This window comes from Chitinimonas viridis, assembly GCF_030409555.1.
Lineage (GTDB): Bacteria > Pseudomonadota > Gammaproteobacteria > Burkholderiales > Chitinimonadaceae > Chitinimonas > Chitinimonas viridis.
Genome location: NZ_JAUFPU010000019.1, coordinates 230687 through 288357 on the forward strand (window position 1 = coordinate 230687; position 57671 = coordinate 288357).

49 protein-coding genes (2 of these 49 running past the window's edge) are annotated in these 57671 nt (G+C 60.5%); 16 read left to right on the top strand and 33 right to left on the bottom strand.

Features of this window, described 5'->3' with window-relative positions:
• Positions 1-473, top strand: partial view of a substrate-binding periplasmic protein gene (locus QWZ03_RS19650; protein ID WP_290334316.1) — the 3' portion only. 247 nt of this gene lie to the left of the window's left edge; only the last 473 of its 720 coding nucleotides appear in the window; its start codon lies beyond the left edge, outside the window; the stop codon is at positions 471-473.
• A gap of 105 nt (positions 474-578) precedes the next feature.
• Here QWZ03_RS19650 and QWZ03_RS19655 read toward each other — a convergent pair whose 3' ends face one another.
• From QWZ03_RS19655 to phbB, 4 genes are all read right to left on the bottom strand, one after another.
• Entirely contained in the window at positions 579-3218 is a 2640-nt protein-coding gene (locus QWZ03_RS19655) for a [protein-PII] uridylyltransferase (RefSeq protein ID WP_290334317.1), read from the bottom strand.
• A gap of 152 nt (positions 3219-3370) precedes the next feature.
• On the bottom strand, positions 3371-3820 hold the full coding sequence (locus QWZ03_RS19660; protein WP_290334319.1) for a GNAT family N-acetyltransferase: 450 nt from the start codon (positions 3818-3820) through the stop codon (positions 3371-3373).
• Between the two features lie 169 nt (positions 3821-3989).
• Complete coding sequence (gene map, locus QWZ03_RS19665) at positions 3990-4805, bottom strand: type I methionyl aminopeptidase (protein ID WP_290334447.1); 816 nt, start codon at positions 4803-4805, stop codon at positions 3990-3992.
• Positions 4806-5054: 249 nt separating this feature from the next.
• Positions 5055-5789 carry an acetoacetyl-CoA reductase gene (phbB, locus tag QWZ03_RS19670; RefSeq protein WP_284195975.1) on the bottom strand — a complete coding sequence of 245 codons (735 nt, stop codon included), beginning with the start codon at positions 5787-5789 and terminating at the stop codon, positions 5055-5057.
• Positions 5790-6104: 315 nt separating this feature from the next.
• On the opposite strand from phbB, the gene zapE reads away from it, so the two are divergent.
• From zapE to QWZ03_RS19685, 3 genes are read left to right on the top strand one after another with little or no spacing between them, the layout of a single operon-like run.
• Positions 6105-7265, top strand: coding sequence for a cell division protein ZapE (gene zapE / locus QWZ03_RS19675; protein WP_290334320.1), 1161 nt, complete (start codon positions 6105-6107; stop codon positions 7263-7265).
• Positions 7262-8257 carry an NAD(P)H-quinone oxidoreductase gene (locus QWZ03_RS19680; RefSeq protein ID WP_290334321.1) on the top strand — a complete coding sequence of 332 codons (996 nt, stop codon included), beginning with the start codon at positions 7262-7264 and terminating at the stop codon, positions 8255-8257. The genes zapE and QWZ03_RS19680 overlap by 4 nt, the downstream gene beginning before the upstream one ends.
• A 23-nt stretch (positions 8258-8280) precedes the next feature.
• Positions 8281-8571, top strand: a complete 291-nt coding sequence (locus QWZ03_RS19685; protein ID WP_290334322.1) for a hypothetical protein — start codon at positions 8281-8283, stop codon at positions 8569-8571.
• Between the two features lie 77 nt (positions 8572-8648).
• Here QWZ03_RS19685 and QWZ03_RS19690 read toward each other — a convergent pair whose 3' ends face one another.
• Positions 8649-10040 (bottom strand): heavy metal sensor histidine kinase, encoded by a 1392-nt coding sequence (locus QWZ03_RS19690; RefSeq protein WP_290334323.1) that lies wholly within the window; start codon positions 10038-10040, stop codon positions 8649-8651.
• Positions 10037-10708, bottom strand: a complete 672-nt coding sequence (locus tag QWZ03_RS19695) for a heavy metal response regulator transcription factor (protein WP_290334324.1) — start codon at positions 10706-10708, stop codon at positions 10037-10039. The genes QWZ03_RS19690 and QWZ03_RS19695 overlap by 4 nt, the downstream gene beginning before the upstream one ends.
• A gap of 135 nt (positions 10709-10843) precedes the next feature.
• Here QWZ03_RS19695 and QWZ03_RS19700 point away from each other — a divergent pair, with 135 nt between their 5' ends.
• The 6 genes from QWZ03_RS19700 (at position 10844) to QWZ03_RS19725 (ending at position 15515) form a co-directional block, all read left to right on the top strand.
• The gene (locus tag QWZ03_RS19700) at positions 10844-11164 is read left to right on the top strand and encodes a hypothetical protein (protein WP_290334326.1); all 321 of its coding nucleotides are present in this window, start codon (positions 10844-10846) and stop codon (positions 11162-11164) included.
• The gene (locus tag QWZ03_RS19705) at positions 11161-12588 is read left to right on the top strand and encodes a TolC family protein (RefSeq protein WP_290334327.1); all 1428 of its coding nucleotides are present in this window, start codon (positions 11161-11163) and stop codon (positions 12586-12588) included. Before QWZ03_RS19700 ends, QWZ03_RS19705 begins: the two co-directional genes overlap by 4 nt.
• Positions 12589-12602: 14 nt before the next feature.
• Positions 12603-13973 (top strand): multicopper oxidase family protein, encoded by a 1371-nt coding sequence (locus tag QWZ03_RS19710; protein ID WP_290334328.1) that lies wholly within the window; start codon positions 12603-12605, stop codon positions 13971-13973.
• Positions 13974-13997: 24 nt separating this feature from the next.
• Entirely contained in the window at positions 13998-14504 is a 507-nt protein-coding gene (locus QWZ03_RS19715; protein WP_290334329.1) for a cupredoxin domain-containing protein, read from the top strand.
• A gap of 51 nt (positions 14505-14555) precedes the next feature.
• Positions 14556-14897 carry a copper-binding protein gene (locus QWZ03_RS19720; protein ID WP_290334330.1) on the top strand — a complete coding sequence of 114 codons (342 nt, stop codon included), beginning with the start codon at positions 14556-14558 and terminating at the stop codon, positions 14895-14897.
• 183 nt (positions 14898-15080) lie between these two features.
• Positions 15081-15515: a hypothetical protein gene (locus tag QWZ03_RS19725; RefSeq protein WP_290334331.1), complete on the top strand. Its 435-nt coding sequence runs from the start codon at positions 15081-15083 to the stop codon at positions 15513-15515.
• On the opposite strand, the gene QWZ03_RS19730 is transcribed toward QWZ03_RS19725, so the two are convergent.
• From QWZ03_RS19730 to QWZ03_RS19825, 19 genes are all read right to left on the bottom strand, one after another.
• Entirely contained in the window at positions 15512-16693 is a 1182-nt protein-coding gene (locus QWZ03_RS19730) for a GNAT family N-acetyltransferase (RefSeq protein WP_290334332.1), read from the bottom strand. The two genes, QWZ03_RS19725 and QWZ03_RS19730, sit on opposite strands and share 4 nt — an antisense overlap.
• Before the next feature lie 216 nt (positions 16694-16909).
• Complete coding sequence (tssA, locus tag QWZ03_RS19735; RefSeq protein WP_290334333.1) at positions 16910-18076, bottom strand: type VI secretion system protein TssA; 1167 nt, start codon at positions 18074-18076, stop codon at positions 16910-16912.
• 5 nt (positions 18077-18081) lie between these two features.
• Complete coding sequence (locus tag QWZ03_RS19740) at positions 18082-22047, bottom strand: type VI secretion system protein (protein WP_290334334.1); 3966 nt, start codon at positions 22045-22047, stop codon at positions 18082-18084.
• Between the two features lie 4 nt (positions 22048-22051).
• The gene (locus tag QWZ03_RS19745) at positions 22052-22825 is read right to left on the bottom strand and encodes a DotU family type IV/VI secretion system protein (protein WP_284195989.1); all 774 of its coding nucleotides are present in this window, start codon (positions 22823-22825) and stop codon (positions 22052-22054) included.
• Positions 22818-24260 carry a type VI secretion system baseplate subunit TssK gene (gene tssK, locus QWZ03_RS19750; protein ID WP_290334335.1) on the bottom strand — a complete coding sequence of 481 codons (1443 nt, stop codon included), beginning with the start codon at positions 24258-24260 and terminating at the stop codon, positions 22818-22820. Before tssK ends, QWZ03_RS19745 begins: the two co-directional genes overlap by 8 nt.
• Positions 24261-24269: 9 nt before the next feature.
• Positions 24270-24725, bottom strand: coding sequence for a hypothetical protein (locus tag QWZ03_RS19755; protein ID WP_290334336.1), 456 nt, complete (start codon positions 24723-24725; stop codon positions 24270-24272).
• A 74-nt stretch (positions 24726-24799) separates the two neighbouring features.
• Positions 24800-25186: a DUF4150 domain-containing protein gene (locus tag QWZ03_RS19760; protein ID WP_284195992.1), complete on the bottom strand. Its 387-nt coding sequence runs from the start codon at positions 25184-25186 to the stop codon at positions 24800-24802.
• Between the two features lie 10 nt (positions 25187-25196).
• Entirely contained in the window at positions 25197-25751 is a 555-nt protein-coding gene (locus QWZ03_RS19765) for a DUF3540 domain-containing protein (RefSeq protein ID WP_290334337.1), read from the bottom strand.
• Positions 25748-26818: a pentapeptide repeat-containing protein gene (locus tag QWZ03_RS19770; RefSeq protein ID WP_290334338.1), complete on the bottom strand. Its 1071-nt coding sequence runs from the start codon at positions 26816-26818 to the stop codon at positions 25748-25750. The genes QWZ03_RS19765 and QWZ03_RS19770 overlap by 4 nt, the downstream gene beginning before the upstream one ends.
• Complete coding sequence (locus tag QWZ03_RS19775; protein ID WP_290334339.1) at positions 26815-29490, bottom strand: DUF2169 family type VI secretion system accessory protein; 2676 nt, start codon at positions 29488-29490, stop codon at positions 26815-26817. Before QWZ03_RS19775 ends, QWZ03_RS19770 begins: the two co-directional genes overlap by 4 nt.
• Complete coding sequence (locus tag QWZ03_RS19780) at positions 29487-31958, bottom strand: contractile injection system protein, VgrG/Pvc8 family (protein WP_290334340.1); 2472 nt, start codon at positions 31956-31958, stop codon at positions 29487-29489. Before QWZ03_RS19780 ends, QWZ03_RS19775 begins: the two co-directional genes overlap by 4 nt.
• Positions 31955-33082: a type VI secretion system baseplate subunit TssG gene (gene tssG / locus QWZ03_RS19785; protein WP_290334341.1), complete on the bottom strand. Its 1128-nt coding sequence runs from the start codon at positions 33080-33082 to the stop codon at positions 31955-31957. Before tssG ends, QWZ03_RS19780 begins: the two co-directional genes overlap by 4 nt.
• The gene (gene tssF / locus QWZ03_RS19790; protein WP_290334342.1) at positions 33046-34857 is read right to left on the bottom strand and encodes a type VI secretion system baseplate subunit TssF; all 1812 of its coding nucleotides are present in this window, start codon (positions 34855-34857) and stop codon (positions 33046-33048) included. Before tssF ends, tssG begins: the two co-directional genes overlap by 37 nt.
• Positions 34858-35061: 204 nt before the next feature.
• Positions 35062-35445, bottom strand: a complete 384-nt coding sequence (locus tag QWZ03_RS19795; RefSeq protein WP_284195999.1) for a GPW/gp25 family protein — start codon at positions 35443-35445, stop codon at positions 35062-35064.
• A gap of 16 nt (positions 35446-35461) precedes the next feature.
• On the bottom strand, positions 35462-36085 hold the full coding sequence (locus QWZ03_RS19800) for an Hcp family type VI secretion system effector (protein ID WP_284196000.1): 624 nt from the start codon (positions 36083-36085) through the stop codon (positions 35462-35464).
• A gap of 31 nt (positions 36086-36116) precedes the next feature.
• A complete protein-coding gene (tssC, locus tag QWZ03_RS19805) occupies positions 36117-38159 on the bottom strand; it encodes a type VI secretion system contractile sheath large subunit (RefSeq protein WP_308447588.1) in 2043 nt (680 codons plus the stop codon).
• Positions 38160-38704: 545 nt separating this feature from the next.
• A complete protein-coding gene (locus QWZ03_RS19815; protein WP_290334343.1) occupies positions 38705-39457 on the bottom strand; it encodes an SIMPL domain-containing protein in 753 nt (250 codons plus the stop codon).
• A 200-nt stretch (positions 39458-39657) separates the two neighbouring features.
• Positions 39658-39894 (bottom strand): hypothetical protein, encoded by a 237-nt coding sequence (locus tag QWZ03_RS19820; RefSeq protein WP_290334344.1) that lies wholly within the window; start codon positions 39892-39894, stop codon positions 39658-39660.
• A gap of 106 nt (positions 39895-40000) precedes the next feature.
• A complete protein-coding gene (locus QWZ03_RS19825) occupies positions 40001-40984 on the bottom strand; it encodes a sigma-54 interaction domain-containing protein (protein ID WP_290334345.1) in 984 nt (327 codons plus the stop codon).
• Between the two features lie 404 nt (positions 40985-41388).
• Here QWZ03_RS19825 and QWZ03_RS19830 point away from each other — a divergent pair, with 404 nt between their 5' ends.
• The gene (locus tag QWZ03_RS19830) at positions 41389-41616 is read left to right on the top strand and encodes a hypothetical protein (RefSeq protein WP_290334346.1); all 228 of its coding nucleotides are present in this window, start codon (positions 41389-41391) and stop codon (positions 41614-41616) included.
• Positions 41617-41718: 102 nt separating this feature from the next.
• Here QWZ03_RS19830 and QWZ03_RS19835 read toward each other — a convergent pair whose 3' ends face one another.
• The gene (locus tag QWZ03_RS19835) at positions 41719-43386 is read right to left on the bottom strand and encodes an alkaline phosphatase family protein (protein WP_290334347.1); all 1668 of its coding nucleotides are present in this window, start codon (positions 43384-43386) and stop codon (positions 41719-41721) included.
• 264 nt (positions 43387-43650) lie between these two features.
• Here QWZ03_RS19835 and QWZ03_RS19840 point away from each other — a divergent pair, with 264 nt between their 5' ends.
• The 4 genes from QWZ03_RS19840 to QWZ03_RS19855 all read left to right on the top strand — a co-directional run bounded on the left by QWZ03_RS19840 (position 43651) and on the right by QWZ03_RS19855 (position 46017).
• A complete protein-coding gene (locus tag QWZ03_RS19840) occupies positions 43651-43977 on the top strand; it encodes a hypothetical protein (RefSeq protein ID WP_290334348.1) in 327 nt (108 codons plus the stop codon).
• Positions 43978-44081: 104 nt separating this feature from the next.
• Entirely contained in the window at positions 44082-44504 is a 423-nt protein-coding gene (locus QWZ03_RS19845; RefSeq protein ID WP_290334349.1) for a hypothetical protein, read from the top strand.
• Between the two features lie 116 nt (positions 44505-44620).
• The gene (locus QWZ03_RS19850; RefSeq protein ID WP_290334350.1) at positions 44621-45133 is read left to right on the top strand and encodes a hypothetical protein; all 513 of its coding nucleotides are present in this window, start codon (positions 44621-44623) and stop codon (positions 45131-45133) included.
• 419 nt (positions 45134-45552) lie between these two features.
• On the top strand, positions 45553-46017 hold the full coding sequence (locus tag QWZ03_RS19855) for a hypothetical protein (RefSeq protein WP_290334351.1): 465 nt from the start codon (positions 45553-45555) through the stop codon (positions 46015-46017).
• 512 nt (positions 46018-46529) lie between these two features.
• Here the strand turns inward: QWZ03_RS19855 and QWZ03_RS19860 are convergent.
• Positions 46530-47441: a LysR family transcriptional regulator gene (locus QWZ03_RS19860; RefSeq protein WP_290334353.1), complete on the bottom strand. Its 912-nt coding sequence runs from the start codon at positions 47439-47441 to the stop codon at positions 46530-46532.
• Between the two features lie 94 nt (positions 47442-47535).
• Here QWZ03_RS19860 and QWZ03_RS19865 point away from each other — a divergent pair, with 94 nt between their 5' ends.
• A complete protein-coding gene (locus QWZ03_RS19865) occupies positions 47536-48549 on the top strand; it encodes a sodium-dependent bicarbonate transport family permease (RefSeq protein WP_290334354.1) in 1014 nt (337 codons plus the stop codon).
• Here QWZ03_RS19865 and QWZ03_RS19870 read toward each other — a convergent pair.
• The 6 genes from QWZ03_RS19870 to leuB form a co-directional block, all read right to left on the bottom strand.
• A complete protein-coding gene (locus QWZ03_RS19870; RefSeq protein WP_290334355.1) occupies positions 48527-50203 on the bottom strand; it encodes a phosphoethanolamine transferase in 1677 nt (558 codons plus the stop codon). The two genes, QWZ03_RS19865 and QWZ03_RS19870, sit on opposite strands and share 23 nt — an antisense overlap.
• Positions 50204-50319: 116 nt before the next feature.
• Positions 50320-51087 (bottom strand): phosphatase PAP2 family protein, encoded by a 768-nt coding sequence (locus tag QWZ03_RS21030; protein ID WP_373322446.1) that lies wholly within the window; start codon positions 51085-51087, stop codon positions 50320-50322.
• Between the two features lie 145 nt (positions 51088-51232).
• On the bottom strand, positions 51233-52951 hold the full coding sequence (locus QWZ03_RS19875) for a diguanylate cyclase (protein ID WP_290334356.1): 1719 nt from the start codon (positions 52949-52951) through the stop codon (positions 51233-51235).
• Positions 52952-53202: 251 nt separating this feature from the next.
• Positions 53203-55506, bottom strand: a complete 2304-nt coding sequence (locus QWZ03_RS19880) for a Tex family protein (protein WP_290334357.1) — start codon at positions 55504-55506, stop codon at positions 53203-53205.
• 77 nt (positions 55507-55583) lie between these two features.
• A complete protein-coding gene (asd, locus tag QWZ03_RS19885; RefSeq protein WP_290334358.1) occupies positions 55584-56693 on the bottom strand; it encodes an aspartate-semialdehyde dehydrogenase in 1110 nt (369 codons plus the stop codon).
• A gap of 240 nt (positions 56694-56933) precedes the next feature.
• Positions 56934-57671: the 3' portion of a 3-isopropylmalate dehydrogenase gene (gene leuB, locus QWZ03_RS19890; RefSeq protein WP_290334360.1), read on the bottom strand. The gene runs 330 nt beyond the window's last position; the window shows 738 of its 1068 coding nt (coding positions 331-1068); its start codon lies beyond the right edge, outside the window — the gene reads right to left on this strand; it ends in the stop codon at positions 56934-56936.

The window sequence follows — 57671 nt, forward strand, 5'->3', positions numbered from 1 at the left end:
TCAGCACTACCCGCAATGTGCAGCGCGAGGGCCAGTTCAAATGGGTAGGCCCGCTCACCAAGAGCGACTGGGTGCTGTTTGGCCAGGCAGGCCGAGATTACGGTATCAAGAGCCTGGCGGATGTACGCCGATATGTGGTGGGAACCTATAACGCCGATGTGCGCGATGCCTGGCTGAAGGAACGCGGCTTTCGGGTCGATACCGCCCCGCAGGACGAAATGAACCCGCGCAAGCTGATGGCAGGACGCATAGACCTGTGGGCCAATGATGCGGACGTGGGCCGCATCCTGTTGCAAAACCAGGGCCTGGAAACCGAAATCAGACCGGTATACACCTTCCACAGCCTGGGGCTATATCTGGCCTGCAATCCCGCTGTGCCGGACGGGCTGATCAGCCGCTTGCAGATTGCCTATGACGAGATGGCACGGGATGGCTTTAACCGGCGTATCGATGCTGAGTACGACAAATACTGAGCTTTAAGCTGAATGTGCAACAGCCTAGCAAAAGCCTGATTATTCAAGGCTGAAACTGCATGCAGGCAGGACACCCATACCGCGGCAAGCGGCAGCGCCGATCACTCAAACCCGCAAAGTCTCCATCAAGTCTGCTTCCAGCCTCACCAGGCTCTTGGGGTCGGCCAGGGCGTTGCCCGAGATGGTGAAGGTATCCTCGGCGCGCTCGCCCAGCGTCATGATCTTGGCGGAGTGGATGGCGATGGCGTGCGCGGAGAGTACACGGGCGATGCGGGAGAGCAGGCCTGGGCGGTCGCCGGCGATCAACGATAGGATGTGCAGCTTCTGCTTGTCGTCCTGCCGTATCAACACTTGCGGTGGCAGCGGGAAGTGTTTGAGCACGCGGCTGACGCGGCCGCTGAGGGGGGGCGGCAGCGGCTCGTCGCGGATGATGAGCTGGGCCAGCTCGTACTCGATATAGCCTACCAGGTCGCGGTAATCGATATCGCGGCCGTCGGCGACATGGACATAAAAGCTGTCGAGCGCATAGCCCTTGAGTGTGGTGTATATCTTAGCGTCGAAGATGCTGTAGCCGGCGCGCTCGAAGAAAGCGCAGATGCGGGCGAACAGGTCGGGACGGTCGGGGCAGTAAACCAGCACCTGCAGGCCGCCATCGGACTCGGCAGGTCGGGCCCGTATGGTGATCTCGTCGTGATCGAACCGGCCCCACAATACCCGGCCATGCCAGGCGATTTCGGGGGCGTCGTGGCGCAGGAAGTAAACCGGGTCCAGTGTTTTCCAGAACGGCAGATGGGCATCATCGCGCAGGCCATGGCGACGCATCAGGCTTTCGGCTTCGCTGCGGCGTTCGTACAGGGCGTCGTTGGCGTTGAGGGTTTCGCCGGTCAGGTAGCGGCGAGTAGCGCGGAACAGGTCCTCCAGCAGCTTGGCTTTCCAAGCGTTCCACACCTTGGGGCTGGTGCCACGGATATCGGCCACGGTCAGCAGGTAGAGCGCATTGAGGTGGCGCTCATCGCGGACGATCTGGGCAAAGGCGGCTACCGTGTCGGGGTCATACACATCCTGCTTCTGCGCCACACTGGACATGGTCAGGTGGTGCTCCACCAGCCAGGCCACCATATCGGTGTCTTCCTTACTCAGGCCGTGGCTGACGCAGAACTCGCGCGCATCGACCTTGCCCAGTTGCGAATGATCGCCGCCGCGCCCCTTGCCTATGTCGTGGAATAAAGCTGCCAGGTACAGTACTTCGGGGCGCTCGAAGGCCTCGATCAACTGAGAGCAGGCGGGGTATTCGTGGTTGAAAGCGGGCGTGGCAAAGCGGCGCAGGTTGCGCAGCACCATGAGGATATGTTCGTCCACGGTATAGACGTGGAACAGGTCGTGCTGCATGCGGCCGACTATCTTGCCGAAAGCGGGGATATAGCGGCCCAGTACGCCGTACTGGTTCATGCGGCGCATGACCCGGGTGGTGCCCCAAGGCTGCCGCATGATCTCCATGAACAGTGCCTTGTTGGCCGGGTCACGGCGGAAGGCGGCGTTGATACGGGGACGGGCGTGCCATAGCGCACGCAGGGTGTCGGCGCCGATGGCGGTGAGCTCTGGGTGCTGCTGCAGGACCAGAAAGGTTTCCAGTATGGCCGATGGGGTCTGCTCGTAAACCTCAGGATTGGCGATCTCCAGCAGGTGGCCACGAGCAACGAAGCGCTCGTTGATGGGCTGTATCTCCAACTGGGCGCGGCCATAGAGCGTGCGGCGCAGGGCCTGCAGGATCAGCGGCTGCAACTGGGCGACAATACGGGCAGACAGATAATAGACCGCCATCAGTTGCTCGCTGGCACGGGCTGCGCTGGTGTCGGCATAGCCGAAGCGCTTGGCAAGGGCGTTCTGGAAATCGAACAGGATACGGTCTTCGCGCCGACCTGCAGCCAGGTGCAGGGCAATACGGAAGGACCAGAGCATTTTCTCTGCGCGCTTGAGCTTGCGCATTTCCTGCCCAGTCAGCATGCCAGCCTTGTGCAGGCCGCTCCAGTCACTGGCAATACCGCAGGCACGCGCAAGCCACAGCAGTAGGTGCAGATCGCGCAGGCCGCCTGGTGCCTCTTTTACATTGGGTTCCAGCTTGTTGACCGAGCCCTGGTGGCGCTCATGTCTTTGCTGCTGTTCCAGCAACTTGGCCTCAAAGAAGGCCCTGGGGTCGAGCTGCTTGAAAACCTGTTCCATCAGCTCGCTGTAGGCAGCACCGGAGCCTGACAGCAGCCGGGTCTCAAGCAGCGTGGTCTGCACGGTAATGTCTCGTCTGGCCTCTTCCATGCACTCCCTGAGGGTGCGCACGCTGTGGCCAACCTCCAGGCCCAGATCCCACAGCAGGCCGATAAGGCTTTCCACCTTGTCCAGCAAAGGCTGGCTGGCACCTTCTGGCAGCAGGAACAGCAGGTCGATATCCGAGCCGGGGAAGAGTTGCCCACGACCGTAGCCACCCACGGCAATCAAGGCGGCTTGCGGGTCCATCTGCTGCTCGCGCCAGCGTTCGATCAGGAACTGATCAACCAAACGTGCATCGGCCTCCAGCAGACTGCCGGCCAGCTCTGGGTCGCAGTAGTCGGCATACAAGGCGGTACGGGCACCGTGCAGCTTGCGTTTGAGATCGGGAATGGAGAGCGGAGCGTTCATGGCAGCGATATCGGGAAGCTTGCCGCCATCTTCGCCGCTTTGGTGCGGATAGGGAACCATTTCGGGGTTTGTCATGAGCCTGTCTGCGTTAAAGCGCAGATAAGTGTGGCGCTGGCGCCCGCGCAAGCCGAGTGCCAACCCTTTGCATTAACTCGCACTACGACTCCCCCCTGAACTAGGCCCACGCCACACTTCCCATTAGATGGGGCGCTGTAGGCCAGGGTCGTTCAGCCTGTGTGCAAGAGGCTGACCAGTGCCAGGCCATCCGGTGTTTGGGACGTGCGCACTGGTTTGAAGCCCAGCTTGGCATACAAGGCCAGGGCAGGGGTATTGGCGGCTGCAGTGGAGACACGCAGCGGCTGCGCACCTACCCAATCGAGCACAGCATTGACCAGTTGCATCGCTACCCCGCGGCGCTGCACGGTAGGTGATACCACCAGGCGGCAGATCAGAATACCATCACCGTCCTCGATAAAACCGACGGCGCCCTGCAACTCGCCATCTACACGCCAACCCAGCATGGTTTCGCCACTGTCCATCAACTCAGGCAGGCCTTCCTTGAGCGGTGGCAGGTCGGGGTAGCCGATCAGTTCGGCTTCCTGGCGGTAGGCCAGGCGCTGCAGCTGCAATAGCTCGGCGGTGAGCAACGCATCCGCCAGGTCGATGGGTACTAGCATGGCTAATCCTCCAGGGCAGTCTTTTTAGCTTTGAAAGCAGCATAGACGGTGCCGGCGGCAGCCGATTTTATATTCCGGAGCTGCCTGTTTACCCTGTACTTGCTCCGGCCGGCGCCACAAATGCAAGAGACGCCGCTAAACGGCGTCTCTGTGGGGCATGCCTAGCCTGTCAGGCGGTGACTGGGGCCGCGAGCAGCACCGGCTTGGCTGGTGAACCGGCTGACTGGGTCAGCACTTCGTAGCCCGTCTCGGTCACCAGTATGGTGTGCTCCCACTGGGCAGAGATGGAGCGATCCTTGGTGACGATGGTCCAACCGTCGGGCATGGAGCGTATGTCCTTCTTACCCGCGTTGATCATGGGCTCGATGGTGAAGATCATGCCGGCCTTCAGTTCCACGCCAGTGCCCGGCTTGCCGTAGTGCAGCACCTGCGGTTCTTCATGGAACTTCTTGCCTATGCCGTGACCACAGAATTCGCGTACCACCGAGTAACCGTTCTTCTCGGCATGCCGCTGGATGGCGGCACCGATATCGCCAAGGCGGGCGCCCGGCTTGACCAGCTCTATGCCCAACCACATGCATTCGTAGGTTACCTGGCTCAGGCGGCGGGTATGGGAGGCAACGGTGCCAACCTCATACATGCGGCTGTTGTCGCCGTGGTAGCCATCCTTGATGACGGTGATATCCAGATTGACCACATCGCCGTTCTTGAGTGGCTTGTCGTTGGGTATGCCGTGGCAGATCACCTGGTTGACCGAGGTGCAGATAGCGGCCGGGTAGGGGGTATAGCCCGGCGGGCAATAGTTGAGCGGTGCCGGGATAGTGCCTTGCACATTGACCATGTATTCATGGCACAGGCGGTTCAGTTCCAACGTCGTTACGCCCGGCTTGACGAAGGGGGTGATGTAATCGAGCACTTCGCTGGCCAGCCGGCCGGCAATACGCATTTTCTCGATGTCTTCCTGAGTCTTGATGACGATGGTCATGGCAGGGCGCTGTTCATTCAAGTTCGGTTCAAAGCGAAAGGATACCGCCTGATGCGGGGTGGGGCAATTTGGAAATAATTATGTGGCTGATTTATAAGGACAATCGTTGCAAGGCCACTGCGCTGCGGCGTGTATCTGCGGCCATGAAAATGAAAAGGGGTGCCATGCACCCCTTGTTACTTCACCGTATTTGACAGGCATTGGAACGGTCTGGCAAAGCCTGCGTACCTGTCGCGGCCGGTGCGGCGCTTAGAACATGTGCTGGCCGCCGTTGATGGCGATATTGGAGCCGGTGATGAAGCCGGATTTGTCGCCGGCCAGATAAACCACCAAGTCAGCGACTTCTTCCGGCAGACCCAGGCGGTTGACCGGGATGCCGGATATGATGGCGTGACGGATTTCTTCCTTGACTGCCATGACCATCTCGGTGGCGATATAGCCTGGGCTGACGGTGTTGACCGTGACACCCTTCTTGGCGACTTCCTGTGCAAGGGCCTTGGTAAAGCCGTGCATGCCGGCCTTGGCCGCCGAGTAGTTGGTCTGGCCGAACTGGCCCTTTTGGCCGTTGATGCTGGAGATATTGATGACACGACCGAAGCTGCGGTCGGTCATGCCGTCGATGAAGGGCTTGGTGACGTTGAAGATGGAATCCAGGTCGGTACGCATGACCACATCCCAGTCCACTTTGCTCATCTTGCGGAAGGTGGTGTCCTTGGTGATGCCGGCGTTGTTGACCAGCACATCCACCGGGCCGACTTCCGCGCTGATGCGGGCGGCAAGTGCCTGGCAGGATTCATAGTCGGCCACGTCACATTGATAGGCGTGGAAGGTGTAGCCTTTTTCCTTCTGGTCGGCTAGCCATTGAACTTCCTTGCCTGGCCGGCTGTAAGTAGTGACTACGGTGTGCCCCGCGTCGGCGAGTTTCTGACAGATGGCGGTTCCGATACCGCCCATGCCGCCGGTGACGAGTGCGATTCTGGCCATGTTGGCTTTCTCCTGAGTTTGCGTGCTTGGAATGGCCGCGTTATTAGGTTTGAGGGTATGCATCGCTGCCACCCGGCTGCGGCCAGTCCCCAATATATACGAGTCGTTACGTCAGGTCTTGCAGCTACCTCCCGAAACCTCATTTTCCCAGTCGTGCAGGCCAGCTCAAGCGAATTGTGGCGCGCCCTAGCAGTTATGGCAGGCCCAAGAACTTCGTGCTTGCGTTGCCCTCACTTGTACGAACCCAGGCTTCGGGGAGCGTGCGTGCTTGCGTCACAGTTATAATCGGTTTTATCGCGCCAACCAAAGTCTGCCATGTCGCAACACGTATTCACCGCCCATATCCAGCCTGGCACACCACCATTACAGTGGTATGAGGCCGCCGCACGGCAAGAAGGTTTCCAGCGCGATGCATCGCAGGAAAACGCCATACGCCACCTGCAGCGGTTGTACGACGACCTGCTGGAATTCAAGCGCAAGCGCGACCGGCTGTTCGGCCGCAGCCTGCTGCCCTCGCCCGATGTGCCCAAGGGCTTGTATTTCTGGGGCGGGGTAGGGCGCGGCAAGAGCTTCCTCATGGATGGCTTCTTTGCCTGCCTGCCCTATAAGCGCAAGCGCAGGCTGCATTTCCATCACTTCATGCAAGAGGTGCACGATGGCCTGCGCGCGCTGAAGAACGAAACCGACCCGCTGGCTACCGTGGCCGCCAACATCGCCAGGCATACGCGGGTACTGTGCTTCGACGAATTCCATGTCTCGGATATCGCCGATGCCATGATACTGGGGCGCTTGTTCACCCACTTGTTCGACCTGGGCACTGTGCTGGTGGCCACCAGCAACTATGCACCGGACGACCTCTACCCCAATGGTCTGCAGCGCCATAACTTCCTGCCCACCATCGCCTTGCTCAAGCAGCATGTAGAGGTCGTCAATGTCGATGGTGGCAACGACTACCGCATGCGCACCCTGACCCAGGCGCGCACCTATCTCACTCCCATCACGCCCGATACCGACCGGGAGTTGGCCAGCATCTTCAGCAAGTTGGCAACGGCATCCGACCTGCCTTGCGAGATGGTGATAGAGGAGCGCAAGGTCAACGCCCTGCGCCACGCACCTGGGGTGGTGTGGTTCAGCTTCAAGGAACTGTGCGATGGCCCGCGCTCGCAAACCGATTACCTATGGCTGGCGCGGCAGTACCACACCGTGATTCTGTCTGATGTGCCCGTGCTGACCGCCAAGGAGGCATCGGCCGCACGGCGGCTGACCTGGCTGGTAGATGTTTTCTACGACTACCGGGTCAAGCTGATCATTTCGGCCCAGACCGAAGCCGAGGCTATCTACACCGAAGGCAGCTTTGCCCATGAGTTCTTCCGCACCGCCAGCCGCCTGACCGAGATGCAATCCACCGACTACCTGGCCCTGCCGCATGAGGCTGGCAAGGTAAAGGACGCCGCCATGAGCGTGGCATTGACATGAGCACGCCACCGCCAGCCACCATGCGTGCGTTACTGCAAACCGCGCCCGGTGGAGCCGATACGCTATATATGGGCACTACCGCTACACCGATACCGGCTGCCGGGCAACTACTGGTGCGTGTGCAGGCTGCCGGCGTCAACCGCGCCGATATCGTGCAACGAGAAGGGCGCTACCCGGCACCGCCCGGTGCATCGCCCATACTGGGCCTGGAGGTTGCAGGCGAAGTCGCTGCGCTGGGCGAGGGCGTTACCGGGTTTGCCCTAGGCGATGCCGTGTTCGGCCTGGTAGCAGGCGGCGGCTATGCCCAATATGCCGTGCTCGATGCCGACTGCGCCGTATTACGACCCTCCTGGCTCAGCATAGAAGCCGCCGCCAGCCTGCCGGAAGCCTGGATGACAGCTTGGCTCAACTTGGTGGTGCTCGGTGGCCTGCAGGCTGGTGAAACGGCACTGGTGCATGCAGGCGCTAGCGGCGTGGGCGCGGCGGCCATACAACTGGCCAGGCTGCTGGGCGCCAGCGCCATCGCCACGGTGGGCAGTGAAGCGAAAGCGGCTTACTGCAGCAGCCTGGGCGCTCGCCTAGCCATCAACTACCGCACGGCGGATTTTGCCGCCGAGGTCAAAGCCGCAGGTGGCGTGGAACTGATACTGGACTGCATAGGCGGTGCTTATCTGGAGGGCAATCTGGCCAGCCTGAAACCCGATGGCAGATTGGTTGTCATTGGCTTGATGGGGGGCGCAGGAGCGCAGCTCGATATCGGCCGGCTGCTGGTAAAGCGTCTATCGGTGCGCGGCTCCACGCTGCGGCCGCAGCCGCGGGCGGTAAAAGCCTGCCTGACCGCCGCGCTGCGCGACACGGTGCTACCGGCACTGGCAGCAGGCGAGGTCAAACTGACACTGGACCAGACCTTTGCCTGGGCCGATGCCGCCCAGGCACACCGCTATCTGGAAGACAACCGCAACTGTGGCAAAGTGGTATTGTGCGTCGATTGAAGCAGGCAACTCGGGAAGCAAGTATGCAATTAGCACGTTGGATAGGGCTGTTTGCCATCATAGGCAGCCTGGGTGGTTGCGCCGTCATCAGCGTGGCCGGTACGGCAGTGAGCCTCGCAGCTACCGCGGTAGAAGTGACGGCCGATGTGGCCATCGCGACTGGCAAGGGCGTGGTGAAAGCCGGTAGCTGGGCGGTAGAGGCCGCCAGCAAGGACAAGGCCGCCGAAGAGGCCGCCGCCAAAGCGGCTGCGGACGAAGCTGCGGCCAAGACTGCTGCTGAGCGCGGCAATGTGCAGGTCAAGCCTTTGCAGTAGTAGGCTTGAGGTACCACCGTAGCAGTCCCAGGCAAAGTGGTTGTGAAGGCCTAAACCCTTATACCAGTGTCGACTGGTCAAGCAATATACGCGGGAAAACGCAAGCAAACCCCAATCCGCCCCGATGCACTACTGACCGTCATCTCTCCCTGGTGCAGGCGGATGATGGAATCCACGATAGCCAGCCCCAGGCCCACGCCATCGGTGTCACGGCTGCGGGCGTCGTCGCCCCTGGCAAAGCGGGTAACCAGGTGTTGCAGTTCGGTGGGGGAGATAGGCGGGCCGGGATTGGACACCGTAACGCTGGCCGTGTCGGCGCCCGCCTCCAATGTGATGCTGATGGCGGCCTTCAGCGGGGCGTAGCGTACTGCATTGGATAGCAGGTTGGTCAGGGCGCGGCGCACCATCAGGCGGTCGCCCCATACCGTGGCCGCGCCTGTCACGGTGATGGTCTGGTGGTGCTCGGACGCGGCCAGTTCGAAAAATTCGGCCAGGCTGTCGGCCTCGGCGCGCAGATCCAGCGCCTGGCGTTGCAAGGTCAGCATGCCACGGTCTGCGCGTGCCAGAAACAGCATGTCCAGCACCATGCGCTGCATCCGTTCCAGTTCTTCCAGATTGGAGAGCAGCGCTTCGTGGTAGCTATCTGCGTCGCGCGGGCGGCTCAGGGTGACCTGGGTCTGCAGCATCAGGTTGTTCAGCGGGGTGCGCAGCTCGTGGGCAATGTCTGCGGAGAACTGCTCCAGGCTACGGAAGCTTTCGTGCAGCCGTGCCAGCATGCGGTTCAGGCTTTCGACTACGCCACGCACCTCGCCCGGCGCCCGTTCGACATCCAAAGGCGCGCCCAACTGGTCGGCCGTCAGTAGCTCGGCCTGTGCTGCAAGTTGGCTTAGCGGCGCCAGACCACGACGGGCCACGAAATAGGCCAGCAGGCCACTGCAAACAGTGCCAAGCAAGACGACCAGCAAGGCCACCATTCTGTGTGAGTGCAGTATGCGTTGCGATTCAGTTACTTCGACGGCGACATAGGCGTCAAGACTGGCGGGTTGGGGGGTAGCCCAATGGTGCGTGATGCGCCTGACCCACCAGCGCGTGCCGCTCTCTTCCAGCGTGACGATGCGCCCCTCAGGAGGGAGCGGTGCACCCTGTATCGCGCGGCGCACCACGGGCTGCGGCGGCAGCAGCCAGACGGAACCGGCGCGTAGCCCTATGCTGAGATGGGGGTGCCCCACGGTAATTTCGCGCAGCTTGCCGACATGCTCGGCCAAGGCATCAGCGCGGGGGATGGCAGCCAGCTGATGCTGTACGACTTCGGTCTTGCCATTGATCTCGGCTGTATCGCGCTCATCCAGCTGCATGCCCAGCGCGTGGTACAGGGTGTAGCCCACCAGGGCCATGATGATGGCGGACCCGGCTGAAAACAGGGTCACCAGCCGCAAGGCCAGGCTGGCTCGCCCTGGCAGGGTCATCATGGCCGCTGTTCCATGATATAGCCAAAGCCCCTGACGGTATGCAGCAAGGGGGTATCAAACGGCTCGTCTATCTTGGCACGCAGCCGCCGTATGGCGACTTCGACCACATTGGTGTCGCTATCGAAGTTCATATCCCAGACTTGCTCGGCAATCAGGGTGCGGGACAGCACTTCGCCTTTGCGCCGCAGAAAGAGCAGCAGCAGGGCATACTCCTTGGCGGTCAGGTCTATGCGCTGTCCACTGCGTTCCACCCGCCGCCGCAACAGGTGTACTTCCAGATCCGCCAACGACAACACTTCCAGCTCCTGCTGTTTGCCTCGCCGTAGCTGCACATGCACGCGTGCCAGCAGCTCAGAGAAGGCGAACGGCTTGATCAGATAGTCGTCTGCGCCCAGCTCCAGCCCCTTTACCCGGTCTTCCACCCGATCACGGGCTGTCAGAAACAGCACCGGCATGGTCTGCGCTGGGCGCAGCCGCCGCAGTACCTCCCAACCATCCAGCCCCGGCAGGCCGACATCGAGTATCACCAGGTCGTAATCGATGCTGGCGGTCTGAGGGATGACATCCAGCCCATTCCTGACCCAATCCACCAGAAGACCATTCTCACCTAGCCCTTTGACCAGGTATTCGCCAGCGTGTATCTCATCCTCAGCCAGTAATATGCGCATAGCGCCCTCCATCCAGGCTCACATCCTAAGCGTGCGACGTTGTCGGCGTCGAACATTACAAATTTGTAATCAGAATGTCAGCTTGATGACGAGCGGCGCCACCTAAAGTAAGTGGCAACTTAGCAGGAGGTGTAGATGCGGTCGCATATTGGATTGGTGGCACTTGTCGGCATGGTGGCCTTGGGGGCTGCTGCGGTAGAGCCTGTGCCCGCCGCGGCGGTTTATCAGTCGGCCTTTGATGCCTATGCACCCTGGCAGGCCCAGTTGCCGCCACCGCAATGGCAGGCAGCCAACAAGGAGATGGCTGTACTGGGCGGGCATGCCGGGCATGCCAAAGCGCAGCCAGGGCAGGCAGACATGAAGCATCACCACGCGCATCACGGCAAGAAGATGACCGATCAGCAGCAGCCTGGCGCTGCGCCGGCTGAGCACCAACACGCAGGAGGCAAGCAATGAGGCTTGCTGGTGTGGCGCAACATGCCCGCGCCAGGCAGGGCTTGGCTGCGGTGCTGGTGGCACTGCTGGCGGGCTGCGCATCGGTCTCGCCCGATGGCGCCATTGCCGATATGAAGCAATGGGTCGGTGGGGGGCACTCGGGCGCACTGAAGCTGGTGGTGAGCGAAGCCGATGAGCGCGACCGGGCCAAGGCCGTTGATGCGCTGCTGTCCAAGCCCTTGGGGGCCGACGATGCAGTGCGGCTGGCCATGCTCAATAACCGGTCGGTGCAGGCTAAGCTGGCCCAGATAGGCGTAGCCCAAGCCGAGCTGGCGCAGGCTTCGCGCCTGGAGAACCCCACACTCAGCTTCGGCAAGCTGCGTAGTGGCGATGAGGTTGAATACGAACGGGCCTTTCGCATCGATATCCTGGGTGTGTTGTTCATTCCGTGGCGTACGGCAATCGAGACACGCAAGGTAGAGCAGGAGAAACTGCGTGTGGCAGGCGACATCACCCGCATCGCGCTGGACACCCGTAAGGCCTGGGTCAATGCCGTGGCGGCGGAGCAATCGGCCCGCTATATGGCGGATGTGAACGAGGCGGCTGAGGCCAGCGCCACTCTGGCCAAGCGCATGGCCGCCGTGGGTAATTTCAGCAAGCTGGCCTATGCTCGCGAGCAGGCCTATTACGCCGAAGCCACGGCCCAATTGGCGCGCGCCAGACAGGCGGCGATAGAGGCCAGGGAGCAGTTGATACGCCTGTCAGGCCTGGCCGGCCCGGATGCCAGACGACTGGCCTTGCCAGAGCGCCTGCCCGATCTTCCGGCCAAGCCGCGCGAATTCGATACGGCTGCTCAGACTGCGGTACAGAACCGGTTGGATATCCAGATGGCCAAGCATGAAGTGAGCGGATTGGCGAGTTCGTTGGGGCTGACTCGATCCACGGGCTTCGTCAACGCACTGGAAACCTCCTACCTGCGCAACAGCACCAATGACGGGCATCGTAGCCGAGGGTATGAACTGGAGCTGCAACTGCCGTTGTTCGACTGGAGCGGCGCCAAGGTGGCGCGGGCCGAGGCTAGCTACCGCATTGCCTTTAACCGGGCAGCCGAAATCGGGATCAACGCCGAGTCGGAGTTGCGAACCAGCTATCTGGGCTATCGCAGCGCCTACGACCTAGCCAAGCACTACCGTGATGAAATCGTGCCGCTGCGTAAATCAATCTCCGAAGAAAACCTGCTGCGTTACAACGGCATGTTGATAGGCGTGTTCGAGTTGCTGGCCGACGCCAGGGAGCAGGTTGGCAGCGTGAACGCCTATGTGGAGGCATTGCGCGCCTTCTGGGAGGCCGACGCCAATCTGGAAATGGCAGCGACCGCTGGTGGCCCAACGCGCCAGCAAGCCGAAGGCCCGATAGGGATGCCGCCTGCCGGTGGCGGACACTAGTTTAGGAAGCACAGATGAGCAATCGCAGACAGTTTCTGCAACAAGCCGCCGCAGGTCTGGTTGGGGCGGCCACCGTATCGCGCGTGGGGGCGGCCAGTCTGCCGGAGGCCGCCAGCCAGGACAGCGCAGCCATGCAGCCACCGCTGCACCCGCCGAACGGGCGGCCCTATAACCCGGTTGTGACACTCAACGGCTGGACGCTGCCGTGGCGCATGCGCGACGGCTGGAAGGAGTTCCACCTAGTGGCCGAACCGGTAGTGCGGGAGATTGCACCCGGCATGAAGGCCAATCTGTGGGGTTACAACGGCCAAAGCCCTGGGCCGACCATAGAGTGCGTGGAGGGCGACAAGGTGCGGATTTTTGTCACCAATCGCCTGCCTGAACATACCACGGTGCACTGGCACGGCATTCTGCTGCCCAATGGCATGGATGGTGTGGGTGGTCTGAATCAACCTCAGATCAAGCCGGGCAAGACTTTTGTCTATGAGTTCGAGATGATCAAGTCGGGCACCTTCATGTACCACCCGCATGCGGACGAAATGACGCAGATGGCCATGGGCATGATGGGGTCGCTGGTTGTCCACCCACGTAACCCCAAGTTCATGGCAGTAGACCGCGATTTCGTGTTCTTGCTGAATGCCTACGACATTGATCCTGGCAGCTACACGCCCAAGGTCAATACCATGACCGACTTCAATCTGTGGACCTGGAACAGCCGGTCCTTCCCCGGCATTGATTCACTGGTGGCACGGACCCACGACAGAGTGCGCATCCGGGTGGGCAATCTGACCATGACCAACCACCCTATCCATCTGCATGGCGTGGACTTCGAGGTGACTTGCACCGATGGCGGCTGGGTGCCCAAATCGGCGCGCTGGCCGGAAGTGACTACCGATGTGGCGGTAGGGCAGATGCGTGCCATCGAGTTCGTGGCCAATCGGCCTGGTGATTGGGCGTTTCACTGCCATAAATCCCACCACACCATGAATGCCATGGGGCATGACGTACCCACCATGATAGGGGTGGATCATCGCGGGCTGGTCGACAAGATCAACAAGCTGGTGCCCGAGTATATGGTCATGGGTGAACGCGGCATGGCAGACATGGGTGAGATGGAAATGGCGCTGCCCGACAACACCCTGCCCATGATGACCGGCATGGGTCAGTTCGGCCCCATCGAGATGGGTGGTATGTTCACTACCTTCAAGGTCAGGGACGATATCAAGCCTGGCGACTACAAGGACCCCGGCCCCTACAAGTATCCTGCCGGCTCGGTGGCTTACGAGTGGACGGGAGAGCTGGCCGAACCGACGCGCGCCAAGGCGCCTCCTGCCGACAGCAAGACGCTCCAGGTGATCAAACCCAACGGCCACAGCGGCCATTGATTCAATAGCATTAGGAAAAAACACATGCGTAACTCACTATCCCTGTTTACCTTGGCGCTGGCTTCGCTTCTTACCGTCGGACAATCGTGGGCACATGGTGGAGCAGCCAACTCGCATGCTGATAAACATGGAATTTCGGCCGACCAGGAGGAGTTTGGCCGCCAGGGTGACCCCAAAAAGGTGAGCCGGACCATTGATATCAGCATGCACGACAACATGCGATACAACCACAGCAAGATCACGGTGCGCCAAGGCGACACCCTGCGTATTGTGCTGCACAACAAGGGCAAGATCATGCATGAGCTGGTATTGGGTACCGAGCAGAAGCTGAAGGAACACGCTGAAGTCATGAAGAAGTTCCCCAATATGGAACATGACTCGCCCTATATGGCGCACGTACCGCCCAGCAAGAAACAGGAAATCATCTGGGAGTTCAACAAGCCGGGCGAATTCATGTTCGGCTGCCTGATTCCCGGCCACTTTGAAGCTGGCATGGTTGGCCGTGTCACCGTCTTGCCGGCCAAACCCTGACACAATCGCCGCCAGCCTCTGGCAACCCTTGTATCCCCGGAAGGAACTCCGATGTTGAAGCAAGTACTCCCACTCTGTCTTTTCACGATAGCCGCCCTGGCAGCTCCGTTAAGCGCGAGCGCAGAAACTTCGGCGCCTACCGCGGCAGAACATGCAAGCCATCATGAGCAGCTGACCGAAGGCGAAATCAAGAAGATTGATGCCGACCAAAAGAAGATCACCATCAAGCATGGCGAAATCAAGAACCTGGAGATGCCACCCATGACCATGGTGTTCCGGGTGAAGGATGCCGCTTTTCTGGACCAGGTAAAACCCGGCGATAAGGTGCGCTTTAAAGTGGAAAAACTGCAGGACGGCTACACCATCATGGCAATACAGCCGGCAAGCCGATAGCGATTGCCCACTGGCGGGTGTCAGGCAGCGCCAGGCGATCAAGGATGTCGGTGTCCATGGCTGCGGTTTGCTATGCTTGTGCATGGTACGCAGCTTGTTCTGCCTACGACGGCCTTTGGCTGTGGCAGCCAAATCAAGTTGATTCAGTTGCTAGCCCACCCAGTTACATCACGGAGCATGGTCATGTCTCTTCCATTTCACCTCGGCTTGCGACATCGCCGGCATATGGTCAGCCTGATACGGTCTGACAGCGGTAGCCGTGTGAGCGATGTACTGGGCGTGGCCTACCCGCAGGACATGAATCCAAGGCTGCGGATACTGGAACAGTGGGGTATGTCGCAGGCCTCGCCGCGGCGTGCCATGCAGGCGACGGTGGACATTCCCTTGCCCCGCCGCCATCAGGTTGCACTGACTTCCCAACTGAACCCCGACATCCAGTCCAGCCTGCGTGGTGGCTTTACCGGGCAACCCATAGGCAGATTGGAGACCATGCCGGGGGTAAAGGCGCGTATGCACCTGGGTACCGAGCGCAGTCCGCTCGATAGCGGCTTGCCGCCAGGGCGCGGTGGACAGATGGCGGCGACACCTATCAAGAAACCGGGTAGGGGCACACGCTAGTGGCATATAGTGGCCTCGCTTTGTGCCAGGAGCGTGGTTGAATCGACCGAATCTGCCAGCAGCAGTGGCGCATCCAGTTGGGTGCATAGTGTCATCAAGGCTGCCAGGTCTGCCTCGGGTTCGATGGCAGTGCCATTCAGGTGCAGGCAGGAGAACTGTAGCGCCGCATCGGCGTCGCGTAGCGGTGGCACGGGTAGCGCACCAAAGCCCAACCTATCCAGCACACGCACGGAGCGCCTGTTGTCTGGCAGGACCGAGGTAAACAGGGTTTGCATGCCCATGGCCTTGGCCTGAGCGGTAAGCAGTGTGGTGGCGGGCAAGGCATGGCCCTGGCCTTGATAGTCCACACCCAGCCAGTAATGGATAAACGCCTGTCTCCCGACTGCCGACAAGCTGACAACCCCGATAAAACCATAGTGCAGATGCATGACCGCGTAGTTGTGCCTGCCCACCTCTACCGCTTGTTCGGCCAGCCAGGCATGCACGGCCGCTTCGTCCGCCAGTTCTGGCAGATCGGTGGCTTGCGCGATATGCGGGTCGCGGTACTGCCAGGCTAGCGCCGCGGCGTGGGCCTCATTCAGGCTTTCCAGCCTCAGCACGGGGCCACTGCGCACCTGGGCGGCCAATGCCTGCTGCTGGCGTAGGCGTGGGCCAATGCGGGTCTGCAGCTGCCTAGCGTCCGCATGCAAGGGGGCGTTGACCAGCACCCGGCTCAGGTACGCCATGGCCTCCTGCAGCCGCCCTGTGGCGGCTTCACATCGTGCCAGCCACAGCCAGCAATCGGCAGGATCCCGGCTCGCCGCCCGCAGGACATACTGCGCATCGCGCACCAGCCCCCATAGCTCCAGCGCCCAGCCAAAATGGGTAAACTTGCGCGCCAGATCGGCATCCGCCACTTGGGCAGCCTGCCAGCACTGCTGCAGGGCATGGCGCCATGCCAGCCAGAGCGCCTCCGGCCAAGTCTGGATACGCTGTGGCAAGTCATCGGGCATGGCGGCAAACACGGCCTGGTGATATCCAGCTGCAGCCATCAGTTCGGGAAATGCCGTCGGCGCAAGGGTTGCAGAGGCCCACTTTACCTGACGGCACAACGCGGCCACGGGCGAAGCACCGTAAGACTTGGGTGCACAGGGCGCGAGCTGGAAAGCCGGGTGGCGGGTCTTGGCATGTGCGTCCATTTGCTCGTCCTGTTCGCCTGTTATGGACTCAAATCATTGCGGGTGGTGATGGCCAGTGTAGGCAGCAAGGTAGCCTGAACCCGCAGGCCACTCCTGATTGAGTCTGCACCGCTGCCCTTGCCGCCGAGAGGGAGCTTCGCTGGTGCTCGTCGTCCTCTTGAAGTTGTCCTCATAAGTTGGTCTCGGTTTTCAAGGGTGTAAGCTCACAGCAGGCACCTACTTTTGCTCGGGGTCTAGCCCAAGCAGCTCGAATACATTCAATTGACCGCCAAATTTCATGAATACCTCGTGGTAAAGCTCAGCGGTATTCATATTGCCCCATTCCACCGCGCGCAGTATGAGGTAGGGCACTGGGCTGTGCGGTTCGCGAGCAGCCAGATAGTCGGCAATCACGGCCAGCCGGTGATAGGCATCCGCACGGCTGCGGATAGGGCCATCACCATTACCTCCCTCATCTTCACCGCCATCGTCCTCGCTACCGCCATCGCCGCCGTCGCTTCCGCCACCACCATTCTGGCTGACTGTGGCAACGGCTTCTCGCTTCTCTTCCTTGCCACGCGGGGCACTAAGGCGCACGCCCCGTTTGTAGAGTTCACCGGCGATCAAGGCCTGTATCTGCTCCAGCAGGCCGGCCAGGCCGTTAAGGCTGGGCGCTTCTTCGCCCCAAAGCTGGGTCAGCGTGGCGGCAAAGGATTCCAGCGCCTCCAGCGAATCAGCCAGCAGGCGATAGCAGGCGGTGTGCGACTCGGTAGAGGTTGCCGACAGCGCCGACTGGAACTCCTGCAGGGTCGTGCCCTCAATCTCCTGCTGGCCATGGCGGCCATGCATGGCGCGCAGCTGCTCATTGCGCTTGGCCTGCTCAAAGTCTGCCCAGCCGTAATCGCGGGCATTGCGGTTGGCATTGGTCAAAGGCAACAGGCGTATCTGGGGCAATAGCTTTTCATTGACCCAGCGCAGGATGTTGGCCCGATACTCCTGGTCGCCCTCGTCTATGCGGGGGTAAAGCGCTTCCCAATAGCGCTCGCACAGTGACTGCATCAGCAGGACGCATGCCGGTATGGCCTCAAAGCCTACCTTGGCGATCTGTGCTTCCAGCAGCCAGGCAGCCAGTTGCAGATCCTTGGTCTTGCTGACCAGCGCATGGGCGGCGATATCGCTGACCTTGTCCCAGTCTGCCTGCTTCAGCTCATACGCCCAGGCGCCCAGCGGCACACTGGCGTCATCTTCGCGGCGGGCCTCCTTGATGGCGCTGTAGACACCATTTCCGCGTACCGATTTCCCGGTAGGTTTATCCGGTTCGATGGGTAGCAGCAGCTCTTCCAGGGGTATGCCCAGCCTGTCCTGGAAAAACTGCTTGGCCTTCTGCGTAAGTTCGGGGCGCATAGGGGTCACCAGTAGAAGGGGGCGGCCCGTGGCCAGTCGCGCGGCAGCAGCAAGGGCTGCGCGGCCTGGGTCTTGGGGTCGATACTATTGAGCGTCAGCGCCAGGAACACCCGAGCATGGCTACGGGCAGCCGGATTGGCGCTATCGGCTAGTGGCACATTGAACTGCAGCAACCAGCGGCTGGGGTCCAGGGGGTCGGTGCTGGGCAAAGCCACCGGCTGATGTGCCTCGATAAAGCGCAGCAAGCCCCAGTTGCCAGCGGCAGCAAAGCTGGCCACGCTGCCATCCACCCTCAAGGTGGTTTGCGTCGTATCCACCACCGGACGCCAGGCTGATTGCTTTGCCCAGTTCAGGTCCAGCACGATGGCTTCGCCAAACGGCCAATCCAGGTCGCGGGTACTCCCCGGGTATTCGGCCAGGGCGCTGCCCGTGCTCAGGTGCCAACTGATCAGTTGCTCAGCCCCCATGGTCTGGCGTGACAGGGCGCGGAAGCCAACACCCAGCCTAACCGGCCGGCTACCCTCGGAGGTGCCCAGCGTAGGCCGCAGGAAGTCAGCCACGGTATCCAGCCTATCCAGGAAGCGCCGTATATCGTTCCAGCGGCTGTGTTTAAGGCCGGCAATGGCCTTGTCCAGCCCCTCTCGCTCCGCATCATAGTCGCGGAAGAACGCACGGACGGTGTTCAGGTCCGCGTCGCGGGCATCGCTGTCGGCAAAGGGGTAACGGCCTATCAGCTCGCGATTGAAACGGTTGGCCAGCTTGCGGTAGCGCATATAGGCATCGGCCTCGCGCCTGTCCTGGCAGCGCCATAGGCTTTGGGCCGAGAGCATGCGGTAGCGCTGGCTATAGAGGTCGTATCCCTCTACCGCCTTGCCTGCTTGCGCCAGGCTGGTACCACAGGTCTCGTAGTCCAGGGTTGCCAGCGTCTTGCTGAACAGTGTCTCCAGCGAGCCCAGTGAGCTGCCAGGCTCCTTGAAATCCCGATAGCGCTTGAGTTCGGTAATGGTGTTACGCCAATAGCCCTGGCTGGCACCATTGGCCGTACCCAGGCTGCCGCCACGGTCTAGCAGGCTGACGAAGGGGGCTGCATAGTCGGCCAGTACGGCACTGCGCTCCCTTTGCTGCACCAGGTATTCCTTGACCTGGCCACTATCGCCAAACAGATAGACTGGGTGCGTCCCTCCAGCCATCTCACCAACGGCGGACTCAGGCTGGTAGAGCTTGCTGTTTTCGGCCAGTGCATCCACCCGTAGCAGCATGTCGCCGGCGTATTCACGCAGGCAGCGGCTGAAGGGTTCGGCACCGCCGGCACCATTGACCTGCTGCAACTGAGTGAGCAGCTTGTTCAGGGCATCAAGTTGCTTGCCAAAATTGGCGCTCTGGCTGGCCATCTGTGATTCCTGGTCTGCCTGGCCGGCTGCGTGCCAGTCCAGCGGCTTTTTCTGGGCATCGCTGAGCGTGGCATTGAGCACCAATTGCAGCTGTCGGCGCGCCAGACGATCAAACAGAGGGCGGTCTCCGTCTTCACTGACGCTTTGTGCGGTGGCGAAGCTCTGGTACTCGCGCAGGTAGCTGGCGGCCTGCCCCAGCTGCTCCTGGCGCCAGCCAGCCTGGGCAAACTGGCAGCTCAGGTTCTGGCGACCCTCAAGGGGCATGAAGCTAAGCTTGCGCAAGGCCACAAAGCCGGTCAATTCAGGTGCCAGTGCCGGGTTCAGCGTGTAGTCCTCCCCTGCTGGTACGAACACCGCACCGTAGGGCGGCAGCGTCAAGGACTTCATCTTGGCCAGCGCGGGCTCGGTGCAGTGGGTGGGGCTGAAGTGGGCATCAACATCTGCGAGGTGCATGGGATAGCCGTGGCGCTGATACAGTGGCTGGAGGCGCTCGGCCAGGCGATTACCGGTGTTCACGCAGGGGTTGCCGCCGCGTGGATTGCCCAGCCAGTTAGAACGCATCCAGCCCAGCCAGTCTTGCAAAGCCACCAGATGCTCCATCACTGCAGTCTGGCCAGCGGTGTTGTTGTCGGTGCCGAGCATCTGCACCAGGCGCTCGCCCAGGTCTATGCGCTCCAGCAGTTCCTTGCGCAAGCCGTCGGACTGCAGATCAATCTGGCGCGCTATGCCTTCCTTCATCTGGCTGGGCAGGGTCAAGGGTGTTTTGTAGTGCAGGCGGGCAAGCGACTCGTAATACAGGCTGTTGAGGCCGTTGCGTTGTGTGGGTGGTGGCGTGCCATAGGCGTAATGGCTCAGTTGCTCAAACAACTGCACCTGCCGCTGCTTGGCCGAATCACCACCGGGCAGGGCCAGCTCGCGGAAGGCATCCAGATTGCTCTCCAACTCAATTACGCTGGCGACATAGCCGTCCAGATCGGCATTGGCTGCGGCAACGCTGCTGCTGGTGATCAGATTGTCCACTCGTCGCTTACCCTGAAAACCAGCCAGCTCCTGGGCTCGTCGCTCCAGCTTGCAGGCAATGCTGGGCATCACCACATCCTGGAAGGCTTTCTGCGACAGCCACTTGCTGGCATCGTCGACCATGCGCGTATCCACCCATGAGGCGGGAATGGCGGCAAAGCCGAGATCGGCCTTGAGGCTGCCCACCGCCTTGAGCACACCATAGACTTCTGACTGCCCAAGGCAGCGGCCCTTGCGTATGCTCTGCTCGCTGACGGTGTGGACCATGTCAAAGGCGTTGCCCAGGCTGGCGGTCTGCTGCCGCAGCTGCACACTGCTCCAGGCCAGCGCGGCAAACAGGCCGCACACAATGGCAAGCCCGCCAAACTGGAACCGGCGGATCAGGTTGTTACGCGACCAGATACTTTGCCTGACAGGACGGGCCAGGCCGGATTCGGCCAGTATCTTCTGGGTGAACAGGTTCTCGACGAAGTCGATCTGGGCGCTGACACCGCTGGGTGTGGCGCCATCCGCTGCCAGGCTGCCACTGAAGTAAACGCCGCGAAAATAAAAACCGGCATGATAGGTGCTGGGCTTCAGTACGGTCTCCAGCAAGGCGCCCAATGGTACGGACAGCCTGCCGAAGCGTTGCGGAAACAGGAAAAAGTCATCTGCATCGGCAATCTGGTCGCGCCCGGCGGCCGCCTCAATCTGCAACTGCCGCAGACTATTGATCTGCTCGGTAAACAGCTGTTTCAGCAGCCCGGGTATATCCTCGTAGTCGGTCAGCGAGGGATTGGACCAGCCCCATATCTCCTTGCGCCTTGCCACAGGTTGCGCCGACCAGAATGCCCGATAGCCGGCAATGGCGTCGCACTGGGTCAGCACCACGTACACAGGCAAGACGAACTCAAATCGCTTCTGCAACTGCCAGAGCTGTCGATAGCACGATTCAGCCAAATCCTGCAGGGTTGTTGTATCGGCGCGCAACAGGGTGGCCGCCGAGATGGTCAGAACAACTGCGTCAATCGGCCGTTCCGGCCGGCGGCTATCAATGGCATCCAGCACCTTGAGCCAGCGCTTTCCTTCGTTGCTGTCAGTCTCCGCCGCAGGTAACAGCCCGTTGGGGTCGACTACGGCGCCGCCGCTGCAGAAATGCCATTGAGTATCGGTGACCGGCAGTTTCTGTTCGCGCAACAGGACAGCCTCGCGCTGGCCATCCTGCAAGGATGCAACCAGGCTTGACTTGCCTGCACCTTGTTCGCCCAGCAGGAGCACCCAGGGGCTACGGTAGCGCCATTCCCGCCGGGTACTGAGGTAGCGCAACGCCCCCAGCATCACATCAGCCCAGTGCTGGGGTGACAGGCTGGCAGTGGACGCAGGCTTGGCAGGGGTACTTGCCGCCGCAGCTGGCGCGGCAGCTGCGGGCTTGGCTACGGCAGGGCGGCGACTGCGCAGCAGCAGCCACACCAGCAGCACCAGAATAATGGCACCGCAACCAAGGCCCAACAAAACCGGCAGGCTCCAGGTCTCCGCGTGGGGCTGGTAAGGAATAGACCCTAGATTCAGGCTCTTTGCCATGACGCTAGCCCCCGCCCATATAGCTATCGAGCTTGGCAGTCAGCGGAACGAGCGTCTGCAGCCAGATGGCCGTGGAGACCACCAGGTAAACCAGCAGCGCTATTGCACCGGCTCGATACCAGGGCTTCATGGGGGCCAGCCGGTGGTCATCCTTGACGATGAGCGTGTGGGAGTAGGCTTGCGAGAACACCGGCTTGTCGGCCGAAACGAGCGGGCGCCGATCAGCGATGTAGCGCAACAACTTGCTGCGATAGCTGGCCAGGGCAGCCTGGCCGTGCTGGCCCCGATACTCTCCCTTGAAGCCCAGTTGCAGGGTTAGCAGAAAGATGATGCCCAATTCCAGCTGGAGACGGCCCCGTCCACGGGTATGTAGCAGGTTGCCCAGCAGCTCGAAATAGGTCCTGCCGGCTTGTTGGCGACGGAACAGGGCGTATTCGATCAGGTTGGACAACCAGTGGGTATTGCCGGGCCAGTCCACCTCCAGGATGAACACCTCGTCGCCCAGGCCAGCCATGACGAACTGGACGATGCGGTAGGCACGCAACTCGGCTTCCGGCGACGACACCGCCATTTCCCGCCCTTGCTGAAGCAAGCGTTGCGACAACCTGCCGCTGACCATGCTGGCAAGGTCTGCCGGGCTGGCATGGGCGGGCAGATCACCACCCAGCAGCAGCGGCAACCTGCCGTGCGCGATGGCCTGCTTGATCACGGCCACATCTTCATAGAACTCGGTAAACCGGGCCAGCAGGGCGCCATCGGACCACGTGGTATCAGTCATCGTGCGCCACCTCGTGGATGTCTACGGTGGCCTGGGGCTTGGACTGCGGCATGGACCGGGTCAGGTGCAGCACGATCTCGCGCGGCGACTGTCCTTCCATCGGACCCTGCACCAGCAGTGGGCGGCCTTGGCGTATTACCGGCAACAGCTTGTCACCCACATCGATGGCCTTGTTGCTGATCTCGAACAGCAACGCGCCGTCCGAGACGTTCAGACCACTGTATTGATTTGCCGGCAGTTGCCGCACGCTGGCGCCGGGCAGGCGGCGTTGCTCCAGCACGGGCATCAGGTCATCGCTGGCCACCCTGGCGTGCTGCATCCACTGCCGCAGGCTTGCCGGGCTCACCCCATCGCTGCCCCGCACCTCAATCACCAGGGCATCCGGGCGTAGTTCCTCGGGTAGCTGGCGCATAAAGCTGGTGGGCGACAGTCGCTCGAATAGCATGGCCTCAAACGGGGCATTCAAGAGTGCCAGGCGGGTTTCGATATACCCCAGCAAGGTCAACATGCCAGGCAGGAAATCCTCGTGCCTATAGGCATCCAGCACGGGTGGCGTAGGGTTGGCACCCAGCGCGGCAATCTGGCCCGCCATGGCGGCAAGGCACATATAGATATCATGTGGGTGGCTGACACCGGCGCGCAGCCTCAATTCCAGCAAGGGCAGCATGGAAGCCAGGTGGCGTGCGGCATATAGCTGCTGCCGGCCATCCCGATCCAGCCTGCCCACATTGTCGGCCACCTCCCGGCCACCTACCAGATCGCGAATCTTGCCGCGCATGGTTTCAGTCAGCGCATTCAGCTTCAGGCTTATCTGGCGCTCCTCCAGGAAGGTGGCGGCGCAGAACCGCAGCAGGGGTGGGTGGTAAGGCCCGACATGGTAGTGGCCAACCGCATCGCGTACCACCTCCAGCAATGGGAAGGATTCATACTTGGCAGGTATGCGTATGCCAGGCAGCAATTGCAACCGTGGCCGCAGGCGGCCTACCTCCATACGATCCTCACCAGTGTTCTCGTCCACCTCCAGGTGCCCTGGCACGGCATTGAAGCGCTGGATGCGGCTGGTGACGCTGGCGGCACCCTCTGCCCGTATGGGAATGCCGACAAAGACCCTGAGTGGCCCTTCGTTCCAGCCTTCAATGGTCTTCAGATCCAGCGTCAGGGGCTGCCCATAGTCGTCGGTATGGTGGCCTGGATACTGCACTGGTACGCCATCGGGCATGACGGCATGCAGGCGGGTGATCCTGAGGTTGCCAGCGGCCAGCGCGGCTTCGTCGTAGGCCAGATCCAGCAGCCCCCAGTAATAGGGCTGCAGGCAACCGGCAAGGTGGCGCAGCTGATGCGACCAATAGATATCGTTCTGCTGCAGATGCTGGGGTGACAGCAGCATCCCTTCCGACCATTGCACGGCTTCGGGCATGAGAGTGGTGATATCCATGGCGCTTTCCTAGTTGAGCACGGTGAAGCGGTAATCATTGGCACGCAGGCGTAGCTCTGCAGCCTTGGTAAAAGTCAGGTCCAGCACATGCTGCCCATGGGACGACTGCATGTCGGCATATGCCCTGATGGCCAATGCCTTGCCCGTTCTGCCCGGTAGGGGGACGGGGTCCAACACATGTGCCGGCGGCAATTCCAGTGCAACGACCTGCAATGCCGTAGGCATGCCATCCAGCAGTGCCTGCTTCTGGGCAAACCACTCTGGTGCCGTCTTGGGCAGCGAGCCGATGGCTGATTGTTCGAACACCAGGACGATATCCACGCGGGTCGCGCTATCGCTGTTGGCGCCGATGTCCGACACCAGACGCAATTCCCGGAGATCGGCCTTGGGTGGCCCACCCAAGCCTACCCAGCCGGCCACGCTGCTCATGGCGCCGCAGCCCTGCAGGAGCAGTATCAACAGCATCAATGGCAGCCAGTGCGGCCATGTCCTGCCTGCCTGCCTGGGTTGGGAAGAAGGTCGCATGTTCATGGTGGGCATCAGCTCAGCAGGAGCACGCGCACCTGTGCGGGTGTCAGCGACACGCCGATGGTGTTGGTGCTGTTCTGGATATTGAGTGTGGTCATCCGGGTGGCGAACACCGGCCCGTGCATGACTTTGAAGCTGCCCAGCACAGGACGGTCTGGCCCTGCCATGGTGCCGGATGCCACACCCAGCAAGACACCGGTGAAGTCGCCCAGGCTCACCGTTCCCTGGGTCAGCAGGTTTTCGGCCAACCCGCCACCGATCAGGAAATTGAAGATCGACGGAATATGCGTCACCGAGAAGGTGATGTTGGGGTAAGGCACGGGCACCGCCAGCGGTGGCGTCAGGCAGACATCGGGGAAGCCCAGATTCATCACGCCCAAATTGGTATTGGCAAACATGCAGCGCCTCCTAGCCCAGGCTGATGCGTTCGGCATCGGCACGGATATCTTCGTCCGCCGTTACCAGCGTCTGCCTGGCATGCAAGCGGCCCAGGCCGCTCGCGGTCATCAGCCAGGTCTCGCACCGCCCAACCACATGGCGTGCCGACTGCAGCAGGCTGCCCAGCACGTTAAAGGTCAGGTCGCGGGCCGATACCGTGAGCCGGCCCGCAGCGGTCAGATCGGCCTCGTCAGCCGTGATCAACGCCAGCCGCCGCTCGCCGCACAGGGTCAATTCGGGCGAAGCAATGGTCAGGCGCGGAATGCCCGCCACTTCTATGCTGGCTTCGCTGGCATCCAGCCGCGACAGGACATGCAGCACCCAGCGCTCGCCCCCGCTCGCCGCCAGGTAAAGCACACGGTCCCCCGACTGGGGCACCAGCAGGCAGGACAGCGCCGTACGGGCTGCACAACCGTCATCCAGCAAAAGCCGGCCACCACCTAGCGACAAGGCCACCACGGCTTCGCTGTAGTTGACCTGCTGCTGCATGACAGGCTCGGGGAGGGGACGTTTTGTCGTCATCATGCTGACTCCAGGCTCAACACAGGTTGTTCGGCCGCCAGCAATGCCTGGTCGGTCTGATATGCCAGCGCAGTGCGGGCGCCGGTAAAGTCGCAGTCGTCGAACACGGCACCATGCAACCTGACCCGGTCAAAGCCGCAATGGCTGAAGTTGCTGCGGTTGCAGCGGGCATGGTCAAACCGGCCGTAATCGAAATGCACGCCATGCAGGTCGCAATCCGTCAGGCGGGCGTGATCCCACACCGACTGCGCCAATGCAGCACCGCTGAAGTCGCAGCCGTCTAGTACGGCGCGGACAAACAGGGCAGACTGAAGCTGGCTGTCGGTAAACCGGCAAGCATTCAGCTGTGCTTCGAGAAAGAGTGCATGGCCGGCCTGTGCATGATTGAAACAGGCTTGATCCAGCCGGCTACCGTGGAAGTTGGTGGCGGTCAGGTCGGTGCCGCTGAAATCAGTGCTGCCAAAATCCACGCCATCAAAATTGCAGCGCGGCAACGCCAAGCCCGCCAGCTTCTGGTTCAGCAGGGTGCTGCCGATAAAGGCCACGGTGTCGGCCTGTAAGCCACCCAGCAAGGCATCTGCCAGGTTCAAGCCGGTCAACGCGCACTGCAGCAGGCGCGCATCGGTCAAATCCAGCTGTGCGGTGGTGCTGCCGGCAAAAGCACAACGCTTTAGCCCCACCGCCGCAAAGCAGGCCTGCTGCAGGCCACACTGCAGCCAGTTGCTGACTTCCAGGCTGGCGCCCCGCCAATCACTGCCAGCCAAGGTGCATTTCACCCAGGCGGTATTGGTGGCGCGGGTATCGTTCCACTGGGTGTGGTCGAGCTGGCAATCAATAAAGGCGGCGCCATCGAGCTTGGCACCGCGCAGGTCGGCGCCTCGCAGATCGCATTGCACCCAGCGGCTATTGCTCAGGTCGGCATCGCGCAGATCTGCCGCTGGCAAGCCGCAGCGGTGCCAGGTCAGGTCAGCCAGTTGGCTGCCAGCGGCAGACCACTGCAACGCAGTGGCATCCTGTACCGGCCGGCCCAGGCGGGTGGCCCGGTCGATCGCATCGCGCAAGGGGTTCATACGGCCTCCCTCTGCGCGACGGTCGCCTTGAGCCTATGCTGCGCACGCCGCCAGCTGGCGGGGTCGAAATCTGCATTGTCGAGGCGGGCATCGGTGAAGTCGGCATCGTCCAACGTGGCTTGGCGCAGACTGGCGCGGCGCAGGTCTGCGCCCCTGAAGCTGGCCTTGCGGCAGATGGACTGCAACAGATTGGCGCCGCGCAGTTCGCTGTCGGTGAGGTCGGCATCCTGCAACAGGCACCGCGCCAGCAGGCTATCCACCAGACAGGCCCGATGAAAGTTGCCTGCTGCCAGGTCGCAATCGATCAGGCGTACCTTGCGCAGGCTGGCATCCTGCCAGTTGATGCCACGCCAACCGCTACCGCTGCTATATAAGCCATCACCGCGCAGGCCCAGCGCACTGGCGCCCATGGCGGCGCAGCGCAATACCACGGCCTTGCGCCAGTCACTGCCGTCCAGCTTGGCGTTGAGCAGCACCGTCTTTTCCAGGCGGGCTTCGCGGAAGTCGGTTTCGCGCAGATCGGCCTTGAGCAACAGGCATTGCATCAGGCTGGCGCCTTGCCAGTCGCTGCCCCCGGCGCGTATATCCGTCAGCAAGGTGCGGGCGATCACGGCTTTGGTCAGCTTGCTGCCTTGCAGCAGGGCCTCGTTGAGCTGCACGTCCTCCAGCACCGCACCCGTGAAGTCGGCACCATGGAAATCTGCCTTGGGGGCCAGCACCTTGCGCAGGCTGGCGCCCGCCAAGTTGGCGCCCGCAGCATGGCAGGCGGCCATGCCGGCTTCGTCCAGCAAGGCGCCACTCAGGTCGGCCTGCTCCAGATGACTGCCAACCAGGCTGGCGCCGCGGAGATCGGCCTGGGCCAGATTGGCACCCCGCAGATTGGCAGACTCAAAGCAAACCTGGCGCAGGTCTGCTCCACGAAAATCCATCCCCGCCAGATTGGCGCCGCGCAGATCCCGGCCGGCCAGTACAATCCCGCCCTGGCGCCATAGCCGTATCTGTTCGCCCAGCCATTGTGCCAAATCGTCGGCCAGCGGTGGTTCAGCCGGCGCAGGCAGCAGGCGTTTGGCCTGGCGCTGCAGGGCGGGTAGCTGTCCCAGATCGGTAATCAGTTTGGCGCGTTCTTCGCTGGAGAGCGGTTTGCCCGCTTCGGCCGCCAATTGCAAGGCGTGATCCAGCTGTGCCACGTTGGCATCATCACCGCCCACCAAGTCCCAGGCCGGCTGGGCGACGCGGCGGTAGTGGCGCTCACGCGTTTCCGCTGCATCCGGTGGGGGAACGGGTGGCATGCCTGCAACTTTTTCGGCGGCTTCTACCAGTTTTGCTTCGCCGTCTTGCCGTGCTTGCTGCGCCATCGCAGTGACACCGGACAACCAGACGCCAAGGTCAACCTCTCCTTCTTGAAGCGAGGGGTAGTCGATATCCATGGGTGAGGCCGTGATCCTGGGCGGGACATAATCAGCCGGGGGCTGGGTGCCGATCTGTTGCCAGATATCTGCCAGGTGGGCATCCAGCCGAGCCTGCTGTTTCTCTTGGCGCTCGGCTTGCCGCTGGGTGGCTGCGATCGCGCGCGCGGCTTGCACTTCTGCCGGCAGGGCAGGGGCCAGCTGTGCTTCGTTCATGGCATGCAATACGGCGGTGGCTTCGTCGCTACGCAGTTGCATGACTTCGGCGTAATGGGCCTGGGCCTTGGGGGCTGCGAGCGCCTCATACCCCACCATGACGGCATCGATATCCAGCCCATCCGGGTCGCTTACCGGTGTACTGCCGTGGTAGATGCAGACCCCCAGCATGGCCTCTGGCAGCAGCCAGACGGTATCGAGCGACATGGCCACTTCGCGCATTTCACCGCTGGTTTTTTCCCGCACACAAGCGCGGGCGGCGAAGCCAGGTAATTGGCCTGCTATCCTGGGCTGGCTAGGGTGTAGATGATCCAGGCTGTAGTGCTCGTCACCGCGCCAGGGGCCGTCGTTCCATTGATCCGTTGGTGCCACCTGGAAGAAGCGGGCATCGATATTCCTTGCCAGTCCTGGCGCATCCTCAAGGAGCCATTGCTCATCGTAGCTACCCACCCACTGCGCCCGTGCCGGGAGGGTTTGCTCCAAGGGGCCCAGCAAGGCGGGTACCAACTTGCGCACATGGCTATCCACCGGCACCTGCGCCAGCTCGATATTGGGCATGGGCCCTTCGTTGGTACCTATCCAGCCTGCAAGGCGGTTGCCGGTATAGCCGGCGCCGACGGGGTTGTCTGCATGCTTGGGGCCGCCAAAGGCCTTCTCTGCCAGCAAGGGCATGCGGGTGAAGGGTTGCGGCTCGCTGATGCGGTACCAAGGCCCGTAATACCAACGCCTGTCACCCCAGACGCGCAGCTGCTTCTCAACCTCGCCCAGGCGCATGCTGGCTACTAGGCTGCTTACAGGCTCACCGGCAGGCGCATAGGCGTTTCCTGCCAATAGCAGCTCGCCGTGGGGCTTGGGATGGATCTCATCCAGGGGCTTGCCGGGCGGCAATGCCTTCAGCAGCAAGGGCCATTGCTCGGCTTCGGGCAAAAAGCGATGGGATGCTTCCCCCAGCCGGAAGAAGCCTATTGCAGCGACGGCCAGCCGGTGCCCACCTTGTTGCCGCCAGGGGCGGGTGAGCAGACCCAGGCTAAGTGGCTTGATGGTCTTCATAGAATCATCTTCAAGGCAGAGATCAGCGAGATTTCCATGCCGCTGATGTCGTATTTCATGACCGGCATTTCAGATTGAAACAAAATGCCAGGCCCACTGACCTTGACCGTGGCATTCTCGCCAACGATATCAACGGTGTTGCGTGCACCCACGCTGGAGGCTTCGGTGGCGACCCCGGTCACGCTGATGCGCATGCTGGCACCCGTTGCGTTCAGATCCATGCTGGCGCCAACGGCGCTATTGGTCGAACTGGCCCCCGTCAGGTGTATCTGCAGGCTGGCGCCGGTCAGGGTGTTCTGGTTGCTGGCCCCAGTCACGCTATTGCTATTGCTTATCCCTACGGCCTCATTGCTGTTGCTGATGCCGATGGCACTGCTGTTGCTGCGGATATCTATGGTTTCGGTGGAGGTGCTGGTGGCATTGATGGTGGTCTTGTTGGTGACATTGCCGTTGTGCGTGTTCTCGGTGTAGGCCGTATCGTCTACGGTTGTGTAGCTTTCCGTCTTGTCATGGCGGGCCCGGTTATAGCTGATGCCGTAGTCCACAATATTGGACGACACCTTGCCGGTACTACGCCCGAAGCTGGAACCGAAAGACTCATCCACCCGCAGCAGATCGCTGGTCGGCCCATATGAGCCATAGGTCGTCGGCAGGTCTTGCGTGGCATCCGGCGCGGTCGATTCTGCAGTGGACAAACCATAGTTGGCGCCCTGGCCGTAGCTGGTTTCGCGGAACTTGCCGGTGGCGTAGGCCTTGGTCACCACATCGACTGCCTTGCTCAGGTCAGCTGTGGAGCTGGCGCCAAAGCTGATGTTCTGGCCATCGCCGTAGCGCGTGCCATAGCTGCTACCCACATTGGTGCTAGCGATCCACGTGGAAGGTGTCACCGTGGTATTGCCACAGCTCGACACGATCTGCTGCAGCTCAGGCAGCTCGGATTCATCATTGGAGCGTCCGACGATGACCTGCGCGCCTATCTCGGGCACGGTCTGCATATGTGCGGCCAGTTTGACCCAGCGGCGGGTGCCGGCCGTATCCGTGGCCAGGCAGACAAAGGCACCCACTGCCTGCAGTTCGGCCTGGTCTTCCGATTCCTTGTCGCTGTAGCTGCTGCGACCTGGATCGAAGTCGCTTTTCTTGAGGAAGCGCCAGTCCGTCGGTGGGGTGACGCTTTCGGCATGGCCGACGACAACCGCAAGCACCGAGCCCTGCTGGGTGTCCGCCAGCGAGAAAGCCGACACCAGGCCTTCGGCCTCGGTGGCCTCGAAGCGATTCTTGTAGCTGCCATCCAGGCTGGCCTCGTGCTCCACCTTGGTCAGCACGAACTGGCGCAGATTCAGGCTGGGGCGTACCGGCATGGGCGAGCCCTCCATGACGTCTTCGGTCATGGTGAAGCGAAAGCCTGCCCGGAACATCGGGCAGAAACTTTGACCACTAAGCTGGCTGGCGCCGCTGCGGCTGGCCTGTTCAGTCAGGCTGGCAAAATGCTCGGCGGCAGAACGGCTGCTACCGTACTGGAAAATCTTGTGCTGCCGGAACACCCGCCCGGCATCCGACGCATCGGGCTTGGCGGCATTGAAGCCATAGATGCCGGCGCAGCCATCCACCTGCCAGGCCTCGTCCTGACGGGTGAATACGGTATGCACCGCGCTGATCTGCAGGCTTTGCTGATAACGGTAGTCGCCGATCACATCAAACTGCGACAGGCCGCCCTCGGTATCATCGGTAAAGGTGTAGCGTAGCTTGCGGCCAGGTAGCGCCTCGGGGTATTCCGGCCGATTGGCCAGGACCAGCGTGTGACTGCGTGCTGTGTGCTTAAAGTAGAAGTAAAGATGCGCCTTGCCCATCAGGCGGCGCAGGAAGTCGTAATCCGACTCTCCCACCTGCAGCCAGTCCTGGGTACGTGCCAGCGCAAGTCCGCCAACGGCGCTGACATCGACATCGATGTGGTGATAACCCAGCACCGCCAGCAAGGTATCGCTGATGTTGCTGTCCTGGTACAAGGTGTAGCGATTGGCCAGGGTCAACAGCCAGAGAGCAGGTCGCACGGTCAGTTGGTATATGCCGGGCGCACTCATGGCGAAGGCGGCTACGATACCGTTGAACAGGGTCAACCCATCGCTTGCGCCCCCGGCTATCGCCTTGGCAAAACGCTCGCTGGATGCCTCGATGGCAGTCGGGTCCTCAACCTGCTCTGGCATGGGCAATCCGACGCCAAAGGTAACGGCCTTGCCTATCAGCTGGTCAAAGCGCAGTTCGCGCCCCGGCTTGCCGCTATTGCCACGCAACTCCAACTGGTATTCAAAGGGCTCGGATACCTGGTCCTGCCCGGTAAAGCTGACCAGTCGGAATGTCTCGTCGCCGATGATGTCCTGGCTATCCAGGAATATGGCGCAATGCAGGTACAGGGCTGTGTTCTCGACACTGCCTACATCGGTGATGCCGATGCGGTCTTCTGGCGCATTCATGCTGCATCTCCTGCAGCAGGAAAGGCACGAACGAGACAGCGCGCCTGGTGCTGGCTTCTATCACCACCTGCCAGCCAGGCTGTCTGCCCCAGCCGCATGCCCCAATAGCCTTCGCCAGTCGGGCCGGGTTGCCAGGCTTGCCGGGTGAGGCGTGAAGGTACGGCCTGAGTGCTCTCAAGGTGTAGGCAAACCAGCGCATCTTGCCGACGCGCCAGCAGAAAACGTATGAGTTCGGCAAGCTGGCGGTGGCGATAGCCATGGCCGCTACGCCGCCGAGATACCAGCAGGGCGTAGCGTGGCGCCTCCACGCGCTGATAGGCAAGCCCGCGGCAGGTGCGGCCATTGGGCAGTAGTTTGCAGGCCGCGGCATAGGGCAGGGGGCCGATCTCCAGTGCAATCCGCGCTGCAGGCAGCCAGGCGCGATCACCCAGGCGAGTCGTTTGCCCCAGTGCAAAGGCACGGCGGCCCAGCAGGGTCTGGTCTTCTTCTGGCCGTGTTCGCCATGCACCTTGCAGGGGAATCAGGTGAACCGGTGCGCCGAGATAGCGCGACAGCACCCGCGTCAGCACCGGCGTGCTGCGACGCGGGTCGGCCAGCAGGCCGGCCATGCTGAGCCACGCCCGCCGGGGCAATACCATCTGTTCAGCCAAGCCAGGCGCTGCCATGCCCATGATGGCCGCCAGCATATGGGCATGCGGGGTGTCCTGAGGTGCCTGCAGGTTGAGCCCCATGCGATAGGTGGCCTTCAGCCTGTAGCGCAGGCTGTTGATGCGCTGATTGAACAGGTCCAGAAAGCGAGCCATGATCTCATCGCCATTGCGGATGCGTTCCAGCATCTGCTCCACCAGCCGCTCCGGCAGCGGGCCGGCATACCCCGCCAGGACGTAATTTCCTGTCTGCAGCATGGTGCGGCCATCCGCCATGGTGTCGATCTGGCGCACCTCGTGGCCCGGGAACGCCGCGCCCAGATTGGCCTGGAAGGCCAGGTGCCTATCCATCAGCTCGGGTTGCGCGCCCCGCTCGGCCAGCAGCAGCCGCACCAGTTGGTAGAAGTCGAAGCGACTCGCCTCGCTGCGTACCGACTCGCTCAGAGGACGACTTGTTCGCCAGCCATGGGTGGCCATGTTTTCAGCTTTCCTTTGACGTCATGGGTTTCCAGGCTCAACTCCGTCAGCATATTGACGCTGGCGAACAGGGCGAAGAAGCGGCGTAATACAGCGGCAAACAGCACTGGGCTACAGCCTTCGAAGCGCTGCCTGTCTATCTTGATGGTGATATGCAAGCCCTCGACCATATGGCGATAGCCGCCCCGGTTGACGGCGCGGACGATGGGTTCGGTGCTCAATCCGCTCAGGCTGTCTATCTGCTTGGCACCCAGCAGGGTGGCTCGCCCCAGGTGGAGTCGCAGCATGCTCTTGAGAGCGCCCAGCCCCTGGGCATTGCCTGTCAGCGGTAGATGGTTGAGTAACAATTGCGATATCAGCGCCCAGGGTTGTTTGCCCAGCAGTACCGGTGACTGGTGTGGCGTGGGCTTGGATGCCACCTGGGCAGCCTTGACCGGCCCCGAACCTTCCAGCGTGAGCTTGTCGCCGGCACAGAGTTGCTCGGCCAGCCGGCGATTGGTGCATAGCGCACGCCCACCTATGGTCTCGTCACTAGGACGCTGCAGGTCAAAGCCCATATCCAGAAAGGACACATAGGTTTCGGTACCCGGTACGCTACGAACCGTGCTCTCATCCCGACGGGTAACGTAGAAGTAATCCTGTTGCTCCAGCCGGTCGAAGCCATCCAGGGCGAAGTAGGGCGACAAGGGCCTGGGCGGTTCGCCGGGCCGGATGGCCGTGAGGGTTTCGATGCGGTAGATCTCGGTGTGGCGGTGCTGGGCCAGGTCGGCACTGAGTCGATACTCATAGCGGGAATGGTCCAGCGCCAAGGGCTCGATACGTTGGGGGAACAGATTGACCAGCGGGGCGCAATTCAGGCGCAATGAGCGCGGACCAGGGTCCAGGCTCTTGTCCACCGTGCTCTTGAGCAGCAACAACAGCTCAGCCTCCTGGCCGGCACCAGCAAAGTCCAGTCCGCTCAGCTCGAAGAACAAGAATTTCTCGGGGAAGGCGAAATATTCCTGTACCAGGCGGTAGCCGGGATGCGTGACCATATCGGTCGCCACTGCGGCTTCGCTGTCGTCAAAACCCAGCCAGCGCAGGGCGTCAGCACCCTGCCGGCGCAATTGCTGGCTGCCATCCAGGGTGGCAATCCCGGCCAGCTGCAGGCTGAGCAGCTCATACAGGCGCCAGCATGCCGGGTTTTCGATATCGAGATAGAACCGCAACTTCGACAGCGCCAGGGCTGCCAGCGGATGCTGTCCGGTGGTGCGCAGCCGTAGCTTCAATACCGAATGCACGGCAGGGTCGTTGCTGAGTCCATCAAACGCTGTGGTGGATATCTGCCTGACCTCGACGATCTCCAGCGGCACCAGGGGGATGTCGAAACAGGCGCTCATGCGGCAGCGCACATGGCGTCCCGCCTCGTCACGCGCCAGGGCATGAAACTCGCGGCCGCGCTCCAGCCGCACTGCCTGGGCATAGTTGGCATCTGGCCTGGGTGTCAGCTCGGCCACCAACAGGCTGGGTATGGGCGCTTCCAGGTGCGGGTAGAGCTGGGCCATCAGCGCATTGGGCAGCTGGCTGGCATCGCGATCCAGTTGGTGGCGCAGCCGGCCGGCCAGGAAGGCGAAGGACTGCATCAGCAACTCGACATGCGGGTCGCCCGACTTGCCTTGACCCATGGCCAAGGCCTGCGCGGTTGCCGGGTAGTCCTGGCCAAAGGTCACTGCCTGCTCGCGCAGCTGACCCAATTCAGACTCAAAGTAGTCGCGGAAGCTGAGACTGCGGTCCATCACGCCGCTCCTTGTCCGCACAAGCCCGTGCCCGGCCGGGTCAGCGGCTTTGCAGTGGCAGGCAAGATCAGTGCAGGTGTCATGGCACGCATCCAGACTAAGAGTTGAAATCAGTCGTTCTTGCCGGCACGGTTATGCGCAGGCGGTTCATCACATCATCCCCGGCGGCAGGGGGCGTGCTGCTGCCCGTTGCTGGCAACTTGGCTAGCCACCGCCATCGCGTTCAAACCGTAGCTCGGGCCCCTCCGGCAGATCGCGCAGCATGGCGGTCACGCCGATACGGAACGGGTGCCGTGGCTGCCTGGTGGGTAGTAGCTCTACCTTCACCCCAATCAGCCGCGGTTCGTGTAGTTCTATCAACTTGCGCAGGCGCTCGGCATAGTGCTGCAGCAAGGGGCCTCCGGCGGGCAGAGACAGCGGGTCGGGCATGCTGATGTCCAGCAAGCCCGTCCCTTGCTGCTCGGCCAGCCATTCGCGGCAACCCACCAGCCAATCGAGCTGGTACAGAATGGCCTTGCGCAGCGCCTCTTCGCCATGAGCTGCCAGGCTGTCGGGCCGAGCCACCAGTTTGTCGAAGAGGAACTGCACGGCATGCCTCCAGTGCCTACGGCGTGAATTCGCCAATGGGGCGATTGCGCGCCAGACTCCACCCTGCGGGCACCACACCTGCCGTCTTGGTGTCGGCCAACTGGACGGTGTATTTCCAGAGTATTTCGGTGAAGTTGAGCTTGAACTGCTCAGTGGGCATGTCATCCGGATTCGACTGGAACTGGATTTCGCTGATCATGGCGTCACGCAATGCCATGGTCAGTATGTTGGCCGTCTTGTCGCCGGAGTTACGGCAGATGTAGATCATCGTCGGCTGATCCTTGCCTGCGCCCAGGGGTTTGGCGCGCAGGCAGAGATCGAAGAACTTGACCGACAGCTTGTCGACGTACTTGACGCAGGTGAACTCGGTGATGATGGGGCGGCCTGAGGTACGCGCAGAGTTGGAGACATCCGTCGTCATCTGCTGCTTCATGCCCTGGTGTACCGATACCAGCTCGATACAGGCCGTACCATCGAATGGGATATTGGGGGTCCCGCCAAAGGTTTGTACCGTGGCGTCACCACCCGTACCCCAGTCAGTGGTATTGATCAGGCTGCCACCCTTGTCCCAACTGTTAAGCCCGCCGTCACTACCGGTAAAGAGCGTCTTGTCGCCCGGTTGCAAGAGAATCAGATCCATCGTGCTTTCCTTTCAGCATTCATTCGGGCTATTAGGCGGGTAGCTCGGCCACCAGGCGGATTGAGGTGGTCAATTCCTCAAGCTGGAAGTGCGGTCGCAAGAAGAGCGTGGCGCGATAGCTGCCTGGCGAGCCTGGCACCTCGGTCACGCTGATCTTGGCGGCACTGAGCGGATAGGCTGCCTTGACTGCCTGGGCAGCGCTTTCGTCCAGCAACACATACTGGCTGACCCAGGTATTGAGGAAGGCCTCGACATTGCCCCGCGTGAGGAAGCTGCCCACCTTCTCCCGCATGATCACCTTGACGTAATGAGCGAAGCGCGAGGCGGCCAGAATGTAGGGCAACATGGCCGATATCTGCGCATTACTATTGGCGAGGTCCGAGAGATACAGCTTGGGCTGATTGGTGGACTGCCCGCCAAAGAACGCCGCCTTGGCAGAACCCTTGCAATGGCAGATCGCCATGAAGCCGAGGTCATTCAGTTCTTTTTCGCGCCGGTCGGTAATCGCCACCTGGGTGGGGCAGATCATTTCCACATCGCCGTCATCGCTGGGGTAGGTGTAGACCGGCAAGCCTTCAACCAGGCCGCCACCTTCCACCCCGCGTATTGCCGCAGTCCAGCCATAGATGGCAAAAGCGTTGGTAATGCGCTCGGCCAGCACAAAGGCCGGGTTGCCCCACAGGAACTTTGCCGAATCGGGCATCTTGACGGCTGCAGCGGGGTCGCGGCTGACGTCTTCCTGGTAGTTGACGCCCTCGCAGGGCAGGGTGTCCGGCCCATAAGGCAGGCGTATCAGCACGCGTGGCAGTGTCAGAGTGACATAGCGGGAGTCTTCGCTTTGCCGGAAGGCGCGCCAGTTAATGAGTTCGACGCTCTCAAATATCTTTTGCAGATCGCGAGGCTTGGCCAGGTTTTCAAAGCTTTCGAGATCGAACAGCTTGGCGTAGGCTGCCGCGATAAAGGGTGCATGGCCAGCAGCGGCGACCTCAGCGAGCTTGGACAGCAAAGTCATGTCATTGGGGTGGCGGCCAAACTCGTAGTCACCCACCAGCATGCTGTAGGGCGCGCCGCCGTAGGTGCCGTATTCGGCTTCATAGATTTTCTTGAACAGGCCGCTCTGATCAAACTCCACTGCCTTGGTCAGGTCATCCAGCAGGTCCTTCTTCGACGCATTCAGCACGCGCAGTTTGAGCATGGCGCCGGTTTCAGTGCGCGACACAAGATAGAACAAGCCGCGCCAGGTGGCTTCCAGCCGCTGGAAATTCTCGGCATGCATGATGGCATCGAGCTGCAGGCCCAGCGCGTGATCCACTTCCGCCACGCGGTCGTCTATCAGTGCTGCAGAACCCGTCAAAGGGGCGGCGCCTTTTTTCGCGGCGCGGGCTGTGGCGTCGGCCAGCAAGGTATCCAGCCTGGCGACAACATCCACAGCGAACTGGCCCATCAACTCCAGCAGGGTCGCGGTGGCGTCTGCATCCAGCGCTAGTCCACTGGAGCCAACCAGATCTGCCAGCTTGCCCGTAGGGGTGACTTTCGCCCAATCGTCCGGCTTGGCAGTGGCACTGAACAGGCCAACCAGTTCGGCACGGGCCGCTTTGCCGTCGTCGCTATCTGCAACGACCAGATCGAGATAGCGCGCCAGCCTGTCGGTGATTTCGGCTTTGGACTGCAGAAAGCGTATGCGGGCGCGCCCTTCATACAGCGTGCGCATGTCATCGACCTGGTGTATCACCTTCACCGGCGTGAAGTCTTCCATATTGTTGAAAGACAGCGTGCCAGACAGCTTGGCGTCGGCAGGGGCGCCAGGCAGCAGATTGGGTATCTTGCCTATGGCCAGCTTGGGGGCAATGCTCTCCATGACCTTGTTGAAATTATCGCGATCAATCTCTGTGAGCTTGCGATCCTTGAGCGGGGGTAAGGGCTCGGCAAGAAAGTCGCCATTGAGCTCTGACAGGATGCCAACGATGAACGGCAGTTCCTTTTTCTCCAAGGCACCACCGGTCTCTACATCGTATGTGATGCGCACCCGCGGCGGGCGGACCCGCAATAGTTTGTCTTGAACACTTCCCAACATGGTTTGTCTGCTCCCTTTCTGAAGATCCGAACCGATCCGACGCAAGCGGCCATGGGGCAGATGGCAGTTCCATGCCATCGTTGCTGCGCCAATACCTAACGCGGTCCGCTTGATGTAGCCAAGGGTGCGAACCTCGCCGTGTAAGCGCCAGGGCAAGCCTTTGCGCTTGTGGGAGGCCTCTATATACAAGTCCCATGCCAGCAATACGAATTTCGTATTTGCTTGATTTGAAAGAGTATTTTTTTGATCTTCGCATGGTCTGGGTAAAGAATCACCCGCGGCATCCAAGGGCTGGGAGCAGCGAATGCAGATGGAGCTTGATCTGGGCGCATGGGTTGCATATGACCCGCCATGGGATCAAAACAACCCGCATTGCAAGAATCGGAGCGCAACTACCCTGCGGCGGTAAAACGGCTGGCCGCGTGGTAACCGAGGGGGAGGGGGGTCGCCAGAATGGTTGGCGTGAATGATGGGGCTGAAGCCATCGATGCAGGCGGGGCAAGGGCCGCCGATGGCGGCAGCCCTTGCAAAATCGGTGCGGCTGGCTACTGCTTGATGCCGTATTGCACGGTCACCACCACACGCGCTAGCTTGTCTATGGTCGATTTATCGTAAGCACCGCCATAGTCATCGTCGCTGCCACCGCCCTGTGCCGGCAGGATGTAAAAGGAGCCCTGGGTGGCAGATTTCATGGCGCCTACCGTCGCATCCCCCGTTTTGGCAAACTCGGTGGCCCGGTCGCGGGCATTGCGGGTGGCGCTGGCGATCAGCGACATCTTCACTTCTTCCAGCTTGCTTACCAGGAACTCCGGATCGCTAACCGAAACCGGCAGGCCACTTTCCTGCAGCATTACAATCTGGCCAGCGGCTTTCTCCACTGATTTCACGTCGTTGCTGCTCAAGAGCACCGTTTGCTCGGTGACATAGCCTTCCACCTCGGCAGTTTGCTGCTCTTTTTCATTTCGCTTATAGACGACTTGATAAGTTTGCCGGCCACTGCTCAACTGGGCGTCCTTGAAGCCCTGTTCCTTGAAGAAGGCCAGCAACTTGGGCTGATTGGCGCGCAAGTCGGCAAAAGCGTCCGGCAGCGTCCTTGCTTGGCCACGCACTACCACGGCCCAGCGGGCATGGTCGGCCTGCACGGTTTTCTCAGCCAGCCCTTTGACTGTGATTGATTGCTTATCGCCCGCAACGCGATCAAGCGCATAGCTCAATATGCCGGCCGACAATACCAAGCCTACGGCGATGCTGACACCAAGTGCGAGGCCGCCACTGGCGGGGCGTTCGGATAGTGACAAGGGATGCTCCTCAAGCAAGATAATAGGTATGGGTGACACCACGCTGCTGCGTGCTTGCCATGGACGCCCAATTGGGCGCACTCAGTCACTGTCGGGCAGGCGTGGTCACTGTAACGAATTATGCCGTCGGAATGATCGATTGAGCATTGGGCAATATTTGACTTGCCAAGGTGCAATGCTGGGGAGTGTGGGGGCAGGCTCTAAAGCCGCTTCGGCAGGCGCCAGATCAGGCGGCCGGCGATCTGGGTGCTTTCGAGCTGGCCCGATGCCTCAAGCATGTGCAAGGCCTTTTCGGTCAGCAGGGGGGGCGCCTCTTGATCGCCCCACTCCACCCACCAGCGGTGTATGCCTTCCAGGGTGTCCGCACTTTGTGGCCGTATGCCCAAGTAGCGCATGATCGAAGCCGCAATGGCCTCGATGCGTTCGTTATCGGTCATTCCTATTGTTCCGCTCTAGGCGCGGTGGAGCGTACCAACCGGCTACCGCATGACGTTTGTACCCGGCGCCAATGCACTGGCTGTCCCAAGGCTGATACACCATGTATCAGTTCAGCGCAAAATCGCCAAAGTCGGCCTCGATTGTATACTTTTTAACCAGCTTGCCGAAGGCGCTTCTGTCTTTGCCGGCCAGCTTGGCGGCATCCGTGATTTTGCCGCCAGCCTGTGCCAAGAGTTCTGCCACGTAGCGTCGCTCGAACTCTGCAATGGCCCGGGCTTTGGCATCTTTGAAGCTGCGGGCGCAGACATCATCGCGCGTTGCAAAAGCCATGCGCTGGCGCGATTCTTCGCAGCGCAACTCGTCGCCATCACTCATCAGGAACTCGCGATGTATGACGTTTTCCAGTTCGCGCACATTGCCAGGCCAACTGTATTGCTCAATAAACGCAATGGCGTCGGGGTGCAGCTTGCGCCCAGGGCTGCGGTACTGATGTCCGAGCCGGGTGATGAAGGTGTGTGCCAGCTCCAGCGCGTCGCCATGGCGTTCACGCAATGGCGGCAGGGTGACGCAGAGTACGTTCAGTCGGTACAGTAAATCCTGCCGGAAGCGCTGTTGCTGCACCAGCATGCCCAGATCGGCATTGCTGGCCACCAATACTCTGACATTGGCTTGGCTGTAGCCCTTGCCGCCGACGCGCCGATACGATTTGTCCTGCAGGAACCGTAGTAACGCGCCTTGCGCCTTTGCTGTCAGGGTGTCAATTTCATCGAGAAATAGCGTACCGCCTTCAGCTTCCCCCACCAAGCCCTGGCTGGATTGCTTGGCGTCGGTAAAGGCGCCGCGCTCGTGGCCGAATAACTCACTTTCAAACAAGGTGTCAGAAAGTGCGCCGCAATTGACTGGAATAAAGGGCTGGTCGCTGCGTGGCCCCAGATAGTGCAACGCACGGGCCGCCAATTCCTTGCCGGTGCCGCTTTCGCCGCCTATCAGGACTGTCGCATCTACGGGTGCCAAGCGATGAATAGTCTTTAGAGCATGCTGAAAAGCCGGCGAGCTGCCGACCAGATTGAGCCTAGACGAAGATTGCACACATTCCTCCTGATTCCCTGTTCCCGCTCTCGCGGGTTGTGTCGATTTGCGCAGGGTCATCAAAACCAGATGGCAGGCTCATGCGCGTAGGACTTTGCAACCGTTAAAGGACAAATAATCGGCGCTGTCAAACCGGATTTGAAAAAATACGGCTAATCGCGAACAGGCATCTCGCTGAGGTGCTGTCAATTTACGACTCGGCTGCGTAGCAAAGCAACTGCCCTTGATACGTTTGCCCTTGTGGTGCCGGGCAGCTAAGGTAAACACGCGCATTCGTGGCATTCACCGGATATCTCTGTTTGGGTGTGGCGCATCAAGCAAGGAAAAGAACCCCATCAAGCAGCGCCTGTGTTGAGATGGCGTGCGGGGCGGGGCTAATCGATCGACGTAGGAGGAGCAGGCATATGAACAGGAAAAAGGGCGGCTTCCCGGAAATATCCAATCCCAATCGAGGGACCAAAGCGCCTACCGGCAAGAAAGGCCCCGAGCTGGGGCTGGCCAAGCAGCAGCAGCACCACAACCGACCCGAGTACGCCCAACAGACCCAGCTACAGTCCGGCTTCATAATGCAAGGCATAGATCGCAAGGAAGCCAAACGCATGGCCAAGGCCAAGATCAAAGAGGGGCAATGACGGCCGCGCAACTCGGTGGGGCGTGACCGGCTGCTTGCAGGATAGGCTCTCGCCTGAGTTGCAGTGGTTGATCAGTGTTTCGATCAACCACTGCAGCGGCCCTTACTTGGCCTCGAACTTCAGCGTATACGCCTTGCCATCCGTCTTGTGGGTCTGCTTGATGCCCATGGCCTTCAGTACAGTCGGCAAGATGTCCGCCGAGCGGAAGCCGGTTGCCGGCTTTTCACGCTTGATGTGCGCGGACCAGGCAAACATGGGGATGCGTTGCTCTTCTTCACCTATCCCGCCGTGATCGCCGCTCACCGAGTAGGTCGTGCCACCGCCGAGTATGCCAACCACGTCCGCACTACCTTCCGCCGCCATTGTGTCCATCAATTCCTGACCATGGCGTTGCCACCATTGATGCTCACGCTTGGTCATGCGGCTGGCTGTCTTGGTGGCGGTGTCCAGCTTGTAGCGGCCGCCGTCTCGCCAGTAAGTGGCCACCACGCCTGGCAGGCCACGCATGATCTTGGCCATCTCCTGCTTTTTGGCGGGGCTGGTATCCTTCAGCCAGGTGTTGACAGTGGTCGATTGGTAGCTGAATGCCACATTGCCGGTATCGATCAGGGGCTTGATGGCTGGAATCGGCCTGTCGAAGCCGCTACCGTTGACCACATCACCGAAGTACCAGTTGTTGTCGCTCACGCCTGCAGCCTTGGAGCCGTGGAAGTTACCCCAGCCGGCCACGGCGCCGTGATCAGCGGTCACCACGATCAGGGTTTCGTCGAGTTGCCCCAGTGCCTTGAGCTTATCCAGCAGGCGGCCCATCTGCTCATCGGCGAACTTGGCGACAACGGGCAGTTGAGTCTGCGCGGCAGGGCCGTCCAGAATGGCTGCTGGCTTGCCCGGCCCCCACATATGGCCTGATTTGTCTATCCCGCCAAAAGTCACCAGCATGCCGCTCCAGTTCTCTTTTTCGGCCATGGCGATGGCTACGTCGGCCACCCAGGCGTCGCCGCCCAAGTGGGCGGGGTCGTTGCCAGGCACGAAGCGATTGCCATCCAGCGGGTAAAGCCAGCTGGGTGCTGCTGCCTTGGTGCCGTAATCGTTATTCTTGTCCGAGTTCACGTAGAAGCGGCCACAGCGCGGCTCGCTCAGGTAGGTCGGAACATTGACCCCTGCCGGGCCACGCCACTGTCCGCCAAGATTGTCGCAGCCTGTCTCCTTGCTGAGATCCTTCATGCGGTCGGAAAAGCGCACCGCGATATCAGCCGAGGGTGCGGCGATGGCTTCGACCGCGTAGTCCTTTTCTCCCACCACCACGAACTTGCTGCCGGGTTGGGCGGCGTGCAGATAGTCTGCCAGCTTGGGGTAGCCGGCGTGCTTCACCAGAATATTGAACTGCTCGCGGGTAAACGAGCCAGTCGTCCACATGGCATTCTTACCCTTGCCCAGCAGGTTCTCGCTGTCGCGGAATACCTCATCAGCCCAGCCCATGTTCTTGGGGAACTGGCCGCTGACCATCACGTTATGACTGACAACCGTCTCGGAAGCGGCATGGCCAAGGTAGCCCTGGGCAAAGTGCACACCACCATCGCGCAGCTGCCGCAGGTTGTCCATGTTGAACTGATCAACGTATTCCGGCTTCATCTGATCGAACACCGCAATCAGCACTCGCTTGGGCTTCCAGTCTGGCTTGGCTGCGGCAACATCCGTCGCAGCGGTGGCGGTCAGGCTGCTGAAGCCAACGGCACAGGCAGCCAGGCTGCCAAATAGGGGGCGTAACATGGATATTCCTCTCTGATGATTATGGTGAGCGTGTTGCCAGCCGGTGTTCCGGCGCTGCTGCATGCCCAGGCAAGCAGTAACAAGTATCGACCAAGAGTTGCCTCGCGGCACTGCAGCGCAAACCATGAGGGGCGCCTGAGGCGCGGCTCCTCCGGCCCTGAATCTTAACCGCCTTGTCTAGGTATTAAGGCGTTCTGGCTGAATAAATTTGCTGTGACTGTCACGTAATGTCGATAAACTGTGACAGTCACGAATGGGGAGTGTATGGCCAAGCAAGCCGAAGACAGGATGACCATGGAGCTGCCGCTTGACGGCAAAGCCAAGGCAAAGGTAGGTCGCAAACCCATAGGTAGCAAGGCCATGACGGCTGCCGAGCGCAAGCGGCGGTCTCGCCAGAACTCCGCCACCCGGTCGGTCGACTTTGATAAATGGCTACTGGCCTACCTGAGGCCGTTGGCAGAGGCCAGAAATGTGACCGTCACTCAATTGGTGTATTTGATGGCCAGCGGACTGAAATCCGGCCGCTTCGGCATCGAGCCATCAGAGGCGGAGATCAAGAATGTCCGGGAGATGTTCAAATCCGGCCTGTGAGGTATAGCGCTTACACGCTTAGGCCGGATAGGTCACCCATGGCAGGGCGCCAGCGTTAAGCCACAAGGGCGCTTTCACAAGTGGACAATCAGAGGGGGCGCCCCATGCGCAAGCTGCTGCGTAATACCTTTGCCGTCATCGTCGGAATATTGATAGGCGGCGCCGTCAACTCTGCACTCATCATGCTCAGCCCGTCGCTAATTCCACCGCCTGCTGGTGTGGATGTAAACAATGCCGAAAGCCTGAGTAGGTCGATACACCTTTTTGGGCCACAGCACTTCATCATGCCTTTCCTGGCACACGCGGTAGGCACGTTCGCCGGTGCACTCGTCGCCTGCATGGTTGCAGCCAGCCATAAAGTGCCCATTGGCCTGGCCATCGGCGTGGTGTTTCTTTGCGGCGGCGTGGCGGCCAGCTTCATGATTCCCGCGCCGGCCTGGTTTATTGCGCTCGATCTACTGCTTGCCTACCTGCCTATGGCCTGGCTTGGCGTGCGTATAGGTGGCTCGGGTGTGGCGATACCCTAGGTACAAATACCATGTGATGCCGCAGTGAGCCGTGAGAAGGGCGCAGCAACGCGGCTGCCGACAGGGCTGCGATGCGCCGTGAGGCGGGCATCCTTCAAACAGAGGATTCCCTTCAGATGATGCAGCTGTACAATTTTTTCGCAGCCTTGACGTCACTTTTCTCACAGAAAGGAAGCAAAATGAAAGCAATCATCAGGGCCGGCCTGGCAGTTGCCGCTGGCTTTATCTTGTGTGCGGGCGCTCAAGCGGCAACGCACAGCGTGTGGTCAGAAAAGCCCCTGGCGCTGACAGACCCGACCCTGGGCAGCTTTTCGCCGATCAGGGGCAATATGGCCACCACCTGGAACAGCAAGACCCGCTACGGCCATATGCATATCACGGCCCAAGCCAATCCGAATCTCACTTACGACTTCAATCTGGTCAGCATCAGCAGCAGCCACGCCGACTACATTTCCGGTGTCTGGGATATCTTTCGCAATGGTGTGCTGGTATGCAATGGCTGTATAGGTAAGGCCTATATTCTTAGTGCCCCAGTGGGCAACTACTTCAAAGTGTATATTGGCGACGAGAACTGCGCTGCTGAACGGTGGCATTACAGCGGCTACATTACGAATCGCTTTGACTTCTAACAAACATTCCCGTTTTGTCGATTCATCATATGTGGGCCGGCAACGCTTGATAAATGCTTGCGTTGTCCGGCCATTTCATTGCGCCGCGACCGCGGCGATTTGGCGTCACTTATCGTGCACTGCACCAGCGGTGCATGCTGGCGTACATGCCTGGCTGACGGCATATCCACGGCGGGCCGGGCATCCAATAACGCGATCAGGAGCGCCGGGCAATGTGATTATTACGGCTCTCGCAATCGAGGAATGACATCGGAATGCATCAAGGGTATTGCTATCATGGCGATCTGGTTGATTGGCTCATTTGGCACCGAATAATCATATGGTTATGCAGTCTCCGGATACGTGCCGATATGGAAGCCGGCCGATGCTGGTTGAAAACCAGTCAATTAAAACAACCAATACCTGAAGAGGAGTAAGTAATGAAGCTAATCAAACGCAGCTTATTGGCGCTGGCCGCACTGATGACAGGCGGCTTGGCCTGGGCTGACACCTATGATTCTGCCACCAACCGCCTGACTGTGGATTCCGTGCAAGTGGGTGATACCGTCTACACCAACGTTGTGATCACGGTCGGCACGATACACAGCGTGGGCGGCTCGTACCCAGCCAATACGCCCGTTACCGAAACCTGCAGCTTAAGCAATTTCACCAAGGCCAAGTTCGACGCCATTGCTGTGGGCATGCCGCTGGCACAGGTGAGCCAGGTCATGGGTTGTAAGAATACCCCTAGCTCCACCCAGCGCGGCAGTAATTATGTGGTGTATGTTTGGAAAGCGGTAGGTACCATGACTTACATCATGGTTTGGTTCGATGTCGACGGTACGGTAGTAACACGCCTGCATCCTGATCCTGTGATTCCGTTCAAGCAAGCAGTCGGTTTCTAAGTCGCCAGAAGACGTCAGGCTATCGCAGTGCCTGTCAGGCCTCCTCCAGCGCAGGGGAGGCTGGCGTACTGCAGGGCCCTGTCTGACACAATCCACGCCGGAAGGGCTTTCAGGCGGCGCTTGGCGACACTTCATGCTTACTAATTGTTGGTAGACCAAGTGGGGTAAGGTCATCTGCTCACGCCGTAGTGCTTCGCCAGCTTGTTCGCGCTGGGCTTCCTCTCCTGTGCTACATGACAAACTGCTGCCTGATTCACACCGTGGCAGAACGGCAATGGTGCTCGTTGCATTTCATTCCTGGAACGAAAAGCCCGGCTAGGCCGGGCTGCTGGTGACAGAGAGGAGGGGGCATTATGCATAGGACGGCGACGGCGCTGCCAGCGCGCCAAGTACAGACAGCAGCTGTTTTAGCTTGTGCCGTAACTTGACATAATAAACATTATGCGAAGTAATGTGGGTTGCCGTTCATATGCCGAATCGTTGCGGCGTCGTTCATCCCAAATGATGGGTGGTCAGATGATTCCGGTACGCGGCAGCGTACCTACATGCTCACGTAAATGTCGCAGAAACTCAGCCGCAATAGGTGGTAGCAGCTTGCCGCGCGGTTGAACAATGTACCAATTCGATTCAACCGGGAACCCCACCACATCCAACACGGCGAGGCCATCGACCGTAGGGTCGCTATGCAGCGTGTGGCGAGACAGTACTGACACCCCTAGGTTGGCCGCAACAGAGTGCTTGATTGCCTCGTTACTTCCCAGCTCCATGCGAACAATCGGCTGCAGGCCCAGCGCAGCAAAGTGCCGATCGCACGCGCGGCGCGTACCGGAGCCCTGCTCTCGCAGGATGAACCGTTCACTCAACAAGGTAGTAAGTGGAATCTGCAGGCTCGAAGCGAGCGGGTGATTGATGTGCGCCACCACGACTAGCGGGTTGGAGAGGAAGGCTTCTGTCGTGACATCCATATCCTGCGGCGGGTTGGACATGACGTAAAGATCGTCCTCGTTTGAACGAAGTCGCTGCAAGACTCCATCCCGGTTAAGAATGGAGAGGCTGACATCGACATCAGGATGCCGACGGCAGAATACGCCCAGCAGATTGGGAACAAAGTACTTTGCGGTGCTGACCACGGCAACCCGTAACCGTCCCCGTTGTAATCCTCGGAGTTGATCGATACGCTGACCAAACACCTCCCACTCCTTCTGCATGGCTTGCGCAGACTGCTGCAGGAGTCTCCCCGCCTCGGTCAAGAACACCCGCTTGCCGATCACCTCGTAGAGTGGCAATCCCACATTCTCTGCTAGCTCGCGCAGCTGCATAGAGACAGTTGGCTGAGTGACATGACACGCCCTTGCCGCCCCACTGATGCTGCCATGTTCGGCCAAGGCGAGAAAAAGCTGCAGCTGTCGGAACGTGACGCTCATAGATAAAAATCGATACAAATCATATTAAATATCGATTTTACATTATCGATGTACTCACTCTACCATGCAACCTACTTTTCGGAGGATAGGTTACGTGCAAAGCCTGCTAGATCCCGCCATTCTGTTTTTTGTCTTCGGCGTCGCAGCCGGGCTACTCAAGTCCAATCTCGAAATTCCACCGGCTATTTCCCGTTTTCTCTCCCTCTATCTCCTCATGGCGCTCGGGCTTAAAGGAGGCTTTGCCTTGGCGCATTCAGGGCTGACTGGCGAGGTGGCGACTACGCTCGCCATCGCGGTAAGCCTAGCCATACTTGTCCCACTGCTTGGCTATGTGCTGTTGCGCCGGGCGGTTGGCAGTTTTGATGCTGCCGCACTCGCCGCGACCTATGGCTCTGTCAGTGCGGTTACCTTTATCACGGCGACACAATACTTGGAGATCCGCGGCTACGGTTTCGGCGGCCACATGGCAGCAGCCATGGCCTTGATGGAGGCGCCAGCGATTGTTCTGGCCGTCCTGATTGCCAATCAGCTACGCCAAAAGGCCGGAGTGGTCGTTGTTGAAAATAGCGTAGGGGTATTCTCTAGCGCCCCTAGTGGGGGCATGTCCATAGGCAAAGTGGTTCATGAGTCACTAACCGATGGCGCACAATTGCTGCTGCTTGGCGCCATGCTGATCGGCCTTTTGACGGGTGAGGCCGGCAAGGCCGCGATGCAGCCATTCTCTGGCGACCTCTTCAAGGGGATGCTCGCATTCTTCTTGCTTGATATGGGCTTGAACGCGGCCAGACAGCTCCCCCAGCTACGCGGCAGCTCGCCGTGGCTACTGGCCTACGCCGTACTGGCGCCAATTGCACATGCTGGATTCACCCTACTCGTCTGCTTGTTGATGGGCGTACAAGCTGGGAATGCTACCTTGCTCATGGTCCTCGCAGCCAGCGCGTCCTACATCGCCGTCCCGGCTGCATTGCGGCTAGCCATTCCCGAAGCGAGACCCGCGCTCTATTTCGGCATGTCGCTTGGCATAACCTTCCCTTTCAACATCCTGCTCGGCATCCCGCTTTATACGGGCATTGCCCATAGCGTGCTCAGCTATGGCAACCTGCAGTGATATCGTAAGCACGGTCATAAGCTTGAGTCTGCACGTCCAGCATGCCCAGCACTGTATGGAAAATGTTGTCATGGCTCAGAGAGCGATCAGCCTGCTGCTGCAGGCACCCCGCACGCACACCAAAGCTCCTTTCGTATGTGCTACTTGTCCAGATGAACATGGGCACGTGAGTTTGCACCTCGGGAGCAATGACACGCGGGAGACCATGTAGGAATACGCCGCTTTCTCCTAGCGATTCACCATGGTCGGAGACATAAACCATGGCAGCATCATGGCTTTGTTGGTTTTGTAGCAACCGTATCGTCTGGGCGAGAAAGTGATCTGTGTAACGAATTGCGTTGTCATAGCTATTGATGACTTGCTCGCGCGAGCATTTACCCAAGTCAACGGTATCGCAGGTCGGGGTAAACGTCCTCATCGTGGGCGGGTAACGCCGGAAATAGGCCGGCCCATGATTACCTAGCTGATGCAGAACAATCACCAAACTGCCGGATGTGGAAGCGATACGCTGCTCCAGACCCTTGAGCATGATTTCGTCAAGGCAGCCCTTGCCATCGCAAAGCGCCCGATCCGTCTGGCTATCCAGCTGCTCCGTAGGGATGTCACTACATACCCCTTTGCAGCCAGATTGATTGTCTCGCCACAAGACATTCAATTTCGCATGGCGTAGGACATGCAGCAGTGATTCGTGACCGAGAATCTTAGCCTCGTCATAGTGGCGACGACCAAAGGGCGAGAACATACAAGGCACCGAAACTTCAGTATTGGTACCACAGGAGGTTACAGCACGAAAATTGTGCACTCCCTGCTTCGCCAGTTCCGGTGTTGTCTGTCGTTCATATCCACTTAGCCCCCAATTAGCAGCGCGGGCAGTCTCACCCACAACCAACACCAGTACCACCGGCTTGGCCCGCGTTTGCCAGGAGGCGCCCAACTTTGCGTCAATGCCGACTGGAACCTTGGGTCCGCGCGCCTTGGCTTCTTCTGCTGCAACAACTTTGAGTGTGGATACGATGAAGTTGCCAGGTGTAATGAGATGGCGCAGCGCCTTCTGATTACGCATTGTTGCGGACAAATCCTGGAATACCAGAAGGATCGCGCTGGCTGCGATGGCTAGCGCCGCCACTACCCAGGCCATACGCATCAAGCCTGCCTTGATCGGGCGGGAATACGTTAGATTGACGCGCCACAAAACCCACAGTGGGAGGCCGGTATGTAGCAACATGTGAGGAATCAAGCCTAGCGTCAGCAGATCACGTGCCTCTTTGGGATTGGTGCGCAGGACGTTGCGTGCCATCGTAGTGTCAAAGTAGACCTGATAGTGTTGCGTGAAATAGGTGGCCATGCCTGATGCCACGAAAAGCACCGTCAACAATGGCTTTACGGTCCAACGGTTGAGCACGAGCAAAAGAAAAGCAAAGTGCAATGCAATCAGACCCACAGCGATAGCAACAGCAAAGAACCAAGTGAAGGGTGCGTAGATGTCTCGGCCGGACATCAGGGCAGACCAAAAAGCGCCGTTACAACAAGTAATAAAGAAACAAGACGCAAGCAGCGTGAGCAACTCGACGCTAAGCGCGGGCCGCGAGCAAACTGCTTCGTAAAGCCAATTGGAACGCCTAGCGCTGGTGAAGGCTGGGATGGAGAGCTGCAAAGGTCGATCCTGACTTGCCCGTATGCGAAAGCTTGGTCAGCATTTCGGGAGCAATAAGTGAGTATCGAGTCATTACAGCAACCGCACCTTAAGCCAGCCTTAAGCTGGTCAAACCATTAGCTACGAGCCTCGCTGGTCGGCATGAATCGACCCAGTGTATCGTCCACCAGCAAGCAAACTGCCCAGCAAACCCATGCGGACCAAAGGGTATGTGAGAGGAAGTGGGCTCCACGCAATTGTTGCCCCCAGCCCAGTAATAGCCCAGCGACGAACGCCAAGCTCCACACCCATCTTGCCATGCGAGGATTGCGCCCCCGCCACAACAGGACGAACGCAAACAGGGCAAAGCCCGTACTGGCATGACCAGCCGGGAAACACTGACCGACTGCGTTTACAGGCGTAAAGGGGAAAATCGTTGTCTCGGCGATTGAACCACCATAGCGCGTTAGATCCCAAGGGCAAGGCTTGGTACTGAAATGCTTAAGCGTAGCCACCGAGGCTGGTGCCAGAACCAGCGCTATTCCCACCGCCAACCAGCGGCGGTTGACGCTTCTGTCGGCTGGCCACCTCGGACTAGTGAACACTCGTAGCCATACCACGACAGCGCTAACCAAGACCATCCATTTGACCCAGCGATGGCTGAATACCTCGACCCACCAATTACCAGCCCCAACAAAGCTACCGGCCTTGTAGTGCGGGTCTTGAAGCCAGATGTCGAGGGGCAACAATCCGAACAGAAGGGTAAGCATCAGGGCGCAAGCGTGCATTCCCAGCCATGCCCCACCCCATGGGAGAACCGTGGGGCGCTTAGGTATCTGGGATAAATCGGGAAGGGTGGGATGCGGCATAAGCACCGGACCATGTGTAACGGGCAAGTGCATCATTCAGCCCGTCTAAACTTAACACGATCTTAAATGCCAACTGTTTGACTACGACTGCCGGATCGGAGGCACTATGGGTGCATAGGCATCCTGCCTATATAGCTTACGGGCAGTAAGCGGCATATCCTCTTCCGCCTGCGTGTTAATACTACGCACTCGTACTCGCTATTGCGGCATCACCCCCGGCAACCTCAACCCGATTACGACCCTGATGCTTGGCTCGATACAAAGCCGCATCCGCAGCCTGGATGAGCTCCTCGGCTCGGTCGGCATGCTGGGGCGAGCTGGCGATGCCCATGGAGATGGTCACGGCAGGCAGTGGCTTACCGCCGAGTCGGATGGTTAGCAGGGAGACCTGTTCACGCAGTTCTTCGCACTTGGTCTGGGCGTTCTCTGGCGTGGTTTCCGGCATGATCAGGGTGAATTCCTCGCCACCGAAACGACAGGCAAGGTCGCTGCCACGCAAGGCCTTCTGCATGAACTGGGCAATCTGCCGCAATACCAGATCGCCGGCCTCGTGCCCGTGGGTGTCGTTAAAGCGCTTGAAGTGATCTACGTCCAGCATCACCACGCTCAGCGGGGCGCTGAGGCGATTGGCCCGTGTCAGTTCACGCTGTAGGGTCTCGTCGAGGAAGCGCCGGTTGTAGAGCCCTGTGAGCGCATCGACTATGGATTGCCGTCGCAGGTTTTCCCGCAGGTTCATATTCGTCACCGCCAGCGCCACCTGTTCGGCCAGGGCATTTGCCAGTTGGCGCAAGCCGATGGGGAAAGGCTCCTCTGCTCCGGCTGGCGCCTCAAGATAGAGGATGCCCACAGGCTCGCCCCCAGCCATGAGCGGCAGGCAAAGATAGGCCCCTGGGGCCTCGTGCTGCAGATGCTGGCAGACCGGCGCTTTGCCGCTGTCGGCCACCTCGTGTATCTGGCCACGGCGTATTGCCCAGCATTGCTGCGGCTCGAACAACTGTGTATCGCTTGCCGGCGACAGCCAGCTGACCATGCGTTCCAGCAGGCCCCGTGAGGGGTGGTAGGCGTAAATGGCGCCGGCATGGGCTGGAAACAGCTGGTGTGCGTACTTGCCGACCACGCCGAAAAACTCCTCGCTATCGACGCAGACCTGCAGTGCACTCGACATGCGCGACAGTATCGCCATCTGGTAGTTGTGCTCCTCCAGATTGTCTGCTGTCAGTTGAGCGCGCTCGCTCAGCGCCTGCAGCTCATGGGCGACTGCCAGGCGCTCGCGCATGGCGCGGAATATCTGCCATAACAGGGTGGCAAACAACGCGCCGTCCAGGCTGGTGATCAGGAGGACCGCCAGGCTCACCAATCGCTCGCGGCTGCGCTGCTCCGCTGCGATGCTCGCCTGCCGCACGCTGAGTATGGCGCTCGCCTCGGCGACGGTGACGCGGATGCGGTCCATATTGAGCTTGCCCTGGGAGATATCGTGAAACTCCGGGCTGTCGCCACTGCTTTTGCGTTGTCGGCTCGCTATCATGCGCGACTGATACTCGCGCAAGGCCTTGACCAGGTTGCGCAGTTCGCGCATTCGCGGTGCCAGCGTCGCGTCGTCGGCAAACTGCCGGTCTAGCTGCGCTTGCAGTTCGCTGGAGCGCTCCGTTCCCTGGTAGTAAGGCTGCAGGTATTCCTCGCGGCCGGTCAGCAGATAACCGCGCGTGCCTGTCTCGGCGTCCTTGAGGCCCGACAGCATGACCTGCATGTCTTCCATCTGGCCGACGATCTGTTCGCGCTGGCTGGCTGCGGCGTTGACCCAGTTGGCGGACAGCATCGGCACCAGTGCGGTGAGGGCCAGCAGCAGCAAGGCCAACACGAAGCCGGCTTGTAGCAGTCGATAATGGGTGCTTGATTCCATGGCGATTCGATATCCCTGACGTACACCGAAGACCTAGGAAGGCCTGGCTGGGGCGGGCGGTTGCGCTTGCTCGGCGGCAATAGACAGCGCAGCGCCCTCTCCTGCCCTTCTCGATACAGGATAGCAGCATCCGGCTTATCCACATCTGCTGTGGATAAGCCCGGCCAAAACCGCTAAAAACCTCGATGCATCAATACCCGAATCGGGTTGCGCAAAATTTGCGCATTTACCAGCGGCACCTGCTTTGCCGTTTATTTCTTCAGGGCTGCAAAGGCCGCTGCCATGGCAGTGTTGCCGCTCTGCTGGGCCTTGGCTTGGCGATCGGGCCTTGGGGTTGCTGGGTTGGCGCTGCGTGTGAGGCTGCCGCCTTCGATGGGGTCGTCCAGGCGCATGGTCAGGGCGATGCGCTGGCGTTTGACGTCTACCTCCACCACTTTGACCTTTACCACATCGCCGGCCTTGACCACGTCACGCGGGTCTTTGACAAATTTGCTGGCCAGTGCCGATACATGCACCAGGCCGTCCTGGTGCACGCCGATATCGACAAAGGCGCCAAAGGCCGCCACATTGCTGACCACGCCTTCGAGCACCATGCCAGGCAATAGGTCCTTGATGTCTTCTACCCCATCCTGAAAGGTTGCGGTTTTGAATTCGGGGCGCGGGTCGCGGCCGGGTTTGTCCAGTTCGCTGAGGATATCGCGCACGGTGGGCAAGCCGAAGCGCTCGTCGGTGAACTCGGTTGCGTTCAATTGCTTGAGCAGACCGCTGTCGCCCAGCAGCGATTTCACTTCACGCCGGGTTTTGACGATGATTTTTTCTACTACCGGGTAGGCTTCTGGGTGGACCGCACTGGCATCCAACGGGTTGCTGCCATTCATGATGCGCAAGAAGCCGGCAGCCAGTTCGAAAGTCTTTTCGCCCAACCGAGGCACCGCCTTAAGTGCCATGCGGTCGCTGAACGCGCCGTGGGCATCGCGGTGCGCCACGATATTGCTGGCCAGGGTGGCACTAAGGCCGGAGACGCGCGCCAGCAAGGCGCTGGAGGCCGTGTTGACGTCCACGCCCACCGCGTTCACGCAGTCTTCCACCACCGCATCCAGCGTACGCGCCAGTTCGCCCTGGTTGACATCATGCTGGTACTGCCCTACCCCAATGGCCTTGGGATCGATCTTGACCAACTCCGCCAGCGGATCTTGCAGGCGACGGGCAATGGAGACTGCGCCACGCAGGCTGACATCCAGGTCGGGGAACTCGCGGGCGGCCAATTCTGAGGCGGAATATACCGAGGCGCCGGCTTCGGATACCACTATCTTCTGCAGCTTGCGCTCCGGTAGTTGCTTGATCAGGTCGGCGGCCAGCTTGTCGGTTTCGCGGCTTGCGGTGCCGTTGCCGATGGCTATCAGCTCCACGCCATGCTGTGTCACCAGGCGGTTCAGGCGGTGCAGGCTACCATCCCAGTCGTTACGTGGCACATGGGGGTAGATGGTATCGGTGGCGACCACCTTGCCGGTCTTGTCGGTCACTGCCACCTTTACCCCGGTACGCAAGCCAGGGTCCAGGCCCAGCGTGGCGCGTGGCCCGGCGGGGGCGGCCAGCAGCAGGTCCTTGAGATTGCTGGCGAATATCTTGATGGCCTCGGTCTCGGCACTTTCGCGTATCCGATTGGTCAGTTCCACTTCGAGCGTCAGGAATATCTTGGCACGCCAGGCCAGGCGCACGGTATCCATCAGCCAGCGGTCGGCGGGGCGGCTGGCATCGCGGATATTGAAGCGTGCGGCAATGCGGGTTTCACCCGCACCTGGCTTGCCTGCCGGCAGATCGGCATCTTCGGGCAGTGCCAGCGTAAAGTTCAGCATGCCTTCGTTGCGGCCCCGCAATACCGCCAGCACCCGGTGCGACGGCGCACGGTGCAGGGGCTCGCGGTGGTCGAAATAGTCGGCGTACTTGGCGCCGGCTTCGCGCTTGCTCTCGTCTGCCAGGCTGGCAACCAGTTCGGCGCGTTGCCACAGCAGCTCACGTAGCTCGTGCAGCAGTGCGGCATCCTCGGCAAACTGCTCGATCAGGATATGGCGAGCACCATCGAGGGCGGCCTTGGTGTCGGCCACGCCCTTTTCCTCGCTGACAAAGCTTGCTGCCTCAGCTTCCGGCTGGCGGCCGGGCTCAGCCAGCAGCAGCTCGGCCAAGGGTGCCAACCCTGCTTCACGGGCGATCTGCGCGCGGGTGCGGCGCTTGGGTTTGTACGGTAGGTAGAGGTCTTCCAAGCGCTGCTTGTTGTCTGCCGCCAGTAAGGCAGTTTGCAGCTCGTCCGTCAGCTTGCCCTGCTCCTGTACCGAGGCGATCACGGCGGTGCGCCTATCTTCCAGTTCGCGCAAATAGCGCAACCGCTCATCCAGGTGGCGCAACTGGGTATCGTCCAGCCCGCCGGTGGCTTCTTTGCGATAGCGGGCAATAAACGGCACGGTGGCGCCTTCGTCCAGCAGCGCCATGGTGGCGGCAACCTGGGCTGGGCGGCAGTTGAGTTCCTGGGCAATACGGTGTTCGATGGGAGGCAGCATGGCGTCTAGGCAGGGATACAGGAAAGACACAGCCCGGCTGTTTCCAGCCGGGCCGCAAGGTTTTGATGCGTAAGGAATTACTTGTCCAGCAGGATCCGCAAGGTACGGCGCAGCGGCTCGGCAGCGCCCCACAGCAGTTGGTCGCCACAGACAAAGGCACTGACATAGTCGGGGCCCATATTGAGCTTACGCACCCGGCCAACCGCGATATCCAGCTTCCCGGTGACTGCCGTAGGCGTTAGCTCACGCACCGTGGTGGCACGGTCATTTGGCACAAACCTGACCCACTGGTTGCTGCCCTTGATCAGGTTTTCGATCTCGGCCAGCGGCAGATCGCGATTCAGCTTCAGCGTCAGTGCCAGGCTATGGCAGCGCATGGCGCCTATGCGGACGCACAGGCCATCAACTGGTATGGGCGAGCTGGTGCCCAGTATCTTGTTGACCTCGGCCAGGCCCTTCCATTCTTCCTTGGACTGACCGTTGTCCAGCTGCTTGTCTATCCAGGGGATCAGGCTGCCGGCCAGTGGTGCGCCAAAGTGTTCGGTCGGGAAGGCATCGCTGCGCATGGTTTCGGCCACGCGCTGGTCTATCTCCAGAATGGCAGACGAGGGGTCATCCAGCAGGTGGGCGACAGAGGCATTGACCTTACCCATCTGGTTGAGCAGTTCGCGCATGTTCTGCGCGCCTGCGCCCGATGCAGCCTGGTAGGTCATGGACGACACCCAATCCACCAGGCCGGCCTTGAACAGACCGCCCAAGCCCATCAGCAGGATGGAATTGGTGCAGTTGCCGCCGATGAAATCGCGACCGCCCCGGGCGATGGATGCCTTGATCTGGTCCAGATTGACCGGATCAAGCACGATCACGGCGTCATCTTCCATCCGCAGCGTGCTGGCCGCGTCTATCCAGAAACCATGCCAACCTGCAGCGCGCAACTGGGGATGCAGCTCGGTGGTGTAATCGCCACCCTGGCAGGTAATGATGACGTCCATGGCTTTCAACTCGGCCACAGACTTGGCGTCCTTCAAGGGCGCCGCGCCACGCCCTACGTCCGGCCCTGCCCCACCGACATTGGAGGTGGTGAAGAACACGGGGTCGATCAGGGCGAAATCGCCCTCCTCACGCATGCGCTGCATAAGCACGGAGCCAACCATACCGCGCCAACCAACCAAACCGACTTTCAACATGATGGTATTCCTATGATCCAGATTGTTTGTGATGCCTCATCGCCTGGATCGGCAATACTTGGCGGCAGCGACACAACCTGCGGGTTGTTCTGCATTGCACCGCCAAAGCCTCAGAGCTGAGGAATCAGGAGTTTACCGCAAGCGCAGCCATGTTTGTGGGCTGGTGCAGTGCAGTGGATTCTCCTGACCTTACTGCCATAGCGGAATCCACTATCCGCTTATAGTTCTTATCGCTTCTGCTTATGCCAGCGCAGCCACCACCGCGTCGCCCATGCCCGAGCAGCTCACCTTTTGCGTGCCGGCTTCATAGATGTCCGCCGTACGGTAACCCTGGCGCAGCACGGTCTGCACGGCAGTCTCGATACGCTTGGCGATGTCTTCACGCGCAAAGGTATAACGCATCATCATGGCCAGGCTCAGGATGGTGGCGAGCGGGTTGGCGACATTCTTGCCGGCGATATCAGGGGCCGAGCCATGGCAAGGCTCATACAGGCCCTTGTTGTTGGCATCCAGCGAGGCGCTGGGCAACATGCCGATGGAACCGGTCAGCATGGAGGCTTCGTCACTGAGGATATCGCCAAAGATATTGCCGGTGACGATCACGTCAAACTGCTTGGGGTTGCGCACCAGCTGCATGGCAGCGTTGTCGACATACATATGGCTGAGTTCGACATCCGGATATTGCTTGGCCACGTCGATGATGATTTCCTTCCAGAATTCGGTGCATTCCAGCACATTGGCCTTATCCACCGAGCAGAGTTTCTTGTTGCGTTTCTGGGCAATCTCGAACGCCACCTTGGCGATGCGGCGTATCTCCGATTCGCTGTAGCGCATGGTATTGAAACCTTCGCGCTCGCCCGCATCGTTCACATGGATGCCGCGTGGCTGGCCAAAGTAGATATCCCCGGTCAGCTCGCGCACGATCATGATATCCAGCCCTGCCACCACTTCTGGCTTGAGGGTGGATGCGCCTGCCAG

What these genes read in the sequence shown, in the direction of transcription:
- QWZ03_RS19740 (WP_290334334.1), bottom strand. Translation starts at nt 22,047, where the DNA reads ATGGCAAAGAGCCTGAATCTAGGGTCTATTCCTTACCAGCCCCACGCG.
- QWZ03_RS19780 (WP_290334340.1), bottom strand. Translation starts at nt 31,958, where the DNA reads ATGAATGCGCCAGAAGACCGCATCGGCATCACCGATGTAGGCAGTGTC.
- QWZ03_RS19855 (WP_290334351.1), top strand. Translation starts at nt 45,553, where the DNA reads ATGAAGCTAATCAAACGCAGCTTATTGGCGCTGGCCGCACTGATGACA.
- QWZ03_RS19755 (WP_290334336.1), bottom strand. Translation starts at nt 24,725, where the DNA reads ATGCTGTTGATACTGCTCCTGCAGGGCTGCGGCGCCATGAGCAGCGTG.
- QWZ03_RS19880 (WP_290334357.1), bottom strand. Translation starts at nt 55,506, where the DNA reads ATGCTGCCTCCCATCGAACACCGTATTGCCCAGGAACTCAACTGCCGC.
- phbB (WP_284195975.1), bottom strand. Translation starts at nt 5,789, where the DNA reads ATGGCCAGAATCGCACTCGTCACCGGCGGCATGGGCGGTATCGGAACC.
- zapE (WP_290334320.1), top strand. Translation starts at nt 6,105, where the DNA reads ATGTCGCAACACGTATTCACCGCCCATATCCAGCCTGGCACACCACCA.
- QWZ03_RS19840 (WP_290334348.1), top strand. Translation starts at nt 43,651, where the DNA reads ATGGCCAAGCAAGCCGAAGACAGGATGACCATGGAGCTGCCGCTTGAC.
- QWZ03_RS19710 (WP_290334328.1), top strand. Translation starts at nt 12,603, where the DNA reads ATGAGCAATCGCAGACAGTTTCTGCAACAAGCCGCCGCAGGTCTGGTT.
- tssC (WP_308447588.1), bottom strand. Translation starts at nt 38,159, where the DNA reads ATGTTGGGAAGTGTTCAAGACAAACTATTGCGGGTCCGCCCGCCGCGG.
- QWZ03_RS19680 (WP_290334321.1), top strand. Translation starts at nt 7,262, where the DNA reads ATGAGCACGCCACCGCCAGCCACCATGCGTGCGTTACTGCAAACCGCG.
- QWZ03_RS19835 (WP_290334347.1), bottom strand. Translation starts at nt 43,386, where the DNA reads ATGTTACGCCCCCTATTTGGCAGCCTGGCTGCCTGTGCCGTTGGCTTC.
- QWZ03_RS19705 (WP_290334327.1), top strand. Translation starts at nt 11,161, where the DNA reads ATGAGGCTTGCTGGTGTGGCGCAACATGCCCGCGCCAGGCAGGGCTTG.
- QWZ03_RS19830 (WP_290334346.1), top strand. Translation starts at nt 41,389, where the DNA reads ATGAACAGGAAAAAGGGCGGCTTCCCGGAAATATCCAATCCCAATCGA.
- tssG (WP_290334341.1), bottom strand. Translation starts at nt 33,082, where the DNA reads ATGGCCACCCATGGCTGGCGAACAAGTCGTCCTCTGAGCGAGTCGGTA.
- tssF (WP_290334342.1), bottom strand. Translation starts at nt 34,857, where the DNA reads ATGGACCGCAGTCTCAGCTTCCGCGACTACTTTGAGTCTGAATTGGGT.
- QWZ03_RS19860 (WP_290334353.1), bottom strand. Translation starts at nt 47,441, where the DNA reads ATGAGCGTCACGTTCCGACAGCTGCAGCTTTTTCTCGCCTTGGCCGAA.
- QWZ03_RS19690 (WP_290334323.1), bottom strand. Translation starts at nt 10,040, where the DNA reads ATGATGACCCTGCCAGGGCGAGCCAGCCTGGCCTTGCGGCTGGTGACC.
- QWZ03_RS19770 (WP_290334338.1), bottom strand. Translation starts at nt 26,818, where the DNA reads ATGAACCCCTTGCGCGATGCGATCGACCGGGCCACCCGCCTGGGCCGG.
- QWZ03_RS19845 (WP_290334349.1), top strand. Translation starts at nt 44,082, where the DNA reads ATGCGCAAGCTGCTGCGTAATACCTTTGCCGTCATCGTCGGAATATTG.
- asd (WP_290334358.1), bottom strand. Translation starts at nt 56,693, where the DNA reads ATGTTGAAAGTCGGTTTGGTTGGTTGGCGCGGTATGGTTGGCTCCGTG.
- QWZ03_RS19725 (WP_290334331.1), top strand. Translation starts at nt 15,081, where the DNA reads ATGTCTCTTCCATTTCACCTCGGCTTGCGACATCGCCGGCATATGGTC.
- QWZ03_RS19765 (WP_290334337.1), bottom strand. Translation starts at nt 25,751, where the DNA reads ATGATGACGACAAAACGTCCCCTCCCCGAGCCTGTCATGCAGCAGCAG.
- QWZ03_RS19660 (WP_290334319.1), bottom strand. Translation starts at nt 3,820, where the DNA reads ATGCTAGTACCCATCGACCTGGCGGATGCGTTGCTCACCGCCGAGCTA.
- QWZ03_RS21030 (WP_373322446.1), bottom strand. Translation starts at nt 51,087, where the DNA reads ATGATGCACTTGCCCGTTACACATGGTCCGGTGCTTATGCCGCATCCC.
- QWZ03_RS19655 (WP_290334317.1), bottom strand. Translation starts at nt 3,218, where the DNA reads ATGACAAACCCCGAAATGGTTCCCTATCCGCACCAAAGCGGCGAAGAT.
- QWZ03_RS19850 (WP_290334350.1), top strand. Translation starts at nt 44,621, where the DNA reads ATGATGCAGCTGTACAATTTTTTCGCAGCCTTGACGTCACTTTTCTCA.
- QWZ03_RS19775 (WP_290334339.1), bottom strand. Translation starts at nt 29,490, where the DNA reads ATGAAGACCATCAAGCCACTTAGCCTGGGTCTGCTCACCCGCCCCTGG.
- QWZ03_RS19715 (WP_290334329.1), top strand. Translation starts at nt 13,998, where the DNA reads ATGCGTAACTCACTATCCCTGTTTACCTTGGCGCTGGCTTCGCTTCTT.
- QWZ03_RS19800 (WP_284196000.1), bottom strand. Translation starts at nt 36,085, where the DNA reads ATGGATCTGATTCTCTTGCAACCGGGCGACAAGACGCTCTTTACCGGT.
- QWZ03_RS19760 (WP_284195992.1), bottom strand. Translation starts at nt 25,186, where the DNA reads ATGTTTGCCAATACCAATTTGGGCGTGATGAATCTGGGCTTCCCCGAT.
- QWZ03_RS19700 (WP_290334326.1), top strand. Translation starts at nt 10,844, where the DNA reads ATGCGGTCGCATATTGGATTGGTGGCACTTGTCGGCATGGTGGCCTTG.
- QWZ03_RS19875 (WP_290334356.1), bottom strand. Translation starts at nt 52,951, where the DNA reads ATGGAATCAAGCACCCATTATCGACTGCTACAAGCCGGCTTCGTGTTG.
- tssA (WP_290334333.1), bottom strand. Translation starts at nt 18,076, where the DNA reads ATGCGCCCCGAACTTACGCAGAAGGCCAAGCAGTTTTTCCAGGACAGG.
- QWZ03_RS19695 (WP_290334324.1), bottom strand. Translation starts at nt 10,708, where the DNA reads ATGCGCATATTACTGGCTGAGGATGAGATACACGCTGGCGAATACCTG.
- tssK (WP_290334335.1), bottom strand. Translation starts at nt 24,260, where the DNA reads ATGGATATCACCACTCTCATGCCCGAAGCCGTGCAATGGTCGGAAGGG.
- QWZ03_RS19720 (WP_290334330.1), top strand. Translation starts at nt 14,556, where the DNA reads ATGTTGAAGCAAGTACTCCCACTCTGTCTTTTCACGATAGCCGCCCTG.
- QWZ03_RS19745 (WP_284195989.1), bottom strand. Translation starts at nt 22,825, where the DNA reads ATGACTGATACCACGTGGTCCGATGGCGCCCTGCTGGCCCGGTTTACC.
- QWZ03_RS19685 (WP_290334322.1), top strand. Translation starts at nt 8,281, where the DNA reads ATGCAATTAGCACGTTGGATAGGGCTGTTTGCCATCATAGGCAGCCTG.
- map (WP_290334447.1), bottom strand. Translation starts at nt 4,805, where the DNA reads ATGACCATCGTCATCAAGACTCAGGAAGACATCGAGAAAATGCGTATT.
- QWZ03_RS19820 (WP_290334344.1), bottom strand. Translation starts at nt 39,894, where the DNA reads ATGACCGATAACGAACGCATCGAGGCCATTGCGGCTTCGATCATGCGC.
- QWZ03_RS19730 (WP_290334332.1), bottom strand. Translation starts at nt 16,693, where the DNA reads ATGGACGCACATGCCAAGACCCGCCACCCGGCTTTCCAGCTCGCGCCC.